Below are 55,906 nucleotides of genomic sequence, written 5' to 3'. Positions count from 1 at the left end.
GGCGGCGGCGGTGGCGACGGCCGCCGCGGTGGCCTCGGGCGGGCCGGTCGGTCCGGTGCCCGGCTACGCCGAGGTCCAGGCACTCAGCGGGAGTTGAGGGACCGTCGCGGCTGAGCCGAGCCCTGACCCTCCGGCCCCCCGGGGGCTCAGGGCTTGGCCCGCCGCGCCTCGATTCCGTCCAGGATCACGTCGAGGCCGCGCAGGAAGCTGCTGTCCCGGCCCGCCTCGACCTCTTCCGGCACCTGGACGGTGTACAGCCGGTGCAGGTGCGGGTACGGCCGGGTGGCCTCGACGACGGCGGGCAGCAGTCGGTCCATGAACTCCTGTTCGCCCTCCCCGTTCTTCGCGAGCGCGCTCAGCCAGGCGGCCTCCACGGTGGCGGTGCCGATGGTGTAGCCCATGACGACGCCCATCACGTCGTTGGCCTCGCCGAGTTCGAAGCCGGCCGCGTCCATCAGGGCCAGCAGGGCCTCGGAGAGCCGCATCCAGTTGGGGCCGAGGTAGATCATCCCGACGTCACCGAGCACCCCGACCATCCACGGGTGGCGCACCACGGCCGCGCGCACGGCCTCGGTGCACTCGACGATGGCGGCGCGCCAGACCGCCGGGTCCTCGGCGTTCTCGGAGCGGGCGAGCGGGAGTTCGCCGAAGACGTGGTCGACGACCAGGGCGAGCAGCTCCTCCTTGTTGGCCACGTGGGTGTAGAGGGAGGTCGCGCCGGCGTTGAGCCGGGCGCCGAGCTTGCGCATGCTCAGCGCCTCGATGCCGTCGGAGTCCAGCAGCGCGAAGGCCTCGGCGACGATCTGCTCTCGGCTGAGGGCCGGCTGGGTGCGCCGCTTCTGCGGGCGGTTCCACGGCGAGGCGATGCCGGGCTGCGCTGCGGTCCGGTGCTCCGGTGCGATGTCCTCCGACTTGGCCGTCATCAGGCCCTCCATTCCACGATTCCCCTGGCCCCCTGGTCGGGGGCAGTTCGTCCAGCATAGGCCCCGGCGCCGAACACCGTACGGTCTTACGAACACTGTTCGGCGGACGCACGCCGTACGGCCTTGCGCACAGTGTTCGGTCTCCGTACAGTGTTCGGCGTAGCGCACACCGTTCGGCCGGAGACGGCGGACGAGGTGCGCCACGAGGACTACCGCGCGGCTGCCGCCGACGCGAGGACGTGCGCAGGGCTGCGGCCGAGGCGCCGAACCGAAGGGGGAACGCGGTGGATCGTCACCCGCGTCGCTGGCTCATCCTGGTCGTGCTCTGCCTCAGCAGCCTGGTGCTGGTGGTCGACAACATGGTGCTCACGGTGTCCATCCCGCCGATCGCGGAGGACCTCGGGGCCGGGGCGCAGGACATCCAGTGGATCATCGATTCGTACATCCTGGTCTTCGCCGGCCTGCTGCTGACCTCGGGCAGCCTGTCCGACCGATTCGGGCGACGAAAAGTGATGATCATCGGGCTGGCGCTGTTCGGCGCCGCCTCACTGGTCGCCTCCGTCGCCTCCAGCCCCGGTGAACTGATCGCCGGCCGGGTGCTGATGGGCGTCGGCGGGGCCCTCGTGATGCCGAGCACGCTCTCCATCCTGATCACCGTCTTCGACGACGAGGAGCGGCCCAAGGCGATCGCCGCCTGGAGCGCGGTGGCCATGATCGGCCTGGTCGGCGGCCCGGTGCTGGGCGGCGCGCTGATCGCCCACTTCTGGTGGGGCGCGGTGTTCCTGCTCAACGTGCCGGTGGCGGCGGTGGCCATCGTCGCGGCGATCGTCCTGATGCCCGAGTCCAAGGGCCCCTGGCGCAAGACCGACCTGCCCGGCATGGCGCTCTCGATGGTCGGCATGACCGCGCTGGTCTGGTCGATCATCGTCCTCCCCCGGGACGGCTTCGCCCACGCCAACACCCTCGGCTCGCTGGCCGTCGCGATCACCGCACTGGTCGGGTTCGGCATCCGCCAGGTCCGCACCGATTCGCCGATGGTCCCGCTCAAGCTGTTCCGCAACCGGGTCTTCACCGGCGCCAGCTTCTCCCTCGTCCTGCTCACCTTCGCCACCGGCGGCCTGATGCTGGTGCTCACCCAGTACCTGCAGTTCGTGCTGGAGTTCTCGCCCACCGACACCGGTCTGGCCTTCCTCCCGCTGGCCGTCGCCTCGCTCGCCTTCAACGTGATCGGCGCCGCGCTCGGCAAGAAGCTCGCCGCCCGGGTCGTGACCTCGATCGGCATGGTGGTCATCGCGGGCGGCTTCGGCCTGCTGGCCACCCTCTCGGTCGGCGACGGCTTCCCCAAGGTCGCCCTCGCCATGCTGGTCCTCGGCATCGGCGCCGGCCTGGGCATGCCGGCCGCCGCCAACGCGCTGATGGGGGCCATCCCCGCTGAGCACGCCGGTGTCGGCTCCGCGCTCAACGACACCATCCAGCAGTCCGGCGCCGCCCTGGGCGTGGCCATCCTCGGCACCGTGCTCTCCAGCACCTACACCGGCGCCATGCCCGCCGACGCCCCCGCTCCGGCCCGGCACGCCATCACCGACGCCCTCGCCCTCTCCGCCGGCAGCGGCGACGGCGCCCTGGCCCGGGTCGCCCGGGAGGCCTTCAACACCGCCACCTCCACCACCTTCACGGTCGGCGGGATCGCGGCCCTGGTCGCGGCGGCACTCACCCTGGTGCTGATGCGGGGCGGGCCGTCGGGCGGTGCGGCGGGTACGGCGGAGCCGGCTCCGGAGGGCGCCGGGGCTCCGGAGGCCGGCGCCGAGGTGGCGGCCTGACCGTACGGCCCTGCGAAGGGTCCCCAGCAGGCCCCGCAGGCTCCCCGAAGGCCCCGACCGGTTCGCCGGTCGGGGCCTTCGGGCGTCCGGAACGCGCCGCCCGTGCGGCGCGCGTAGCCTTCGAACATGCCCACCGACTACGCGGAACGCGCGTCCAGGCTGCCCGGGGCGGTGCTGTGGACGAAGAGCGCCGACGCGGGTGGCGGTGGCGGTGGCCTGGTGCTGCCGGACGGCTGCATGGACCTGCTCTGGACCGAGGGCCGGCTGCTGGTCGCCGGACCGGACACCCGGGCGTTCCGGCCCGGACCGGAGCTGCCCGGCCCGTGGGCCGGCGTCCGCTTCCGGCCCGGCACCGGGCCGCTGCTGCTCGGCGTACCGGCCTCCGAACTACGGGACCGCCGGGTCGGGTTGGCGGACCTGCTGCCCGGCCCCGAGGTGCGCCGGCTGACCGAGCGGATCGACGCCGCCCCCGACCCGGCCGCCGCCCTGGAGGAACTGGCACTGCAGTTGGCCGCCGCGGCCCGGCCCGAGGACCCGCTGGTACGGGCGGTGGCCGGCGCGCTCGCGGCCGGGCGCAGCGTCGGGGAGACCGCCGAGGCCGTCGGGCTCGGCGCCCGGCAACTGCACCGCCGCTCACTGGCCGCCTTCGGCTACGGTCCCAAGACGCTGGCCCGGATCCTGCGGCTGCAGCGCGCCCTGCGGCTGGCCCGGGCCGGCGTCCCGCTCGCCGACACGGCGGCCCGGACGGGCTACGCCGACCAGGCGCACCTGTCGCGCGACGTACGGGAGTTGGCGGGTGTGCGGGTGACGGACCTGCTGTCGGAGCGGCCGTAGTTCGGGCCCTGGTTCAGGCCTTGGAGCGGGCCCCGCGGTCAGCCCTGGAGCGGTGCGAGCAGGTCGACCCCGTTGCCGTCCGGGTCGCGCAGCGAGGCGTAGCGCTGGCCCCAGAAGGCGTCCCAGGGCTTGAGTTCGCCCTGGTACCCGGCGCCGGTCAGCTCCTGGTACACCGCGTCCACGTGCGCCGGGCTCTGGCAGCGGAAGGCCAGGGCGGCCCGGGCACCGCCAGTTGGCGGCTGCCAGTCCGGGTGGAAGGAGCGGATGGTCGATTCGGCGTCCAGGACCAGGAGGAGCCCGCCGGGCAGCTCGGCCTCGACGTGCGGCTCCTGCTCGGCGCCCTCGGGGAAGACCAGTCCCAGCCGCCGGTAGAAGGCGACCGAGGCGGCCATGTCGGAGACGGCGAGGCCGATGAACGCGAACTGTGGTGCGGATGTGCTGTCCATGGCCTCACGGTAGGCGGCTCACGGGGGCGGGGTCTTGAAGGAATCGGACGTCCCCGTCCCCTCGGGCCCTGTCGAACGGCACCCCTCCTGGCCTGGGGGCCCGCGCGACTCGTTGTCAGTCGCTCCTTGTACCGTCGATCCCGGAACAGTGACATCAGTACGGGGGTATGACGCATGTTCAGGACGGATCCGGAGACGCCCGACGTCTTCCGTACCCCGGTCGAGGAGGTCTTCATCCGAAACCACCTCGGCCGGCGACCGGAGCTCGACGCCGACAGCTGGTCGCTCACCGTCGAAGGCCTGGTGGAACGGCCCCTGCGGCTGGACTTCCAGGCCCTCCGGGGGCTGCCGCAGACCAGGTTCACCGCCGTCCACGAGTGCTTCGGCAATCCGCTGCAGCCGACGGTGCCGACCAGGGCCGTGACCAACCTGGAGTGGGAGGGCGTCCCGCTCGCCGAGGTGCTGGCGCTGGCCGGCCCGCGCCCGGAGGCCCGGCACGTCTGGCTGGAGGGCGCCGACCGGGGCGACTTCGCGGGGGAGAGCGACGTGAGCTTCCTCAAGGACCTCCCGCTGGAGCAGGCCCGCACCGAGGTGGTCCTCGCGCACCGGATGAACGGCGAACCACTGCGCCCCGACCACGGGCACCCGGTGCGCGCGGTGGCGCCGCGGATGTTCGGCACCAACTCGGTCAAGTGGCTGACCAGGATCGTGCTGGCCGCCGAACGGCCCGAGCACCTCTTCACCACCCGCCTGTACACCCGGGTCCTGCCGGGGGAGAGCGAGGCCCGGCCGGTCCGCGAGAAGGACGTCAGCAGCAAGCTGCTCAGCCTCAGGGACGGCTCCACCGTGCCCGCCGGGGTCAGTGAACTGGCGGGCTACGCCTGGAGTTCCACCGAGGTGACGGCCGTCGAGGTCGCGGTGGACGACGCCGACTGGCAGCCCGCCGAACTGGACGGGCGCGGCCCGGACCCGAGTTGGCAGCGGTTCCGGCTCCGGCACGACCTCACCCCGGGGGCGCACCGGATCCGCTGCCGGGCCACCGACTCCGCGGGGCGGGTCCAGCCGCTCACCGGTGACCGGAACGCCGTCCACGAGATAGCCGTCGTGGCGGTGTGACACCTCCCCGCCCCGACACCTGCCCGGCGTGACACCTGCCCGCCCTGACACCCGTCCGCCGGGTTCAGCGGGTGACGGGGCCGGCGGTGATCGCCGGGCGGACCTTCGGTGAGCATCAGCTCGAGGAACCGGTCGGGGCGTTGTCGTCGTGGCCGCTACCGGTCGGCGGGGGCCTCGCCCGTGCGGAGGGTGAGGACGGTGATCTCGCTCGGGGCGAAGATCCGGAAGGGCGGGCCCCAGAAGCCGGTGCCGCGGCTGGTGTAGAGCCGGGTCCGCAGCCCGTGCAGGCTCAGGCCGTGCACCACGGGTTGGTCGATCCGGACGAGGAAGTTGAACGGCCAGATCTGGCCGCCGTGGGTGTGTCCGGAGATCTGCAGGTCGATGCCGGCGGCTGCGGCCTGCGGGACGTACTTGGGCTGGTGGGCGACGAGCAGCACGGGCAGCTCCGGGTCCGCCCCCGCGAGGGCGCCGGCCAGGTCGGTGCGGTGCCCGGCCAGGCCGGAGGACTCCGCGGTGACGTCGTCCACGCCGGCCAGCACCAGGGCGTCCCCACCGCGCTCCACCACGACGTGGCGGTTGTGCAGGGGTTCCCAGCCGAGGTCCGCCATGCGGTCCAGCCAGCCCTGGGCCTCCCCGCCGTACTCGTGGTTGCCCGTGACGTAGACCTTGGCCAGCCGGGCCCGGACGGCGCCGAGCGGTGCGGACTGCTCGCGGCGCTGGGCGGGGGTGCCGTCGGCGATGTCCCCGGCGTGGACCACCACGTCCGGGTCGAGGGCGTTGACCGCCTCGGTCACCCGCGCCGACCAGTCCGCCCGGTCGATCGGCCCGTAGTGGGTGTCGGCCAGCACCACGACCCTGGTCCCGTCCAGTCCGCCGCCGAGCCGCGGCAGGTGGACGTCCAGCCGCTTCACCCGGGGCACCCGCATCGCCTCGTGGTGTCCCCAGGCCAGCAGCCCGGCCGAGACCGCGGCCACCGCCGCGGCCACCGTCCTGGCCCGGTCGGCGCCGCCGAGGTCGAGCCCGCCCAGCACGAGGTTCACCAGGCCGCCCAGCACCGACCAGGTGAACAGGACCCACATCACCCCGAGGCTGGTGTCCCCGAGGCGCGCCGCCCGGTCGTTCCGCCGCGAGCCGTGGCCCGCGACCATCAGGAACGGGAAGGACACCAGCCAGGCGGCGAACACCGCCGTGCCCGCCAGGACCACCGGCAGCGGCCAGCCGGCCCCGGACCCGAGGAGCGTCCACCAGGGCGGCAGGCACAGCACCAGCAGGACGAACACCAGGACGGCCACCCGCCGGACCACCGACCGCCGGCCCGACCGCCAGCCTGACCGCGGCCCCGACTGCTGCCGCCCCGACTGCGGCCGTGCCGGCACCACCGCCGCCGCGACCGCCCCGGGCTCCCCGCCGTCCACCCCGGGCTCCGTTCCCGACCCGCCGGATCCGCTGTCAGCCACTGCGTCGCCCCTCACGTCTGGACCTCCTGCTCCTCCCCATCATCCGCCACCCACCACCCCGGAAGCCCCGGACGGTCCAGCCCCGGAGCCCCGCACCCTCCGGGCGATGCCGGGCAGCCGGTGCCGATCGACGGCTCTCCAGCGGCGGCGGCGTTTCTGCCGTTGCTGGAAGGCGGCGACGAGTCGGCGATCCTGACTCTCACACTGGACGCCGTCGATGACGACGACCGGCGGATGCTGCGGCGCCTCGCCACCTTGGTGGCCGATCCGCTGGTCACCAGGAGCGGCTACACCGACCGGATCTTCCAGTCCCGGCGCCTCGAACCGATGAGCGTGGCTGCCGAGATCCAGTGGTTGCTGCTCCCGCCGCTGTCGATGGCCGTTCACCGGGTCGCCGTGGCCGGCATCCTCGAACCCGCCTACCAGGTGGCCGGCGACAGTTTTTCGGCGGCCCCGCGCTGGGGGCCCGGGCCGGCGCCCCCGCACGGGCTCTCCCGACCGGCCGGGCCGGTGCGGTGCGGCCGGAGTACCGTGGGAAGTCGGGGCCCAGTGCCGGCAGGCCACGAAACCGGGGACGGACCTGTTGCGCCCGGAGACCTAACGCCGGGTACCGCGACGCCCGTCGGGCACCGCGACGTCGGGCTCTGCGGGCAGACAGGAAGGCGGGACGGAGAGATGTCCGTCTACGTGAAACTCTCGGCCGACACCCGGGCACCGGCGGAGCCCTCGAAGGGGCCGTTGGACATGCAGTACGAGGACGGTGCGGACGGCGTCACCTTCGAGTACGACCTGCATCCGAGCGGTGCGCTGCGCGTCCTGCGGGTCTTCGAGGACACGCCGTACCGGATCGAGGTCTGCTTCGGTCCCGGGGCGTGGCTCCAGGTCGCGGGCAGCTACCTGCGAAGTGGCGCCGAGTACTGACGGGTTATGCGGGTACCGGCCAGGAGGTGGCCCGGCTGCGCGCGACTTCCGCCCGCCTTTCGGCCCCTACCGGCGCCGTCGGAGGGGACTGCGGCCCCGGTGCCCTGCCGCCCGCCAGGATTCAGCGCCGTGCACGCCGAGCGCTGAATCCTGGCGGGTGTCGCCCCGTCAGTCGCTCGCCAGGGGCGCGAACATCAGGTCATAGCCGAACTCGTCGTTGCCGGCCATGAACATGAGTCGCACGGTCAGTGATCCCGCCTCCGATGGCAGGCCGGGCCGTCCCGAGATGGTCCCCGAGGTCCGGCTGCCGTCCGGGCTGAGGCCGTGGGCGCCGCCGACGTCGTCGTAGCGGTTTCCGAGGTCGTCGACGGCTTCCAGCCACATGAACACCGGCGTACCGGACGGGGAGGCGGTTTCGAGGTCGTCGGGCAGCGGCGGCGTGATCGAGTAGTCCAGGGTGAAGGACTCCTCGGACCTCGACAGCGAATGGACCGTCAGTTCGTGGCGGCCGGACATGATGGAGATCCGCCGGACCGCACCGCTGTTGTCGCTCATGGCCGCCGTCTCCCGGGGTGTCAGGCGCTGCCGGGCCTCGGGACCCGGCAGGTGATGTAGCGGTCGGCCGCCGTGCCGGGCTTCGACCCCTTGAGGAACCAGTAGAACGTGACCTTGTCGCCGGTCTGGATGCTGCCGCCGCCACCACCGATGAACTGGAAGCGGTTGAGACTGCCGTGGTAGTTGTACCAGTTGGGCTCGGTGTGCGGGTGGTACGGCGGGTTGACGGCCTTGCCGTTGACGTACGAGAACGGCATCGTCACGGTCACCACCGGGCCGAGTGCGGACTTGGCCGCGTTGGAAAGCTTGAAGCTCCATGCGAGCGTTCCGCCCGAGGCGCGCTGGAACTGCACCGTTGAGACGGGATGCGTCCACGTGCCGCTGCACATCGTGTTGGCCGGAGTCCGCGCGTGCACCACAGCCGCCCGGGCCGCCTCGACCTCCACATCCGGGTCGGACACGCCCGGGTCGGACACGCCCGGTGCGGCGGGCACGGAGTCATCGGAACCGTCGAGTACGTCGGGCGTGAGGTCGTCGAACATCACCGGATCGTCGGGCGCCACCTCCGCGCCCGGTCCACTTCCGTCGGACGGGTCCGGCACGGTCACGGCAGTGAGGAACCCACCGCCGTTGGCGTCATCGGACGCGTCCGCCGCTTCGGCCGGTACTGCGCCGGTGACGACGAGAAGGCCTGCAGTCGCCGCGCTGACCAGCAGGGCGGCGATCCTGTACCCGGTACGAGATGACACGGAACTTCCTCTGCTGCTGCGGGCCGCCGCAGAACGGGGCCGGTCAGGGTGGCGGCGCTGTGGCCAGTGCCATGGAGGTACTGCGCGGCCGGACGAGGCTGGACACCACCCCCCCTTCGACGCGCTGATGCCAGGTCAGTCTGCGTGAAGAACCATGAGGTTTGCATGAGGCGGATTCCCCTTGCGCACAACGGACATGGGGCAGACGCAGCCGGATCGGTCGCGGGCGAGGAGCCACCACGGGACGACGAAGGCCAGGACCGTCGAGACGGTCCTGGCCTTCGTTTCGCCCTGGCGGGCGGAGGCGGAGGATACGAGCTTGGAACTCGTGCGGGGTTGCCCCCCAAGTAGGCCCGGTCTAAGGACCTTCTCCGGGAATGCTCTGCAGCCTCAGCCCCCGTTCTGCAGCCGCTGGAGCAGGTCGGCGTCGCCCTCCATCCGCAGCGAGTCGTTCGGGATGCGCATGTACATGAGCAGGGCCATCTCGCTCGGCGTGCCGTAGATGGCGGCGGTGGGCTTGTTCTCGGCGGCCTCCGCCGCGGTGAGACGGGTGAAGCGGGAACCGGCGGCGTCCACCGTCTGGCGCCAGGAGCCGGCCTCGGCCGCGTGGTAGTCCATGGTGGCGGGCTCGCCCGGCCACGGGACCGTGACGGTGCAGACGGTGGCGAGGAACTCCTCGATGGCGTCGACCGCCTCGGTCGTCGGCAGCTTCTGCGGGGTACCGGAGGCCAGCTGGGCGTCGTAGGTGTGGATCATCGACTCCGGGACGCGGCGGCGGGCCACGGCGGCCACCGTGTGCGGCGAGGCCAGCGGCTCCCACCAGGCCCAGCAGCCCCGGTCCGGGCCGGCCTCGCGCAGAGCGGTGAGCAGCTGCTCCGTCGAGTCGGCCAGCCAGGCTATGAGGGCCTCGCGCTCCCTGGGCGCCGCCAGCCCGTCCTTGCTCGGCCGCTCGTCGCCCGGCGCGGTGTTCAGCACGATGTGGGCCCAGAAGCGGTCCCCTTCGCTGAGATGGTTCGCCAGGTCGTACAGCGTCCAGCCCGGGCAGGACGGGACGTCGGCGTCGAGGCTGGGGGCGGCGGCGACGGCCGCGCGGAACGCGGCGGACCGCTCGTCAATCATCCGCAGCAGGGTGGGGAAGTGGAGTTGCTCAGTCACGCAGACCTTGTATCACCCGGACCGGAACGCTCGCACTCGATTTGTCGGTCCGCTCCTCGCCGTCCAAGTGCGCCATCGCGTAGTCGTACGCCTCCGGGTGCCGGGCCGGCCGCCCCATCACCCAGGCGGTACGCGCAGCTGTCCCAGCCCCGCGACTGCCGCGGTGGCGGAGGCGGCCTGCCTGGGCGGGCAGGTCCGCAGGCGGCCCATGTCCCGGTCCCAAACGGCGTCCTGGTCAGTCGACGCTGGGGCTGCGACGTTCGACGAGGGTGACGTCCCGCCAGATGCCGCGGTGGCGGCCGATGCGTTCGCGAGTGCCGATGACGCGGAAGCCGGCGCGGGCGTGGAGGGCCAGGCTGGCGGTGTTCTCGGGGAAGATGCCGGACTGGATGGTCCAGATCCCGGCGGCCTCGGTCGAGGCGATCAGTGCGTCGAGGAGCGCGGCGCCGACTCCTCGCCCGCGCGCGCCGGGGTGGACGTAGACGGAGTGCTCGACGACGCCCGCGTACGCGCACCGGTCGGAGACGGCGGCGACGGCGGCCCAGCCGAGGACCCGGTTGTCGGTGTCGAGGGCGACCAGGCGGTGGTCAGGAAGCTTGGCGTTGTCGAAGGAGGCCCAGGTCGGGGCGGCGGTCTCGAAGGTGGCGTTGCCCTCGTCGATGCCATGTCGGTAGATGGCCAGGACCTGGTCGGCGTGCTCGGGCGCCATGCCGGCGACGCGTACGGCCCCGCTCATCCGGCGGTCTCGACGCCGAGGTCGGTGAGCAGGCCGCGGATGCGCCGCTCGATCTCGTCGCGGATCGGGCGGACGGCGTCGACGCCCTGGCCGGCCGGGTCGTCGAGCTTCCAGTCCAGGTACCGCTTGCCGGGGAAGTACGGGCAGGCGTCGCCGCACCCCATGGTGATCACCACGTCGGACGCCTGGACGGCCTCGGTGGTGAGCACCTTCGGGGTCTCGGCGGAGATGTCGATCCCGACCTCGGCCAGGGCCTCGACCACGGCCGGGTTCACGGTGTCGGCCGGGGCGGAGCCGGCCGAGCGGACCTCGACCCGGTCGCCGCCGAGGCGGGTGAGGAAGGCGGCGGCCATCTGGGAACGGCCGGCGTTGTGCACGCAGACGAACAGCACGGACGGGACGGACGGGACGGCGGGAACGGCGGGAGTGCTCACGAGGGGCCCTTCGGGCGTACGGGGCAAGGGCGGTGGGGTCAGCGGGCGGCCGGGGCCGGACGGCGGTCACCGTCGCCCGGGGCCGACGACACCCCGGTCATCCGGACTCCCCGGTGGGGGCCTGGAGCAGCGCGGACAGCTTGGCCAGCGCGGCGGGCAGCACCCAGTAGTAGACCCACGTCCCCCGGCGCTCGGAACCGACCAGCCCGGCCTCGCGCAGCACCTTGAGGTGGTGCGAGATCGTCGGCTGGGACACGTCGAACGGCCCGGTCAGGTCACAGACGCAGGCCTCGCCGCCCTCGTGCGAGGCGATCAACGACAGCAGCCGCAGCCGCACCGGGTCCGACAGTGCCTTGAACATCTTCGCCAGGTCGACGGCGGCCGCCTCACCCAACGGCTCGCGGACCATCGGCGAGCAGCACGCGACCGCCGCCTCGTCCTGGTCGAGCACCTTCGGCTCCAGATTCGACATGCGTCTATGTTGACGCCCATCTAATCCGGCGGCAAGCTCACCTGTATCGACAGTCGTCGAAACAAGTACCCGGATCGGGGAGGACCGCCATGTCCCGTGTTCGGCCGCGGTCGGGCTACCGGTCTGCCGGGGCCCGGGTGAAGAGGCGGCCGGCGAGGTCGGCTCCGGTGATCGTGCCGGTGTCGTCGCGGGTGAAGAAGCCGCGCTGTCCCGTGAGGCCGCCGCTGGTGACGATGTACCCGTCTCCGTTGCCCGGCAGCAGGCCGAGGGCGGCCGGGGGCAGGTCCGCGGGCAGTTCGGTGTCGGCCGCCGCACGGATCTCCGGCTTGATGGTGCAGGCGATCGTCAGCCCGGCGCCGTCGACGGCGATGGTGAGCGCCATCACGTCATTCTCGTAGGTGCCGGCGACCTTCCGGGCCCGGGCCTCGTCGAAGGGCAGGGGCTCCGGGTCCCGCTCGACCAGCCCCAGGTGGTGTTCGAGCGCCCACCGGAGGGCGGCCCGGTTGAAGGCGAGGCCGCTGTCGGGCCCTGCGTTCGACAGGGCGACGACGGCGAAGTCGCGTTCCGGGACGATGAGGAGTTCGGCGAACTGGCCGTTGGTGGAGCCGCCGTGGCCCACGGTCGGCACGCCGTCCACGTCGCGCAGGAACCAGCAGATGCCGAAGGCGTCGCCGAGCGTACTGCCGTGCAGTTCTACGGTCTGCCGCCGCATTCGCCGCAGGGCCTCGGCGGGCAGGACCTGGGTGCCGTCCTGGGCGCGGCCGTCACCGAGGTGGAAGCGGGCCCAGCGGAGCAGGTCCGCCACCGAGGACGCGCCGCCCCCGCCGGGGTTGTTGGCGCGGGTGTCCTTCCACTTCCGCGCGACGGCGGGTGTGCTGTCCTCGCCCACGGTGTGTCCGACGGCGAAGCGCCGGGTCATGACGTCGTTGACCGCGAAGGAGGTGTGCGACAGCCCGAGCGGCTCGAACAGAAGCGAGGTGACGGCCTGTTCGTAGGTCCGGCCGGTGACCTTCTCGATGATCCGCCCGGCCAGGTTGAACGCCATCTGGCTGTAGGAAGCCCGGGCGCCGGGCGGCGCGATCGGCTGCGACTCGGACATCTTCGCCACGTACGCGGCCAGGGCGTCGTCGCCCTCGCCGGTGTCGACGTTCATCCGCCAGTCCAGCCCGGCGGTGTGGTTGAGCAGGTTGAGGACCGTGATCTCGGCTGCGGTCCGCTCGTCCCGAAGCACCAGCTCGGGCACGTAGCGGCGCACCGGCGCGTCCAGCTCGACGCGCCCCTCGGCGACCAGGCGCATCAGCACGGTCGCCGTGAACGTCTTGGAGACCGAGCCCAGGACGAACAGCGTCCGCTCGTCGACGGGCAGCGGGTTGTCGACGCTCGTCACGCCGTGGCAGGCGTAGATCTCCCTCCCGCCGGCCCATACCCCGACGGCGACGCCGGGCAGGCCGTACTCCTTGGCCGTCGCCTCGACGAACGCGGCCAGCGACTCCTGCGACTCCTGCGACTGCGACATGGCACTTCCCCCTTCTCCCTCGCGCGCGACACCCCGATGGTCGTGGCGCCCCGCGCTGAACTGAACCGTGATCAAGTGCGCTCTACAGCAGGACATCTACGGTCAAGAAAGCCGCCGGCTCGTCAGGTGGGCCGTGAGCGACTCGCCGAAGCTACCGCCCGAACCCCACTTGGACAAGTGTCTTGCACAAACGTCTTACACGAGCGTACTGTCAGTGCCGGTTCAGACCCGACGCGGGGGGCTTCCCCACGAAGAACACGAACGGCCTGCTCGAAGGCATGGCGAGCGCCCCCGACTTCTCCTTCGACTCGCTCAGCCAGGTGCACATGGACCGCTGGTCCCAGGGGCGCGTGGGAACGCCCTCCTCGATGTTGTGCCCTGGGGTGACCTGTATCTGCCGAGGTGAGCAACTGGCTTTGTCAGGAGGCCTGTTGGAGTTCTGGAGTACTGGTTGTTGTTTCCTCGGTTCCCTTCCAGGCCAAGAGGACGGGCGCCATACTGTCTACCGAGACTCGCCCACAGACCTTTCCTCGTTGGGCAGTTCAAGCATCGGGGGATGCATGACCACCTCCAGCAGGTTTGTTTCTCTGTCGTCGGCCACCGAGCCGCAGCACGCCCGCAGCGAGGCCACCCGGCTGCTCTGCGCGGGGGTCTACTTCGACGGGGTGTTCCGTCAGCGCGTCATCGAGCAGTTGGTGGAGCACGAGGAGCGGCCAGTGGCTCCCTCGCTCGGGATCGACGCTTTGCAGGTACTCGCACACGCGCATCGGTCCCGCCGCCAGGAGGCGCAGGCCGCGCTGTACCTCCTGGTGATCTGGGTGGGGTTCATCGTGTTGGGGTTGTTCGGGATCGGGTCGGAGAAGGTACTGGCGCCCGTCCCCTGGTTCGCCGCCTACATTTCGGTCTGCGTGATGTCGTGGGTGGAGCAAGGCAGCCCGATCGCGATCTTCGTTCTCGGCCGTTCGGTCATCAAGGAAGCCACTCGCGGCAGGCTGAAGCTAGTGCTGCCGCTCCTGCGGGTCTCGCTGACCGTCGCATACTGGGCGCTTGCCGCCTTCGCGCTGTTCAGGGGCGTCGACGCCTGGGCGGCGCTGGTGTTCCCCGCGCTGCTGGTGCTGCCTGTGCAGGCGTACCGAGCGCAGGTGGTGTCCGTGATGCGCCTCAGCCTCAGCCGGACCGCCTACGCCACGGCACCCCGTGCGAAGTTGCCGAACAGTGCCCAGTACCAACGCATCGGTGCGGCCATCGGCCGGGAACAGCACGCCGGCATGGTGATCTACGACCCGTTCAAGCCGTTCGTCGGAGCCGGTGAACCGTACAAGCCCTGGTCGGTCGTCACGGAGCTCCGGGGCAAGGCGGGGCAGCCCGCGCAGCCCGAGGCGCTCACCGCTCGTGAGGTCATCGACCTCATCAGGCCTCGTCTCGAAGCCCTGGCCACGTCGGCCGCGGCCACCAGTCGCGACCGCCTGCGCTCGATCGAGATCGACGAAGTGGTCTACATGCCGGTCGGCCTGTCCCGGAGTCAGCTCGAGTTCCAGCCCGCCCAGATCCGGCGTCTGGTCGACGGCGCCGTCGGTGAGGGCGGCGAGGCGCGCCGGCACTTCCTGCGCATCCGGGTCGGAGCATGGGATGAGCGGATCGGTCTTTCCCTTCTGGTCCGGGTGCACACGCAGGGCGGGATGCTGGTACTGGAGGTCGTCCCGCACGTACTCGCCCCTGTCCGGCACGAGTTCAGCTCCGTGGACGTGGTCGCGGCACGTGGCACCGGTGGTCTGCTGCGCCAGGCCGTCTCCGGCCTGTTCGTCAGCCCGGCGGCGAACCCCGCCGCCCTGGTTTCGCTGCTGGCCACCACGGTCTCACTCCTCCGGGTCTGGCTGACCATGCCGCACCGGGCACCGCTCGACGCTCCCGCCGCGTCGGTGCGGGAGTTGGGCAGCGTGAGTGACCTGTCGTTGTTCCAGGAGATGGACATTAGCCGGTACGTGCGGACGCTGCAGGACCGGATCGCCAGCGGGGTGGAGGACGCCCTGCGTCAGAAGGGCTACGAGACAGGCGAGTTCCAGCAGTACATCATCAACGTGAGTGGGGGCGGGGTGTTCATCGGAGGTATGAGCGGAGGCGCGGTCGCGTTGGGCAAGTGGGCCTCGGCGCGTCACATGAGTGCCACGGACATGAAGGGGAACATGCCATGACGTCGGCTTCCCGCGATGAGGAGAATGCGGAGGGGACCGATCCGGCGTCGCCTTCGCAGGGGGCGGTAGGCGGCATCAGCATCGGTGTGCTGACCGGCGGAGCCGTGGCCGCTGGGCCGTCGGCACGCGCCGATGACCGGTCGGATCGCTCCGGGCAGCCGGCGCAGCCGCCGGGCGGCCACTGGCCGCCCATGGCGCCGCCGAGTGCTCCCGGCGGCATCAGCATCTCCGTGATGACCGGAGGCGCGGTGGCTTCGGGGGCGGAGGCCCAGGCGCTCGACCACTCGGTCCAACGGATCGAAGCGTCCCCCGAGTTGCTGGCCGCCGTGCGGGTCCTGCGTGAGCAACTGCGGTCTGTGGGTACCGGAGCGGAGACGTCGGAGCTAGGTGCTCAGCTCGACGAGGCCGAGGAGGAGATCGCCACGACGGGTCTGGTGCGGCGTGACCGGCTCCAGCGGCTGCGCGAGCGGCTCGAGCTCGGCGCGAGCACGGTGGCAGGGCTCTCCTCGGCTGCGGCCCTCGTGCAGCAGATCGCCCAGCTGAGCGGGCTGGGGTAGCCACTATGGGGCAGTGGGACGAGGACCAGCAGCACTGGGCGGAGCCGCTTCCTCCGGGCGAGCCGCCCCCCGGAGGGGCCTTCCTGCGGCTGCTGATCGTGATCACGGTCGGGCTCCTTCTCACCGCCGGGGCCGGGGTCGGACTCTGGGCGTTGTCGCGCTCCCAGGATCGGCAGCCGCCGGTCTCCGTGCCGACCGCGCCGAACGTCCTCCCGCCGGTCACGACCTCGCCGCCGGACACGATCACGCCGGCGTTCCCGACCGAGGTGGCGGTCACCCCGTCCACTCCTTCGCCGTCGCTCCTGGGCCCGCGCGCGGTGGTGGAGCGGTACTACCAGGACCTGAACTCCAGGGACTACCTCGACGCCTGGAACCTTGGCGGCAGCAACATCGCCCAGGTCTCGTACGACCGGTGGGTTGGCGGCTTCTCCACCACCACGGAGATCGACGCGGCCGCCTCGGACGACGCCACGGTGCCGGGCATGGTGAACGTCTTCATCCGAGCCGTCCAGAGCGACGGCACGGTGAAATGGTTCGGTGGCACCTACACCGTCACCGGCGGGGTGATCACCGGCGCGCACATCACCCAGCAGTGATCACGAAGAGTCGACTGGACGAACAGCGTCGGCACCGATGACCGATTACCGGTCACGCCCCACTGCATGCTCGACCTGCTCCATATGCGCCTGGAGCGCCTCGGCCCTGCCCTGCAAACGTTCACAGTCGCAGCACTTGGCAGTGGCGCTGGGACCGGCGGAGGGGTGTCACGCGGGTTCCAGTGCCGGCGGCGCCGAAACCGTGGATGGCATCGGCGCCGCCGAACTCGTTCAGGGCCTTGAACGCCGCGCTCTTGCAGGGCCCCGAGGCCTCACCGGGAGGGAGGCTGCCTACCAGCCGCCGGTGAGTCGTAGCGGGCGGGTGAAGGAGGCGTTGCCGACGTTGTCCCACTCGTCGAGATCGCCTGTGCTGTCGTTGCGGGCGATGAGGTCGGCGGCGCCGGTGCCACGGAACCTGCCGGCGGTGGTCTGGGAGAACGGGGCCCAGCCGGCGGTGACCGCCGTCCTCGCGCCGAAGGTGCCGTCGCCGTTGCCGGGCCAGCGGTAGAGCGTGCCGGTGGAGTCGTCGCGGGCGATGAGGTCGGCGTGGCCCGTGCCGCGGAAGTCGGCGGCGGTGGTCTGGGTGAAGTTCCAGCCGCCGGTGAGCAGGATGCGGCTGCCGAAGGTGCCGTCGCCGTTGCCGGGCCAGCGGTAGAGGTTGCCGTTGGAGTCGGCCGCGATCAGGTCGGCGCGGCCTGTACCGGTGAGGTCGGCGGCGGTGGTCTGGGTGTAGTTCCAGCCGCTGGTCAGCAGCTTCTTGGTGCTGAAGGTACCGCCCGCGTTGCCGGTCCAGAGGTAGAGGTTGCCGGCGGAGTCCTTGGCGACCAGGTCGGCTATGCCGTCGCCGGTGAGGTCGGCGGCGGTGGTCTGGGTGAAGTTCCAGCCGCCGGTGAGCAGGATGCGGCTGCCGAAGGTGCCATCGCCGTTGCCGGGCCAGCGGTAGAGGTTGCCGGAGGTGTCCCGGGCGATGAGGTCGGTATGTCCGGTGCCCCGGAAGTCGCCGGCCACCTGCTGCGAGAAGTTCAGGGGGACGGAGGACGCCGCCGGCGGGGCGGCGATGGTGTTCGCCAGGACCTGGTTGCCGTTGTCGTTGAGATGCAGCTGGTCGTCACCCCGGTTGTAGTACCCGGCGAAGAGGCGGCCGGGTGCCAGCGGATCGCGGGTGGCCTGGTCGAAGTCGAGGTAGTGGTCGATGTCGGAGGTGCTGCGGATGTAGGCGTTGACGCACTGCCGGACGTTGTCCTTGGCCGCCGAGTACATGCTGTTGCCCTCGAAGGGCGGGATGGTGGCGACGCTGAAGCTGAGGCCCTTGGCGTGTGCCCGGGCGGACAGTTGCTGGATCCCGGCTTCCAGGGCGGCGTCCGTCGCGCCGTCGAGCGATATGTCGTTGATGCCCTCGTAGAGGATCACGGAGCGGGCGTTGGGCTGGGCCAGTACGTCGCGGTCGAACCGGGTGAGGGCGCTGGCCCCGTAGCCGGGCTTCTGCCCGGGCGCATCGGTGAGCAGGCGGTTGCCCGAGAGCCCCTCGTTGACCACGCCCATCGGGTTCGGCTGGGCCTGGAGTGCCCTGCCGTAGTCGTCGACCCAGCGGCGGTTGGTGTCGGCCGTGGTGTGGCCTTCGTCGGTCTGCGAGTCCCCGATGGCCACGACCGTTCCGCCGCCGCCTGCCGTGACGTCGAGTCCGCTCAGGTAGGCCCAGTGGTAGTAGGAGGTGGTGAAGCCGGTGCTGCCGGCCCCTGCGGCGTGGTCGGTGCTGTCGCCGGGTGCGCTGGTGTACGAGGTGGTGAGGGCGTCCGGGTGGTAGGGCGCAGAACTGACCGGATCCGGCAGGTAGATACTGACCAGGAGGTTCTCGTCGGCGGTGACCGGGAAAGCGGCCTGGTCGCTGTAGACGTCACCACCCGCCGGGATGACGGTCTGTTGGCCGCCGCCGAAGGTCAACGTGACGGGCGTGGCCGCCGGGGTCGCGCCCGAGCCCTGGACGGCGATCGTCGCGTGGCCGATGGTGACCGGAGCCGAGCTGAAGGTGTTCGCCAGGTGGATCCGGGCGCTGTTGCCCGCGATGCTGCTGTGCACGACCATCCGCAGGGTCTGCTGGCCTGAAACGCCGGACTGCGCGGCCGGTCCGGCGTTGCTCAGGGCGGTGCCCCAGCTGCCCGTCCACGGCGAAGTCGCCGGGCTGGGGCGGCTGGTGGCCGCCAGCGGCGTCGGGTAGGCCGCGCAGCCGGTGGTGTCGGCGAGTGCCGGGGCAGCGGCCGCGAGAGGGGCCGTGACGAGTCCACAGCACAGCGCCGTGGCCACTGCTGCTGCTCGACCTACCGCGGTGCGTGGACGTTTCTGCGTGGCTCTGCTGCCGCGTTTCATCGGCCTGACTCCTTCGTGCTGGGCCCGCTGCTGGGCCTGCTGTTGGGCCCGTTGCTGGGCCTGGTGTTGGTCCTGGTGCCGGGCGTGCTGGTCCGGGTCGTGCCGCGCCTGCCGGCCGGTGGTGAGGGCGACTACCAGCCGGTGGTGAGGGCGACGGGGGCGGCGAAGTGGCCGGTGCCGTTGCCGGCCCAGCGGTAGAGGGTGCCGGTGGTGTCGTCGCGGGCGACGAGGTCGGCGTGGCCGCTGCCGGTGAAGTCACCTGCAGTGGTCTGGCTGTAGCTCCAGCCGTCGGTGAGCTTGACGGGTGCGCTGAACGTGCCGCCGGCGTTGCCGGTCCAGAGGTAGAGGTTGCCGGCGGAGTCCTTGGCGACCAGGTCGGCTATGCCGTCGCCGGTGAAGTCGGCGGCGGTGGTCTGGGTGTAGTTCCAGCCGCTGGTCAGGAGCTTCTTGGCGCCGAAGGTGCCGTCGCCGTTGCCGGGCCACTGGTAGAGGTTGCCGGTGGAGTCCCGGGCGATGAGGTCGGCGTGTCCGGTGCCCCGGAAGTTGCCGGCCACCATCTGGGTGTAGTTCCAGCCGCCGGTCAGCAGCTTCTTGGTGCTGAACGTGCCGCCGGCGTTGCCGGTCCAGAGGTAGAGGTTGCCGGAGGCGTCGTTGGCGACGAGGTCGGTGAGTCCGTCGCCGGTGAAGTCGGCGGTGGCGGTCTGGGTGTAGTTCCAGCCGCTGGTGAGCTGCTTCTTGGTGCTGAAGCCCGCGCCCTTGTTGCCCGTCCAGACGAAGAGGTTGCCTGCGGAGTCCTTGGCGAACAGGTCGGAGACCTTGTCGCCGTTGTAGTCCCCGGCTGTTGTCGAGGAGTAGTTCAGCGTCGTCGACGGGAACGGGCTCTGCTTGTCCGTGCCGAGGCCGTTCGAGGCGCCGCACTGCGGCCATGCGGCGGGGCCCTGTGCGGCCAGGACCTTTTCGGCGATCATGATCTGCTGGTTCTCGGTGGCCTGGTGGGGATAGGCGGCGTACTGCTGGCCCCCGTAGGCGTTCCAGGTGCTGAGGTCGAACTGCAGGCCGCCGTAGTAGCCGTTGCCGGTGTTGATGCTCCAGTCACCGCTGCTCTCGCACTGGGCGACCTTCTCCCAGGTGCTGACGGAGGCGGCGGCGGCGCTGCCGGCGCCGGCCAGCGAGGCGACCAGGGCGGTGCAGGCGGCGGCGGCCAGGGCCAGGGCGTGACGGTTCTTACGGTTGGTGAGGCGCATGGGACTTCCGATCGTGGTGAGGGCGTGAGGGGGAGTCGGGCAGCCGGTGTCCCGCACGGGGCGTCAGTGCGGGACACCGGAGTGAGCGGCGGGGCAGGTGCTACCAGCCGGTGGTGACCTGGACCTTGGCCGCGAAGCCGCCGCTGCCGTTGCCGGCCCAGCGGTAGAGGGTGCCGGTGGTGTCGTCGCGGGCGATCAGGTCGGCGTGGCCGCTGCCGGTGAAGTCACCCGCGGTGGTCTGGGTGAAGTCCCAGCCGCTGGTCAGCAGCTTCTTGGTGCTGAACGTGCCGCCGGCGTTGCCGCTCCAGAGGTAGAGGTTGCCGGAGGAGTCCCGGGCGACCAGGTCGGCTATGCCGTCGCCGGTGAAGTCGGCGGCCGTGGTCTGGGTGTAGTTCCAGCCGCCGGTCAGCAGCTTCTTGGCGCCGAAGGTGCCGTCGCCGTTGCCGGGCCACAGGTAGAGGTTGCCGGAGGCGTCCTGGGCGATGAGGTCGGCGTGTCCGGTGCCCCGGAAGTCGCCGGCCACGGTCTGGGTGTAGTTCCAGCCGCTGGTCAGCAGCTTCTTGGTGCTGAACGTGCCGCCGGCGTTGCCGCTCCAGAGGTAGAGGTTGCCGGAGGAGTCCCGGGCGACCAGGTCGGCCATGCCGTCGCCGGTGAAGTCCGCGGTGGCGGTCTGGGTGAAGTTCCAGCCGCTGGTGAGCTGCTTCTTCGTGCTGAAGCCCGCGCCCTTGTTGCCCGTCCAGACGGACAGGTTGCCTGCGGAGTCCTTGGCGAACAGGTCGGAGACCTTGTCGCCGTTGTAGTCCCCGGCGATCGTCTGCGAGTAGTTCAAGGTGACCGAGGGCTTCACGACCGGGCTGATGTACCCGCTGATGGTCTGGTTCCAGGGCGCGTCGCCCACCGCGTAGTGGGAGGTGCTCTCCTGCTGCACGATGCCCTGGGAGTGGCCGCTCGAGTGGCCCTCGTTGCCACCGACCACGGTGATGGAGTCGCCACTCACCGCGGTGACCAGCGCCACGTGGTCGGCGTAGTCGCTGGAGGCGTTGTAGTTGTAGACGACGGCGTCGCCCACCTGCGGGGTGCTGTGCAGGGTGCCGTAGGTCTTGCCGTAGTCGTAGACGCTGGCCGCGCTGTTGTCGATCGCGGAGAGGTGGGCGACGTCGTACTGGGACCACACCCAGCCGACGAAGTCCGCGCACCAGGCCTGGGACTGGCCGCCGGAGCCGTCGCAGCTGGTGCTCTGGCTGTTCAGCCCGGACGAGTAACCGCCGTGGGCGCAGGGCCCGTTGCCGACCTCTGCGGTCGCGGTGGCGGCGATCGAGGACGTCGTGCTCGCGTGGGCCGGGGCAACCGTCAGGCCGGTCACTGCGGTGGCGGCGGCGCGGCCAGACCGGTCTGCTTGAGGCGACGGGTGGTGGGCATGGTCATGGTCATGACATAAGTCCTTCGATGAGGTGTGGCGCGGCGGAGGCCGTGCCAGGGTGCGGTGAGTCTGCGGGGGGAGAGCTCTGCGGGAGGGCTCTGCGGGAGGGCTCTGCGGGAGGGCGGAGCCTTACCGCCCGAGCAGCGGTATGACGTACCGGGAAAAGATCTTTGACCTGGTGGCGAAGCCGAGCAGCTCGCACGCATGTGCCGCTGCCTCACTCCGGCTGCCGGCCCGGAGGAACAGGACGAGGTCGATGCCGTGCGGACCGGCACGGGCGCGGACGTGTTCCAGGCCGTGGCGCGACTGGGCGTGCGCCCACAGGGCATCGTGCACGGTGTGCGCGTCGGCTTCCTCGGAGCCCGTGCTCACCACCTGGTGCAGGGTCAGGTGGACGATGTGCACGGCAGGTCAGTCCCAACCGATGCTGTCGGCCTGCGGGCCGCCGCTGAGGGCCGAGCCGGCCGGGGTGACGTCCCAGCCGATGGAACTCGCCGTGACGCTCGCCGCCGTGGTGCTTGCCGCCGTGACGCTCGCCACCGTGACGCTTGCCACCGTGGTCTGCGCCCCGGCCGCCGTCGTCAGCGCGGCCGGTGCGGTGCCGAGGAACAGCGCGGCGGTGATGGCGGAGACCTTGAGCAGGCGGGCGGCGTTAGGCATGGCGGTACCCCTGTCGGTGAAGTGTGTGGGGAGGCGGGAGGCCTCGGAGCGGTCCTGGCGAGCGGGTTTCGTTCTCGCCGCTGTGCCGGTGATCAATATCTTGCTGCCCGGAGAGGCCCAGTGGAATGGGTTCGGCCTGGCGCCAAGGAGCCAATGGGCCTGTCACCTTGGTGCCTCCGGCCTCCGGGGTCCGCGTGGCCGGACTTGGTTGCCGCTGCTGTACCTTGCTGGAAAGGTCGCCCGCGAAGCTGGGGAACGATCTTTCAGTGGCTAGCTGGGGGGGCGCTTTCATGCTGGAAATGCTGGGGCTGGACCGGACCGTCGAGGCTGTCTACCGAGGGATGCTCACCGACCCCGAAGTCGGGGTCGCGGAGCTGTGCGCGCAGCTGGCCCTGCCGGAGAGCACGGTGCGCGAGGCGCTCGACGAACTCGCTGATCTCACGATCGCGCGGGACTCCCCCTTCCATCCGACCGGGCTGCGCGTGGTCGAGCCCCCGGTCGCACTGGAACTGATGCTCCTTCGGCAGGAGGAGGAGCTCGCCCGCCGCCACCACGAACTGGCAACGCAGAAGACGGCGATGGTCCGTGCGGTGGCCGAGTGCGCCCAACTGCGACCGGGAGTCGCCGTCGTCGGTGGCTCGGAGCGCCTGGTCGGGATGGAGGCGATCCAGGCGAAGCTGAGGGTGCTGGCCAAGGAGCTGCAGGGTGAATGCCTGGCGGTGATGCCCGGAGGCGGCCGGTCCCAGGAGAGCCTCGACGCGTCCAGGCCGCTCGACGCGGAGGCGCTGGGACGCGGTGTCGCCCTGATGACGCTCTACCAGGACAGCGTGCGCAACGACCCGGCCACCCTCGCGTACGCGCAGTGGATGACCGATGCCGGCGGACAGGTGCGTACCGCCCCGGTCCTGCCGCCTCGCATGCTGGTGTTCGACCGGCAGGTCGCCGTGCTGCCGATCGACCCCACGGACACCCGCCGTGGGGCGCTCTGCACGCGGGAGGAGGGGATCGTGGCCGCGCTGCTCGCCCTGTTCCAACAGGCCTGGGACACCGCCGTCCCGCTCGGGGCGGACCGCCAGCGCGAGACGGACACCGGCCTGAATCCCACCGAGAAGGAGCTGCTGAAGCTCCTCGCCACCGGCCTGACCGACGAGGCCGCCGGCAAGCGTCTCGGGGTCTCCTTGCGGACCGTGCGCCGCCAGATGGCCGCCCTCATGGAGCGCCTGGACGCCACCAGCCGGTTCGAGGCGGGCCTCAAGGCGGCCCAGCGCGGCTGGCTCTGAGCCAGGCCGGGCGCTCTCCCGGGGGAGCGCCCGATGTTCCCACTGATCAAGACTGTGGTGTTCGATGCCATCGGCGGGGTCCGAATCCATCGGAGAAGGAACACCTGCAACCACGGAACGACGAAGGCCCCGACCGCTGAGCGGTCGGGGCCCTCGTCTGCCCTGGCGGGCGAGTGCGGAGGATACGAGATTCGAACTCGTGAGGGGTTGCCCCCAACACGCTTTCCAATTCTCCTCGGCTCCGTTCAGCTGGGTTCACACCCGTTCTGACCTGCGGTGTAGGGATTCTCTGAGCGTCCGCTGAACCCCATTGGACGGGGACGAATGAGACCGGAAACGAGACCAAGGTTCGCCGCTACTGGAGCGGTATCGCTGGTCGGCGAGAGGTTTTCGAAGCTGGCTCCGGCAGGGTGCGGATGCCGACGACGTCGATTCCGGCGACGCGGGCCGCGGTGGTGCCTTCGTCGGCGGTCTCGTAGGCGAGGCACGTGGTCGAGGGGAGACCGAGGCGTGCGGCGGCGATGAGGTAGCCGTCGGGGGCGGGCTTGACGCGCGGGACGCGGTTTCGGGCGATCAGTGTGGTGGGGAGCCTGGCCGAACTTGTACGGACTGACCGCCCAGAGCCGACGCGCGCCCCGTGCATACGCACCACACCAGATACTCCTCGCACGCTCTTTCCGCTCGAATCCGGGCCTGATTCGGTGATCGGGAAGGCACTCGGGATCGACCACGAGGTGGGATATGGAGCGCGCGTCCCAGGGGACAGCACGGCGCGGAATCGATGATATTGGCGAGCGGCGGCCCGCCCGCTTCCTCGGCAGCCTGTCGGGGCCGGTCCGGGAGGAACTGCTGAGTATCGGTTCCCCGCAGCAGTATTCGCCAGGGGAGAAGATCCTGGTAGAAGGGGCTCCGGGCGACTACCTGGTGCTTCTGAAGAGCGGCTGCGTGAAGGTCACCGGAAGGCTCGCCAACGGGCGTGAAGCCCTGCTCGCCATCCGGGTCGGCGGCGACGTGGTCGGGGAGATGGCGGTGCTCGACGACGTGCCCAGGTCGGCCACGGTGACAGCGTGCGACGACATCGACGCACACGTGGTCCAAGGCCGAGCGATGCGGAGCTTCCTCGATAAGCGCCCGGAGGCCGCCATTCAAATCGTGCGGCTCGGCAACCGTCGCCTGCGCACCGCGAATTCCTGGCGTATCGAGTTCGGTGAGTTCCCGGTTCGAGTACGGCTGGCCCGGGTGCTCGCCAAACTTGCCGAGGACTACGGCCGCCCCGTCGGCTCGCACACCCTGATCTGCGTCGACCTTACCCAGGCCGAACTCGCGGCGTTCATCGGATCGAAGCAGAGGGCGGTGGAGAAGGCGCTGGAGGGTTTCCGTGACGAGGGGATCATCACGACCGGCTACCGCCAGAAAGCGGTGAAAAAGCTGGACCGCCTCCGGGAGATCGGACACCTGCCGCCGATCGGCCGCTGACAGGACCTGAGAACCCGCACTTGTGCGGCTCGCTCGGAGATGCTGGTTCGCCGGCCGCACAGTTGGCATCCAGCACAGCCAACTGTCCGCTCTCATCGAGCAGGTGATGGTTCACATGACGCCGCACCCGATCGTCCGGCCCTGGGACAAGCCCCGGCCGGACGTCATCCGCCGCCTTTGCCTGGCGGCGGACATAGAGCAGTACAGCCGCTTCGACACACAGGACCAGTGGGCCGCACAGGCCCAACTCGCCCGAGTACTTCGGGTGGCAGCCGAACGCAGTGGGCTGGACCATCGCAAGTGGTCCACCCAGCCGCAGGGCGACCTGGAGTTCGCAGTTCTTCCGCCCCGTACTCCCGAGCCGCTGGTGCTGGGCGAGTACGTCACCCACCTGGCGGCCGAGCTCGGCGCGTACAACGCGACCCGCCGGCCCGCCGAGCGGATGCGGCTTCGGCTTGCCATCGATACCGGCGTGGCCGCCACCGCCGCCCTGGGCTTCTCCGGCCCCGCCCCGATCGCGGTGGCCCGCTACCTGAACGCACCCGAGGTGAAGCAACTCCTGGCGGCCGAAGGGGCGGCGAACCTGGCCGTGGTGATCTCCGACCGGCTCTACCAGGACGTGGTGCGCTCGCGGTTCCACGGACTCGACCCGGATCAGTACCGCCGAATCCACGTGCAGCAGAAGGGGTTCGCCGGGTACGGCTGGGTCCGGTTGCCCGGTGTGGACCCGCAGGACGTGCGGGAGCCATGGCCGGGTACGCCGGAGGACGGGCCGAGGCCCCCGGCCCGAGCAGCGGAGCGGGAGCAGCCGAGCTTCGTGCAGCATGGCGTTCACGGCACCGCCATCCAGGGCGTGATCCACGGGTCTGTCGTCCAAGGGGCGGTGCCCGACGGGGCTGGCCGATGAGCGACGACCCGCCCGCCGGAGGCTGCACCTTCTGCCGAGCCGGCAACCGCCAGCAGGGCACCCGGGGCCTCTCCGTCCAGGGCCGGACCGGCGACGTGCACTACTACGCCGCCGCCTGCGACCACCATTCTGCCGCGAGCGCGAGGCGGCGCACGGCCGGCTTCTCGCCGGTCCCCTACGAGACGCTGCGCGAGGAGTTGCACCGGATCATCCGGGCCTGCTCGCGCATCGTGGACGACCTGCGTGACGACACCGACGACTCGGGAGGCTCACCATGGGACTGATCCCCTACAACCGGGTATTCGACGCGCTGGAGCACCGGTTCCGGCCCGCCGACCTGCCCTTCCCGATCACCGCGGCCGACGGCCCGGCCCGGCTCTCCGCCGTGGAGGCCCGGCGGGCGCTGTATGGCAGGTCGGCGGACCTGCGGCTCCGCGAGGAGATCTGGCGCGAGGCCGTCGGCGCGGCGCAGCGCGACAGCGGCGCGGCCGGACCTGACCGGCTGCTGGTGCTCTGGCTGGCCCTGCCCGCGATGCGGCGCACCCTCTACCGGATAGCGATCCGGTGGCCGATCGACCGGCGGGAGCTCGAATCCGAGTCGCTGCTCGCCCTGTTGGCAGCACTCGCGGACCTGGACCCGCAGACCCAGGAGGCGGGCCGCGCACTGCTACGCCCCTCTGTCAACCGGGTCTGGGCGTTTGCCCGGGCCCGAATCCGGGAGCGACCGGTGGCAGACATCGCGGCGCTGGCCGCCGCTCATCTCGCCGTGGAGGCGCCTGCGGAGTCGCCGGTCAGCGACTGGCAGGACGGCTGGGAGCTGCGCGTGTCGCCGCCTGTCCGGTCCGATGGCCTGTCGGCGACGGTGCGGTTCAGTGTCGCGCCGGAGCGGCTTGAGAGCTTCCGACTGGGCGAGCTGGTAGGCCACTTGGGCCTCGAAGAGATCGTGCACCGGGCGCGGCGCCCGAGCGAGGGCAGCCGAATCGGCACCCTGTCGCTGCGTCCGGTCGGAGGACGGCGATGACCCCTCGCTCCGGCACCTGGCTGTCGTTCGGCGAAGCGTTCGACCTGCCGCTGGCCGTCGACCTGCGCACTGCCGCCCGCGCGCTCGGGCTCTGCCCCGCCACCGCCTACAAGCTCATCCACCAGGGCGATTTCCCTTGCCCGGTCCTGCGCCTCGGGTGGCAGTACCGGATCCCCACCGCCGAGCTGCTTCGGGCGCTCGGGATCGAGGAGCGCCCCGTCTACCCGGCCGATCTGCGAGCCGGCGCCGACTTCGCGGAACAGCGCGATCGTGCACTGGGGTTCGAAACGGAGGACTACGCATGAGCATCGTGGCCGTCGCCGGTCCGGAGCCCGAGGAGGCGCCGATGACGACCTGCTTCGTCATCGCGCCCATCGGCAACGAGCACGCCCCGGACGGGAGTCCGGAACTCCTGGCGTTCGAGGAGAACCTGGAGATCTACGAGAAGGTGATCCTGCCCGCCTGCGCCAGGCACGGCATCGTCCCAGTCAGGGCGGACGGGATAGCAGACTCGGGCGAGATCACCGAGCAGATCTGCCGCCACGTGCTGCAGGACGACATCGTGATCGCCGACCTCACCGGGGGCAACGCCAATGTCACCTATGAGCTCGGGATCAGGCACCTGACCGGCAAGCCCATCATCCACATCGGCGAGCACGGGCAGCTGCCGTTCGACCTCTCGCTGATCCGGACGATCATGTTCAAGCGCAGCCGGAGCGGGCTGGTCAGGGCGCGGCGAGACCTGGAGACCGCGCTGAAGGGCGCCCTGGACAACCGGTTCGAGCCGCTGACCCCGGCCCGGATCCTGTTCGGGCTCCCAGCGGCGCCGGTGTCGGCTGTGGTCGAGGCGGAGCCGGACGACCCGGAGGCCCCCGGGCTGTTCGACCGGTTCGCGCGGGTGGAGGAGCAGATGGAGGCGATGGTCGAGACCACGGAGGCGATTGCCGGGTTCATGGCGGCGATCACCGAATCCGTCCTGCAGATCGGTCCCCTGATGGAGCGGGCCTCCCAGCCCGGGGCACCGATGAGCGCGTGGCTGCCGGCGATGACCGAACTGGGGAAGGTGATGGCCGAGCCGGCCTCCGGTCTCCGGGAGGCGTGTACCCGTTTCGCCGGGCAGATGGTGGAGATGGATGCGGCGGCGCAGACAGCGTTCGACGTCATGGCGGCGATGCCACCCGAGCAGCGCACCGGTTCGCCGACCGGCTTCCTGGAGCAGATGCTCAGCATCGCCGAGTCCACCCACGAGGTGCTCGGCGTGCTCGGCGAGATCGAGGTCGGCATGCGGTGGATGGCGAAGATGAGCCGGGAGCTGCGGGTGCCCGGCCGGGACATCTCGGCCGCGGTCAAGCAGGTCAGTGGCGCGATGACCCGGATCGCGGACTGGGAGCGCCGGGCCCGCGCGCTGATCTGACCGCGCGGCGGGTGTCCCGGCCGGGCACCCGCAGCTATCGGCATCCACCTGCTCCACAGTGGCCCAGCGGCTGAACCGGGCGTGCACGGTCTCGGCGGGCATCGCCACCGAACGTGCAGAGGGCCCGAACCGGCAAACCGGTTCGGGCCCTCGTCTGCCCTGGCGGGCGGAGGCGGAGGATACGAGATTCGAACTCGTGAGGGGTTGCCCCCAACACGCTTTCCAAGCGTGCGCCCTAGGCCTCTAGGCGAATCCTCCGTGGGAGAGCTTAGTACATGTTTCGGGGTGCTCGCGACCAGCTATCCCGCAGGCCGAGGGGTGGGGGTGGCCTGTGGATCGTCGGGCCTGGGATCCGGTAGTGTGGGGGTCAGCCCCTCGTGTGGCGTTATCTCTCTGAACCCCCCCAGGGCCGGAAGGCAGCAAGGGTAGGAGGGCTCTGGCGGGTGCACGAGGGGTCTTTGCGTTCCCGGGGGCGTGCGGGCCGTGGGGAGAGTGGGGCCGGGGTGAAGGGGCGACGCGTTTGTCCGTCCGTCCCGATATCGTCGGTGGTGTGTCCCTAGCCCTGTACCGCCGCTACCGCCCCGAGACCTTCGCGGAGGTCATCGGGCAGGAGCACGTGACCGCTCCGCTCCAGCAGGCCCTGCGTAACAACAGGGTCAACCACGCGTACCTGTTCAGCGGGCCGCGCGGCTGTGGCAAGACGACGAGCGCGCGCATCCTGGCCCGTTGCCTGAACTGCGAACAGGGGCCGACGCCGACGCCCTGCGGGGAGTGCCAGTCCTGTCGGGACCTCGCGACCGGCGGGCCCGGCTCCATCGACGTGATCGAGATCGACGCCGCCTCGCACGGTGGTGTGGACGACGCGCGTGAGCTGCGCGAGCGGGCCTTCTTCGCGCCGGTGCACAGCCGGTACAAGATCTTCATCCTGGACGAGGCGCACATGGTGACCTCGGCCGGGTTCAACGCGCTGCTCAAGGTGGTCGAGGAGCCGCCGGAGCACCTCAAGTTCATCTTCGCGACCACCGAGCCGGAGAAGGTGATCGGGACGATCCGGTCCCGCACCCACCACTACCCGTTCCGGCTGGTCCCGCCCGGCACCCTGCGCGACTACTTGGCGGACGTCTGCGGCCGAGAGGGCATCCAGGTCGAGGACTCGGTGTTCCCGCTGGTCGTACGGTCCGGCGCGGGCTCGGTCCGGGACTCGATGTCGGTGATGGACCAGCTGCTGGCCGGTGCCGCCGAGGGCGGCGTGACCTACCAGATGGCGACGGCGCTGCTCGGGTACACCGACTCGGCGCTGCTGGACGAGGTGGTGGACGCCTTCGCGGCGCAGGACGGCGCGACGGTGTTCCAGGTGATCGACCGGGTGGTCGAGGGCGGGCACGACCCGCGCCGCTTCGTCACCGACCTGCTGGAGCGGCTGCGCGACCTGGTGATCCTCGCCACCGTGCCGGAGGCCGGGGAGAAGGGGCTGATCGACGCCCCGGCGGACCGGGTCGCGGTGATGCAGGCGCAGGCGGACGCCTTCGGCGCGGCCGAGCTGAGCCGGGCCGCGGACATCGTCAACACCGGGCTGACCGAGATGCGCGGCAATGCGGCGCCCCGGCTCCAGCTGGAGCTGATCTGCGCCCGGGTGATGCTGCCGGGCGCGTACAGCGACGAGCTGTCGTTGCAGGCGCGGCTGGACAAGCTGGAGCGCCGGGCCGCGGCGGGCGGTTTCGCGCCGCAGGCCGGGATGGCGCCGATGGCACCGATGGCCGGGATGGCGCCGGCACCGGCGCCCGTGGCCGCTCCGGTGGCCCCGCAGGTGGCCCCGCAGGCGACCCCGCCGGTCGAGGCCTCCGCGCCCGTCGCGGCGGCCCCGGCCCCCGCCCCCGTGCAGCCCCCGGCCCCGGCCGGGCCCGCCCCGGGCGCCTGGCCGATCGCGCGCAGCTTCCCGCCCGCCGGCGGCGCACCGGCCCCCGCCGCTGCTCCCGCCACCCCTGCCACCCCCGCGCCGCAGCCGCAGGCCGTCCCGCAGCCCGCGCCGACCCCGCCCCCGGCCCAGCCGGCCCCCGCCCCCGCGCCCGGCGGTCAGCCGTCCGCGGCCGCGCAGCAGGGTGCCGCGCAGGTCCGCCAGCTGTGGCCGCAGATCCTGGAGGCGGTGAAGAACCGCCGCCGCTTCACCTGGATCCTGCTCAGCCAGAACGGCCAGGTGGCCGGGTTCGACGGCAGTGTGCTCCAGGTCTCGTTCATCAACGCCGGTGCCCGGGACAGCTTCGTCGGCAGCAACAGTGACGACGTGCTGCGCCAGGCGCTGTCGGACGCGCTGGGCGTGGACTGGCGGATCGAGTGCATCGTCGACCCGTCCGGTGGCGCGGGCGCGCCGCCGGCGGCCCCGGCCCCGGCCGGCGGCGGCTGGGGGGCCCCGGCCCGTCCGGCGGCCGCCCCGCCGGTGGCCGCTCCCGCCCCCGTGCAGGCCCCGCCGCAGGCGCAGGCCCCGGCCCCGGTGCAGGCACCGCCCCGGCCGCAGGTGCAGGCGCCCGCGCCGGTGCAGGCCCCGCCGCCGGTGGCGTCCCCGGCCCGCCCGGTGCAGTCGGTGCGGCCGGAGGACGACATCCCGGAGGAGGACGACCCGGACCTCAACGAGGAGACGTTCTCCGGCCAGGAGCTGATCATCCGCGAGCTGGGGGCCACGGTGCTGGAGGAGATCCACCACCGCGGCAACTGAGCACTCCCCGGGAGCGGGGCCACAGCGGCCGCCCCGGGCCCGTAGGCTCGACCGTGACGAACGACGAACCGTGTGACAGCAAGGAGTGAGCCGTGTTCCCCGGTGGTGGTCAGCCCAACATGCAGCAGCTGCTCAAGCAGGCGCAGAAGATGCAGGAGGAGCTCGCGAAGGCCCAGCAGGAGCTGGCCGAGGCGAAGGTGAACGGTACGGCGGGCGGCGGCCTGGTCGAGGCCACGGTGACGGGTTCGGGCGAGCTGGTGGCGCTGACCATCGCCCCGGCCGCCGTGGACCCGGAGGACACCGAGACCCTGGCCGACCTGGTCCTGGCGGCCGTGCGGGACGCCAACCAGGCGGCCCAGAAGATGCAGGCCGAGCGGATGGGCCCGCTGACCCAGGGCCTGGGCGGCGGCGGCATCCCCGGTCTGCCGTTCTAGGGAAACCCCAGGCAGGGACCCCGCCACGGGGGTCGACGGTCTGGAGTTCAGACGGTGGACCCATGTGATTTCTGTGGGAGTCGGGCGTCGGGCGGTGTGTCCGGCGCCCGATTCGTTGGATGATGGCACCGGGGCACCTCCGACCAGGAGCACCACCGGACCATCCGAGGGAAGGCGCGACGTTGTACGAGGGCGTGGTTCAGGACCTGATCGACGAACTGGGCAGGCTGCCCGGCGTCGGGCCCAAGAGCGCCCAGCGGATCGCCTTCCACGTGCTGCAGGCCGACCCGGTCGACGTGCGCCGCCTCGCGCACGCGCTGCTGGAGGTCAAGGACAAGGTCCGCTTCTGCGCGGTCTGCGGCAACGTCGCGGAGGCCGAGCAGTGCCGGGTCTGCCTGGACCCGCGGCGCGACCTCGGCGTCATCTGCGTGGTCGAGGAGCCCAAGGACGTCGTCGCCATCGAGCGCACCCGTGAGTTCCGCGGCCGCTACCACGTGCTGGGCGGCGCGATCAGCCCCATCGAGGGCGTCGGCCCGGACGACCTGCGCATCCGCGAGCTGCTCGCGCGCCTCGCGGACGGCACGGTCACCGAGCTGATCCTGGCCACCGACCCCAACCTGGAGGGGGAGGCGACCGCCACCTATCTGGCCCGGCTCTGCAAGCCGATGGGCTTGAAGGTGACCCGGCTGGCGAGCGGACTGCCCGTCGGCGGGGACCTGGAGTACGCGGACGAGGTCACCCTCGGTCGCGCCTTCGAAGGGAGACGACTGCTCGATGTCTGACCGGACGATCAACCAGCAGCCCCACGGCTCCCCGCAGCCGGAGGCCGGGGCGCCCGCCCCGCACATCCACGGCCACGGCTCCGAGCCGGACGACTTCGCCGTGCAGATCGCCGACTCGGTGGAGAGCTTCGTGCTCGCCGTCACCGAGGTCGCCAAGGGCGACGAACCGGGCAGCGCGGTCTCGCTGCTGCTCCTGGAGGTCTCACAGCTGCTGCTGGCCGGCGGCCGGCTGGGCGCGATCGAGGACGTCGTCCCCGAGGACCGCTTCGAGCCCGACGCCGGGCCGGAGCCGGACGGCGAGCAGCTGCGCGAGCGCCTCGCCGCGCTGCTCGCGCCGATCGACGTCTACCACGAGGTCTTCGACCCGTACGGTCCGCCGGAGAAGCCGAACGCCTTCCGGATCTCGGACGACCTGGCCGGCGTGGTCAGCGAGCTCCAGCACGGCCTGACCCACTACCGCGAGGGCCGGGTCAGCGAGGCGCTGTGGTGGTGGCAGTTCTCGTACCTCTCCAACTGGGGCACGACCTGCACGGCGGTCCTGCGGGCGCTGCAGTCGCTGATCGCCCACGTCCGGCTGGACAGCCCGATCGGTGCGGCGCCGGACGGCGCGGACACCGACGACGACGGGCTGACCGACGAGCAGCTGGAGCAGCAGGCGGGCGACCTGATGGCGGCCGAGCTCGGCCTCGGCCGGTAGGCGGTCCCGGCCGGTAGGCGGTCCCGGGCGGTCGGCCACCGGCCGGGCGGCTCACCAGAGCCGCGCACCAGAGTCGCCCACCCGAGCCGCCCACCCGGGCCGTAACCGGGGGTCGCGGCGGGCCATCCGTGATTGTGACGAATGCCTCAGCAATCCCCCCGGAAAAGAAATCCGGCCGGGGCACCCGGTATTCGTCCGAGGATTCTTCGGAACGGCGCCCGGTGCCCCGCAGACCTGCCGGTGGCACCGCCCGTACCGCCGCCCACGTGCTGAAACAGCCGTCTCATCATATGGAAAGCGCCGGTCAGGGCACCCCTGCTCGCTAGACTGGCGCGGACCGCACCCCCCTTTCCCCCGGGGGGTACGGGGGCCTGGCGCCCCCGGAAAACGACACTAGTCGAGGAGCGCACGTGGGCCTTGTCGTGCAGAAGTACGGCGGCTCATCCGTTGCGGATGCCGAAGGCATCAAGCGCGTTGCCCGCCGAATCGTTGACGCCAAGAAGGCCGGCCATGAGGTCGTCGTCGTGGTGTCCGCGATGGGCGACACGACGGACGAGCTCATCGAACTCGCGGAGCAGGTGTCACCGCTTCCTGCCGGCCGTGAGTTCGACATGCTGCTGACCGCTGGAGAGCGCATCTCCATGGCGCTGCTGGCCATGGCGATCAAATCCCTGGGGCACGAGGCCCAGTCCTTCACGGGGAGTCAGGCCGGTGTCATCACGGACTCCGTCCACAACAAGGCGCGCATCATCGACGTGACGCCGGGTCGCATCCGCACCGCCCTGGACGAGGGCAACATCGCGATCGTGGCCGGCTTCCAGGGCGTGTCCCAGAGCAGCAAGGACATCACCACGCTGGGCCGTGGCGGCTCGGACACCACCGCCGTCGCGCTGGCCGCCGCGCTCAAGGCCGAGGTCTGCGAGATCTACACCGACGTGGACGGCGTGTTCACCGCCGACCCGCGCGTGGTGAAGAAGGCGCGCAAGATCGACTGGATCGCGTACGAGGACATGCTGGAGCTGGCCTCGTCCGGCTCCAAGGTGCTGCTCGACCGCTGTGTCGAGTACGCGCGGCGCTACAACATCCCGATTCACGTACGCTCGTCCTTCTCGGGTCTTCCCGGGACGATCGTCAGCAACGACAACCCGAACAAGCCCGAAGGGGGCGAGATGGAGCAGGCCATCATCTCCGGAGTCGCCCACGACACCTCCGAAGCCAAGGTCACGGTCGTCGGCGTGCCCGACAAGCCGGGCGAGGCGGCGCGCATCTTCCGCGCCATCGCCGACGCCGAGGTCAACATCGACATGGTGGTGCAGAACGTCTCCGCCGCGTCGACCGGCCTGACCGACATCTCCTTCACCCTGCCGAAGACCGAGGGCCAGAAGGCCATCGACGCGCTCGGCCGGGTCAAGGAGGGCATCGGCTACGAGTCGCTGCGCTACGACGACGCGATCGGCAAGATCTCGCTGGTCGGCGCCGGCATGCGCTCCAACCCGGGCGTCACCGCGACCTTCTTCGAGGCGCTCTCCGCCGCGGGCGTGAACATCGAGCTGATCTCCACCTCGGAGATCCGCATCTCGGTGGTCACCCGCGCCGACGACGTGCCGGAGGCGGTCCGCGCCGTGCACAGCGCCTTCGGGCTGGACAGCGAGAGCGACGAGGCCGTCGTCTACGGCGGCACCGGTCGATGACCCGGGAGCCGGGCGGGGGCACCGGGCGGTGACCCGGCGGCCCAACCTCGCCGTCGTCGGCGCCACCGGCGCGGTCGGCGAGGTGCTGCTCGGCCTGCTCTCGCTCCGTCAGGACGTCTGGGGCGAGGTCCGACTCGTCGCCTCCCCGCGCTCGGCCGGCCGTACGCCGGTCGTACGCGGGGTGCCGGTCGAGGTGGTCCCGCTGACCGAGGAGGCCTTCGCCGGGATCGACGTCGCCGTGTTCGCCGTCCCCGACGAGGTCTCCGCCCAGTGGGCGCCGATCGCGGCGGCCAAGGGCGTCGTGGTGGTCGACGACTCGGCCGCCTTCCGCACCGTCGGGGACGTGCCGCTGGTCGTCCCCGAGGTGAACGCGGCCGCGCTGCGGATCCGTCCGCGCGGGATCGTGGCCAGTCCGGCCGGCCCCACGCTGGCGCTGGTCACGGCGGTCGGCGCGCTGCACGCCGAGTACGGGCTGGAGCAACTGGTGGTGGCCACCTACCAGGCCGCCAGCGGCGAGGGCCGGGCCGGCACCGCGGCGCTGCGCGAGCAGACCGCCCTGGTGGCCGGCACCGAGGTCGGCCGGCAGACCGGCGACCTGCGCGCGGTGATCGCCGACGAGGGGCCGTTCGCCGCCCCGCTCGCCCTGAACGCGGTGCCCTGGACCGGCGGCCTCCAGGACGGCGGCTGGTCCGCCCAGGAGCTCGGCCTGCGCGACGAGGCCCGCAAGGTCCTCGGCCTGCCCGCGCTCAAGGTCTCCGCGACCTGCGTGCGCATCCCGGTGGTGCGCACCCACGCGCTGGCCGTGCACGCCCGCTTCGAACGGGAGGTCAGCCAGGAGCACGCCCAGGACATCCTGCGCGAGACGCCCGGCGTGGTCCTCTACGACGACCCGGCGGCCGGGGAGTTCCCCACCCCGAACGACGCGGTCGGCACCGACCCGGTGTGGGTCGGGCGGGTGCGCCGGGCGCTGGACGAGCCGGACGCGCTCGACCTCTTCCTGTGCGGCGACAACCTGCGCAAGGGGGCCGCGCTCAACCTGGTGCAGATCGCCGAGCTGGTGGCCGCCGAGCTCACCGTCGCGCCGGACTGACGGCGGGCCGGGCTGGGGGCGGGCCGAACTGACGGCGGCCCGAGCTGAGGGCGGACCCGACTGACGGTGGGCCGGACTGACGGTGGGGGAGGCTCAGGATCCGTCATCAGCCCGGTTCTGCGGGCCCCTTGTGCCCGAGGACGTCCGGACCTGTGTCCGCTCCTCGACACAATCTGTCCGGAATCCCGTGGGAATCCCCTGGAGGCCGCTTCCGCCGATGCGGAAGAATGGCCCCCGGGCTGGGCAACCATGACAGGGGATCGAGTGTCCAACGGGCGTGGCGAACGCGATGGTGGGGGCAAGGGCGGGCATCGGGGCGAGAGCCGTGGTGGCCTTCCCGGCGCGTTCCCCGCGGCCTTCGAGTAGGCCGGAAGACGACCAGATGACGGCGGCCGCACCCGGTGCGGCGGACTCCGGCGCGGGTACCGACGCGGGTACCAGCGAGGACCTGCTCACCGAGACCTACCAGGCGCACTACCGCTCGCTGCTGCGCCTCGCCGCGCTGCTCCTGGACGACCTCTCCACCTGTGAGGACGTCGTGCAGGAGGCCTTCATCCGGGTGCACGCCGCCCGGCGCAGGGTGCGCGAGCCCGAGAAGACCCTGGCCTACCTGCGGCAGACGGTGGTCAACCTGTCGCGCTCCACGCTGCGACGGCGGATCCTCGGCCTGCGACTGCTGCCCAAGCCGATGCCTGACATGGCCAGTGCAGAAGAAGGTGCCTACGATGCCTTGGAGCGCGACCAGCTGAAGGCCGCGCTGAAGGGTCTGCAACGCCGTCAGCGGGAGGTTCTGGTGCTGCGTTACTTCGTGGACATGACGGAGGCGCAGGTGGCCGAGACCCTGGGCATCTCGCTCGGTTCGGTGAAGGCGTACGGCTCCCGCGGACTCGCCGCCCTCCGGACCCAGATGGAGGCCGGCCATGGCTGACGGCGCCCGGCAGCGGCCCGGGGACGACCACCTCCCGGACCTCTCCGCCGAGGAACGGGCGCTGCGCGAGCTCATGCACCACGCGGTGGACCGGATCCAGCCCGGAGTCGGCGCCCTGCCGCGGATCCGTCAGGCCGTACCCCGGCGGCGGGCCGCCCGGCGCGGGGCCTGGACGGGCGCGGCGGCGCTGGCCCTGGCGGTCGCGATCGCGCTGCCCGTCCTGCACGAGGGCGACCACCTCGGCCTGTCCGGCGGGCCCGGCTCGGCGAACACCGGTGGCGCGACCCTCGCCGCCCCCACCGGCAGCGCGGTCGGCGGCAGCACCACCGGCGGGGGCGCGCGCTCCGGCCCCGGCGGGGTGGGCAGCAGCTCCCCGACGGGCTCCGGCAGCGCCTCGCCGAGCCCCGGCGCGGACGCCACCCGCACCGGTCCCGCCACCCCCACCGGGGCCCCCGGCACCGGGGACGGCGGGATCGTCCCGCTGTGCACCCGTGCCGACCTCGGCCAGGGCACCGCCCAGGTCGGCCCGGCGGACACCCAGGGCCGGATCTACGGCTCCTTCACCGTGTACAACGTCTCCGGCCGCAGCTGCCGCCTCGGCGGGCCGGGCGCGGTGGCCGTCACCGACGTCAACGGCACCGACCGCACCCGGGTCCGCTCCGCCGACCACACCCCCGGTGACCCGGCCGGCAACCTGCCCGCGATGGACGCCGAACCGCCGCTGCTCGCCCCGCAGGCCGGGTACAAGGTGCCGTTCGCCTGGATCCCGGACCAGGGCTGCGGCTCCTCCGGCGGCGCCACCACCGCACCGACCTCCGGCGCCAACCAGGCGGCCCTGACCACCCAGGGCCCCGCCGGCTCCTCCGGCGCGGCCCCGAACTCCGGCACCGGCGCCGCGGTGGCGCCGAGCTCCAACCCGCAGGCCAGCCCCTCGGCCACCTCCGGGCCCACCGCGGCGCCGAGCCCGACCGCCACCCCGAGCGGCAACCCGACCGGCGCCCCGGCCACCGCGACCATCGCCCACACCCCGGCCCCCGGCAGCCCGGCGGTCGCCACGGCCTCGCTGCCGGTCGGGTGCGGGGGGACGCTCTACCGGGGCGGGGTCCAGCCGTCCGGCGGCGGGTCGGCGGCCCGGCCCTCGGGGACGCCCGCGGCGGGCTGACCGGGGGCCGGGGCGGGCGTCGTCGGCGTGGGGCTCGGGCTCGGCGCGGCCGTCACCGGTGTACGGCTCGGGCCCGGCGCGGCCGTCGATGGCGTATGACTCGGGCCCGGCGCGGCTGTCGCCGGCGTGGCGTTCCCGGGGCCGATCCGGCGGGCGGAGGCGGACCCTGTGGTCCGGCGCGGTGTGAGGAGTGGTTACCGTGGGGGGTGTGTACCGGTTCCTCCTGACTCCGCGCTGGCTGGGCGGCACCGCCCTGGCCGTGGCGGCCGTGGCGGTCTGCGTCTGGCTGGGTTCCTGGCAGCTCGGCCGGTTCGAGGACCGCGTCTCGACCCATCAGGAGACCAAGCAGTCGCTCACCGCTTCGGGTGAAGCCCGCCCGATCGACGCGCTGCTCGGCCCGGCCAGCCCGCAGGTGACCACGAAGACCGTCGGCAAGCCCGTCACGGTCGTCGGGGAGTACGACACCGAGCACCAACTCCTCGTCCCCAACCGGGTGTTGGACGGCAAGCAGGGCTACTACGTGCTCACCCCGCTGCGCACCGCCGACGGACACGCCGTCGCCGTGGTGCGGGGCTGGGCGCCCGGCAACCCGCCCGCCGACCCGTCCGGCGCCGCCCACGCGGCCGAGCCGGCCCCCACCGGACCGGTCACGGTGACCGGGCGGCTCCAGGCCAACGAGTCGGTCGGCAGCAACGGCGCGGTCGCGGGCGGCCTGCCCGCCGGGCAGCTCGGCATGATCAACCGGGCCTCGCTGCTGAACGTGCTGGCGTACGACGGCTGGTACGACGGCTGGGTCTCCGCCGACCAGGTGCCCGCCGGGCTGACCGTCGTACCGACCGTGCAGCCGCAGGGCGGGGACGGGCTCACCCTGCGGGCCTTCCAGAACCTGGGCTACACGCTGGAGTGGTTCGTCTTCGGCGGGTTCGTGGTCTTCATGTGGTTCCGCCTGATGCGCCGGGAGGCGGAGGCGGAGCAGGACCGGGCCCTCGGACTGGACCCGGTCCTGGACTGAGCCGCCCGGTCAGCGGGTCGGCTTGCCGGGGGCCGGGGTGGTTGCCGGCGTGGTGGCCGGGGTCGGCTTGAGTGGTGCGGTCGGCGCCGCTGGGTTGGTCGGTGCCGGGGCGGTCGGGGTCCCCGACGGGGTCGACGAGCTGCCTCCGCTGCCTTCACTGGCTCCGCTGCCGAACGGCGTCGCGGTGTCCTCGTCCACCGGCGCGCTCCCGCCGTGGCAGTGGCCGCGGCCGGCCGACCCGTTGTTCGAGCCGTAGTGGTCGATCTGGTGGTGCGTGGTGCGCCCGTTGCCCTTCGAGCCGCTGGTGCCGTTCGAACCGGACGAGCCCTGGGAGCCGCTCGATCCGCCGGAGCTGTGCGACCCGCTGGAGCCGTGCGACCCGTTGGACCCGCTCGACCCGCCGCGCTCGGCCACGTCCTCCTCCGCGCCCGGTTCGTCGGACGCCCGGAAGACCGTCGACCCGGCCACCGGCGCGCTCGCCCGGGTCGCCGAGCCGCTGGGCGCGGGCACCGAGGGCGCGGCGGCGGGTGCCGGGGGCGTGGCCGGAGCGGTCGACGCCCCGCCCGCCCCCGGCGTGGCTGTGGCCGGGGTCGGAGCCGGGGCAGGGGCCAGGGGCGGGCAGGCCGCCTCGTCGCCGTGCGAGCCCGAGCAGCCGCTCAGCACCAGCACCCCGGCCACCGCCGCCCCCGCGACCGTCAGCAGACGTCTCACCCAGTTGCTCCGGCCCCGCCGTCGGGGATCCCGAGGTGCCGCCGGACGAAGTCGATCTCCAGCCGCAGCTGCCGGATCCGCTCCTCCACCACCAGCGAGCCGTGCCCGGCGTCGTAGCGGTACACCTCGTGCGGCTTGTCGAGCTGCTCCAGCCGCTCGACGTAGTTCTCGATCTGCCGGATCGGGCAGCGCGGGTCGTTGACCCCGGCGCTGATGTACACCGGCACCCGCACCTGCTCGACGTAGGTCAGCGGCGAGGAGGCGGTGAAGCGCTCGGGCACCTCCTCCGGAGTGCCGCCGAAGAGGGTGCGGTCGAGCGACTTGAGCGCCTCCATCTCGTCGGCGTACGCGGTGTGGTAGTCCGCGACCGGTACCGCGGCGACGCCCAGCGACCAGCTGTCGGGCTGCACGCCCAGGCCGAGCAGGGTGAGGTAGCCGCCCCAGCTGCCGCCGGTGAGCACCAACCGCTGCGGGTCGGCGAGGCCGCTGGAGACGGCCCACTCCCGGACCGCCGCGATGTCCTCCAGCTCGATCAGGCCGACCCGCTCGTGCAGCGCGTCCGTCCAGGCCTGGCCGTAGCCGGTCGAGCCGCGGTAGTTGACCCGGACCACCGCGAAGCCGTGGTCCAGCCAGGCGGCCGGCCCGGCCGCGAAGGAGTCGCTGTCGTGGTGGGTCGGGCCGCCGTGGACCTCGAAGACCGTCGGGTACGGCCCCGGGCCCCCCGTCCGCGGGCGCTGCACCAGGGCGTGCACCCGCCCGCCGGGCCCGTCCACCCAGACGTCCTCGACCGGGACGGAGCCGGGCGGCACCGGGCCGGGCGCCCGCAGCACGACCGTGCCCGCGGTGGAGCGGACGGCGGAGGGCTCGGCGGCCGAGGACCACAGGTACTCGACGGTGCCGTCCGGGCGGGCGGTGGCGCCGCCGACCGTGCCGCGCGGGGTCTCCAGGCGGGTCAGCCGGCCGTCCGCGAGGTCGTACGTGAACAGCTCGCTGCGCGCCTCGTACTCGTGCTCGACCAGCAGTGCCCCGGCGCCGGGGCGCCACTGCGCGGAGACGTCGCCGGGCAGCTCGCGGCCCTGCTCGTCGCGGAGCGGGAGGGCGGTCTCGGCGCCGGTGGCGACGTCCCAGATCATCGGCTCCCAACGCCCGGTGCGCTGGTGGGCGACCAGCAGCCGGGTGTCGCCCTCGACCGGGGCGAAGCCCAGGCAGGCGACGCCGCGTGGCTCGTCCCGGCCGGTGACCTCGTCCAGTTCGGCGACGGTCTCGATGCGGTCCCCGGTGAGCCGGACCACCCGGATGGCGGAGTGCATCGCGTCGCCGTGCTCGGTGTGGTCGATGGCCAGCAGGGTGGCGTCGTGGCTGAGGTCGCCGACGCCGCCGTACTCCTCGTGCCGGTAGATCTCGACCGGCTCGGCCGCGCCCGGGCGGCGCAGGTGCAGGGTGGTGCCGTCCTCGTCGGTGGAACGGCCGACGACCACCGTGCCGTCCCGGCCCAGCGCCAGGCCGGCCGAGTAGGAGGCGGCGAGGCCGGGCACGGCCTCCTCGTCCGGGCCGCCCGCGAAGGGCTGGCGGCGCCAGACGCCGAACTCGTCACCGTCGTGGTCGTCGAACCACCAGATCCAGGCGCCGTCCGGGGACAGTTCGGCGTCGGTGGTGCCGTTCGGCCGGTCGGTGACCTGGCGGTGGGTGCCGGTGGCACGGTCCCAGGCGTAGACCTCGTAGGTGCCGGTCGCGTTGGACACGTACAGCGCCCGGTCGGGGGCCTCCTCGGCCCAGTCGGGCAGCGACACCCGGGCCGCCCTGAACCGCTGCTCCCACGCCGGTACCGCGCTCTTCTCCTCGCTCATCCGACCATCCAACCCGATCGGGGGGACGGAACGGAACGGGCGGGCGGGGATCGCCCCGCCCGCCCGGCTTCCTCAGCAGCGTGCTCGTACGGCGTTCACGGACGGCGCGGCACCAGCCGGACCAGGCCCACCAGCACCAGCTCCAGCACCGCCAGCACCACGGTGCTGCGGACGAAGGCCGCGGTCGGATCGCCGGCGCCGTAGTAGACCAGGCCGATCAGCGCGACCCCGACGGCGCCGCCGACCTGCTGCACGGTGGCCACCGCCCCGGCCGCCGCACCGGCCAGCCCCGGCTCCACGGCCGCCAGGGCGACGGTGGTGACCGGCGCGATCACCAGGCCCATGCCGAGGCCGTCCACGAACAGCCCGGGCGCCAGCCACCAGACGCTGCCGTCCGTGCCGGCCTCGGCGGCGAGCGCGAGCAGGACCAGCCCGACGGCCATCAGCAGCCCGCCGACGGTGATCGTGCGCGGCTCGCCGAGGCGCGAGGTGACCCGGTGGGTGGAGTGCGAGGTCAGCAGGTAGCCGAGGCCGATCGCGGTGAACACCAGGCCGGCGCCGAGCGCGTCCAGCCCGCGGCCCAGCTGCAGGTGCAGGGCGAGCACCAGGAAGAACGAGGCCTGGCCGAGCCAGAAGACCAGCTGGGCGAGCAGTCCGGTGCCGAAGGCGCGGCCGCGGAACAGCCGGGTGTCCACCAGCGGGGTGCCCCGGCCGGTACTGCGGTGCTGGTGGACGGCGAACGCCACCAGCACGGCGACCGCCGCGCCGAGGCAGAGCACCGTCCACAGCGGCCAGCCGAGGCCGGGCCCCTGGATCAGCGGCAGCACCAGGGCGGTCAGCCCGACCGTCACCAGCACCACCCCGACCGGGTCCAGGCCCGGCCGCTGCGGCGCCCGCGACTCCGGCAGGCAGCGCCGGACGGCGGCCAGCGAGGCCAGGCCGATCGGCAGGTTGATCAGGAAGCAGCTGCGCCAGCCCAGGCCGAGCAGGTCCGCGCGGATCAGCAGCCCGCCGATCAGCTGGCCGAACACCGCGCCGACGCCCATCGTCAGTCCGTACCGGGCGAAGGCCCGGGCCTGCGCGGCGCCGCTGAACGCCGTCCGCAGGATCGCCAGCACCTGCGGGCCCATCAGCGCGGCCGCCAGGCCCTGCGCCACCCGGGCGCCGACCAGCGCGGCCGCCGTGGGGGCGAGGCCGCAGCCCGCCGAGGCGAGGGTGAACAGGGCCAGGCCGAGCGCGAACACCCGGCGTCGGCCGTACCGGTCGCCGAGCCGGCCGGCGGTGACCAGCCCGACGGCGAGGGCCAGGCCGAACCCGGCCACCACCCACTGGACGGCCGCCGGGCCGGCACCCAGATCGGCCTGGACGGAGGGGACCGCGACGTTGACGACGAAGGTGTCGAGGGCGGTCATGAAGGTGGCGGTCAGGATCACCGGCAGCAGACCCCGGGGGGCGGGTGCCGCCGGGGCTGACGGGGTGGCCGGGGCAGCGGGGGCAGCGGGGATGGGAGCTTCGGCGGGGGCTTCGGTGGGGGCTTTCAGCGCGGGGCTCAACTCGGGTCTCCTCTCTCGGGCGCCCCGCGCTCAGGGGGCGGGGCGGGGCGCCGCCGTGGGGGTGCGGCGCCCCTGGGGCCGGTCCGCCGGACATTCGGACGGGCGTCTGGCACGGACGTACGTATGAGTTGGACGGCCGTCTGGGTCGGACGTACGTCTTGCTCGTACGTCCGTCCTACCAGGCCATTCGCCTGGCTCGGTGTCCGTCTGAGTCGTACGTCCGTCTGAGCCGGACGCCCGCGCCCGGCTCGGACGTCCGTCCCCCGGACTCAGGCGCCCGGCACGCGGTCCAGGAACCCGTGCACGGTGCCGATCCGGCCCTCCGGGGTGGCCGCCAGCACGTCGAAGCCGATCACCACCGGTTCGGCGCCGGCCGGGCCGAGGTTCCAGGTGAACCGGGCGATGTCGTGGTGGGCGTCCACCGGGCCGAGGGTGAACTCCAGCCCCGGGAACTGGGCCTGGGCCGCGCCGATCAGCGCGTCGATCGCGTCCCGGCCGGCCACGGCGGCCAGCGGGTCGGTGTAGCGGCCGTCCTCGGCCCACACCTCGTCGATCAGCTTGCGGCGGGCGGCCGGGTCGGTCTCGTTCCAGGCCGCCAGGTAGCGCTCGGCGAGCTGCTGGAGAGCGGCGGTGGTGATCGCGGTGGTGATCTCGGTCATGGTCATCTCCCGTGTTCCGGTGGGCCGTTGGCGGGTCGTTCCCGCTGCTCACAAAGGTAGGGACGGGCTGCCGTGGGCGAATCGGTCACGGATAGGCATGGGGGTGCGTAGGTATTCGCACACCCCTACGTAGCCGTTGTGCCGGAGCGTCGGCGGCCGGCTCGGTAGGGTCGGGGCATGCTCTACGGGAGGGAACACGAACAGGCCGCCGTGGACGGCCTGTTGGCGCGGGCGCGGGACGGTGGCGCCGGGGCGCTGCTGCTCCGCGGCGAGGCGGGCATCGGCAAGACCGCCCTGCTGGACGACGCAGTGGCCCGGGCCGGGACGGCCTTCCGGGTGATCCGGGCGGCCGGCGTCGAGTACGAGGCCGAACTGCCCTTCGCCGGGCTGAGCCTGCTGCTGGCCCCCGGCCTGGACCGGCTGGACGTCCTGCCCGGGCCGCAACGGCGCGCCCTGGAGGCGGCGTTCGGCCTCGGCGACGCACCCGTAGACCCGGCCGCGGCACCGCCCGCTGCCCCCGGCACGGTCCCTGCCCCCGCCACCGCCCCCGCCGACCGGCTGCTGGTCGGCCTCGCCACCCTCGGACTGCTCGCCGAACTAGCCGCCGACCAGCCGCTGCTGTGCGTGCTCGACGACGTCCAGTGGCTGGACCGGGCCTCCCTGGACGCCCTGCTGCTCGCCGCCCGTCGCCTCCAGGCCGAAGGGGTGGCCCTGCTGCTCGCCGCCCGCACCGAGCCCGGCGCCTCCGCCGAGCGCCAACTCGGCCTGCCCGAGGTGCGGGTGACCGGCCTCGCCGAGGCCGATGCCACCCGGCTGCTGACCGAGCGGGCCGGCCCCGACCTGCCCGCCGCCGTCCGCGACCGTCTGCTCGCCGAAGCCGCCGGGAACCCGCTCGCCCTCACCGAACTCCCCGTCGCCACCGGCTCGCAGGCGCACACCACGGGCGGGCTGCCGCTCACCAGCCGCCTGCTGATCGCCTTCCACGGCCAGGTCACCGGCCTGCCCCCGGCCACCCAGACCCTGCTGCTGGTCGCCGCCGCGGAGGAGAGCGGCGAACTGGACGTCCTGCTGCCCGCCGCGGCCGCGCTCGGCGTCGGCGCCGAACACCTCACCCCCGCCGAGGAATCCGGCCTGGTCACCGTCACCCCCGACCGCCGGATCGCCTTCCGGCACCCGCTGCTGCGCTCCGCGATCCTGCAGCGCGCCCCGCACCACCAGCGGCTGACCGTCCACCGCGCCGTCGCCGGCGCGCTCCCGGACGGCGACCGCCGCACCTGGCACCTCGCCCTCGCCGCCACCGCCCCCGACGCCGCCCTTGCCGACGCGCTGGAACGTACCGCCGTCCGCACCGGCCGGCGTGGCGGCCACGGCGGCGCGGCCGCGTACGAACGCGCCGCCCGGCTCACCCCCGACCGCGACGCGGCCACCCGCCGTCTCGTGCTGGCCGCCGAAGCCGCCACCGAGGAAGGCGAGTTGACGCGTGCCGAGACCCTCGCCGACGAGGCCGCCGCCCGCACCGACAGCGTCCTCGCGCACGCCCTGCTGGACCATGTCCGGGCCACCGCGCACTTCTGGCGCGGCTCCTACCCGACCGCGTACCGGCTGCTGCTGGACGCCGCCCTCGCGCTCGCCGCCGACGAAACGGCCGCCATCGCCGAGGCCACCCACGAAACCGCCGCCGAGGTCGTCGAACCCGCCCACGCCGCCCGGATGCTGTTCCAGGCCTTCCACGCCGCCTGGTACGTGGGGGAGGAGCCGGTGGCCGAGGTGCTCGACCGGCTTGCGGCCCTTCCACTCGCCGCCGACGACCCCGTCGCCCCGCTCGCCCGCTACCTCCCCGCCGCCGTCCTCCCGGCCCTCGGCCGACCCGCTGCCGCAGCGCCATCCCCGGCACCGGCACCCGCCGCACCGGCACCCGCCGTCCTGCCCCCGGCCCGCGAGGCCGTCGAAGCCGCCCGCCGGGCCGGCGCCGAGAGCCCCGCCGACCTGGTCCAACTCTGCGGCGCCACCCTCGTCCTGGGCCGTGACGAGGAGACCGTCGACCTCGGCGGCGAACTCGTCGCCGAGGCCCGCGCCAAGGGCACCCTCGGCGTGATGCCCACCCTGCAGTTCTTCCTCGCCGAGGCCGAGCTCTTCCACGGCCGCCACGCCGACGCCGAACTCACCGCCACCGAGGCCCTCGACCTCGCCCGGGACACCGGCCAGCACCAGTGGGTCAGCCAACTCAGCGCCCTGCTCGCCTACCTGGCCGCCCTCGACGGCCGGACCGAACGCTGCACCGAACTGGCCACCACCGCGCTCGCCACCACCGGCCCGCAGACCGCCGCCCCCGCCGCCGGCCGCCCCTGGGCGCACTGGGCCCTCGCCCTGCTCGACCTGGGCCAGGGCCGCGCCGCGGGCGCCGCCGACCGCCTCCACGCCCTCACCACCGGCCCGCACCGGCACCACGTCAGCGCCACCCGCGCCGTCCCCGACCTGGTCGAAGCCGCCGTCCGCCTCGGCACCCCGGACCGCGCCGCCGAGGCCTACGAACGCTTCGCCCGCTGGACCACCGCCGCCGGCCGCCCCTGGGCCGAGGCACTACGCCTGCGCTGCCAGGCCCTGCTCGGCCCCGACGAACTCGCCGAACCCGCCTACCGCGCCGCCCTCGGCCTGCACGCCACCACCCACCGCCCCTTCGAACAGGCCCGCACCGCCCTGCTCTACGGCGAATGGCTCCGCCGCACCCGCCGCCGCACCGACGCCCGCCCCCACCTCACGGCCGCCCTGGAAGTCTTCGACCGCCTCGCCGCCCACCCCTGGTCCACCCGGGCTCGCACCGAACTCTCCGCCACCGGCGCCCCGGCCCCCACACCCCAGCCCTCCCCGGCCCTCCCGAACCCCCTGACCCCTCAGGAACTCCAGATCGCCCGCCTGGCCGCCCAGGGCCTCACCAACCGCGACATCGCCGCCCAACTCTTCCTCAGCCCCCGCACCGTCGCCCACCACCTCTACAAGGCCTACCCCAAACTCGGCATCACCTCCCGCGCCGCCCTCCCCACCACACTCTGACCCAGGACCGGCAGCAGTCGTCGCGGCCCGGCCCGTACGGGCACCCGGCGGGCATGGAGAACGGAGCCGCCCTGTTCGGGCCTCGGCACCCCGCAAGAAACGTACCGGGGCCGCAACCGCCCCGACCGGTGAAGATGATCGCCCCGCCCCGACCCAGCCGCCCCGTCTCCAGCAGGGCCCGGACGAACACGGGCAGCGGGCGGGGTTTCGGAACTCCTCCGGACACAACGTCAGAGGGCCCACCGGATCTCTCCGGTGGGCCCTCTGTACTGGGTCGGGGTGGCGGGATTTGAACCCACGGCCTCTTCGTCCCGAACGAAGCGCGCTACCAAGCTGCGCCACACCCCGGTCTTTCTGTTTGTCGCTCCGTCTCCTTCGCGACGAGTAGAACTCTACCGGACGCTCGCCGAGACACGAAATCCGGTTTCGGCGGGCGTCCGGTCGGGGTCAGCGGGGGGCCGGGGTGAGGGTGAGGAGGGTGGCTTCCGGGGGGCAGGCGAAGCGGACCGGGGTGTAGCGGTTGGTGCCGCAGCCGGCGGAGACGTGGAGGTAGGAGTGGTGGCCGCCGGCCTTGTGGGTGGAGAGGCCCTTGACCCGGCGGGTGTCGAGGTCGCAGTTGGTGACCAGGGCGCCGTAGAAGGGGATGCAGAGCTGGCCGCCGTGGGTGTGGCCGGCCAGGATCAGGGGGTAGCGGTCGGCGGTGAAGGCGTCGAGGACGCGCAGGTAGGGGGCGTGCACGACGGCGAGCGAGAGGTCGGCGTCGGCGGAGGGGCCGCCGGCGACGGCGGCGTAGCGGTCGCGGCGGATGTGCGGGTCGTCGAGGCCGGTGAACTCGAGGTCGAGGCCGTTGACGGTGAGGCGGCCGCGGGTGTTGGTCAGGTCGAGCCAGCCGGCGGCGTCGAAGCCGTCGCGGAGCTTCTCCCAGGGGTTGTGGACGGCGCCGCTGATGCCGCGGTTGCCGGTGCCGTCGGGGTTGTTCATGCCGTGGACGCCGCTGCGCATGGCCTGGAGGTAGCGGGCGGGGTTCTTGCGGGCCGGCCCGTAGTAGTCGTTGGAGCCGAAGACGTAGACGCCAGGGAAGTCCATCAGCGGCCCGAGGGCGTCGAGGGTGGCGGGGACGCCGAGCGGGTCGGAGAGGTTGTCGCCGGTGTTGACCACGAGGTCGGGGCGCAGGCCGGCGAGGCTCTGCAGCCAGCGCTGCTTCTTGCCCTGCCCGGCCACCATGTGGATGTCGGACACCTGGAGAACCCGGATGGGCTTGGCGCCGTGGGGCAGGACGGGGACCTCGACGCGGCGGAGCCGGAAGGCACGTACCTCGTACCCGACGGAGTAGGCGAGGCAGGCGGCGCCGGCGGCGGCGACACCGAGGGGGACGGAGTACAGCGGTCGCATCAGCCCATGCTCTCAGACGGTGGATCAGCTGGTGAACGTCCGGTGGCGCGGTGCGGACACGGCCTCCGTGACCTGCATCGCGTCGACCGGGTCGGTAGAGGTGTTCGGGGCGACCGGATCGGTCGGGTCGGTGTCCCGGCGGGCGCGCAGGGCCCGGACCTTGTTGCGGTTGCCGCAGCGTTCCATCGAGCACCAGCGCCGCCGTCCGGGCCGAGAGGTGTCGACGAAGAGCAGCCGGCAGTCGTGCGCCCGGCATTCCCGGATCCGGTCGGCGTGCGGGCCGGTGAGCAGGGCGATGGCGTCCCGGGCGAGGGTGGAGACGAGCTGGGTGCCGTCGGCGGGCAGCGGGGCGGCCGCGGTGCCGTCCGGGGCGATCTGGGGGACGAGCGGGGGGTGGGCGGCGGCCCGGTTGAGGGCGGCGCGGTCCGCGGGGTCGCCGGGGCGGCCGTGGGCGCGGTCGGCGGCCAGGTGCCAGAGGGCGTCGCGCAGGGTGCGGGCGGCGCCGAGCTGGTCGTCGGTGATCAGTACGGTGCCGACGGGCAGCCGCAGCCGGGAGCGCCGGAGCCAGTCGGTGAGGTCGGACGGGCGGTGCAGCACCTCGTACCGGGCGTACGGGCCGGGGCCGCCGGTGGTGAGCAGTTCCAGGCAGAGGGCGCCGGGGTCGAAGTGGAAGCGGGTGCCGGTGGCGGTGGTGAGGACCAGGCCGGTCGGGTGTTCCGCTGCGCCGTCTCCGTCGGTCATGTAACCAGGGTAGGCGGTTACGGATCCGGCGGTGGCGGCCGACCGCTGACGGCAACTGCTGACGGCAGCCGTTGACAGCGACCGCCGACGGCAACCGTTAATGGCAAGCGACGGAACGTCCCAGGTGGGAGACTCGGGCCCATGACGACGCTCAAGGCGCAGCTGCAGGAGGACCTCACGGCTGCCATCAAGGACCGGGACGAGCTGCGCTCGTCCACCATCCGGCTCACGCTGTCCGCCGTCACCAGCGAGGAGGTGGCGGGTAACGAGAAGCGCGAGCTGTCCGACGACGAGGTGCAGCGGGTGATCGCCCGCGAGGCGAAGAAGCGCCGGGAGGCGGCCGAGGCCTTCGACAAGGCCGACCGGGTCGAGCAGGCCGCGCGCGAGCGCGCCGAGGGCGAGGTGCTGGCGGGCTACCTGCCGAAGCAGCTCTCGGACGAGGAGCTGGCCGCGATCGTGGCCGCCGCCGTGGCCGAGAGCGGGGCGAGCGGTCCGCAGGCGATGGGCGCCGTGATGAAGCTGGTGAAGCCGAAGGTGGACGGACTGGCCGAGGGCGGCCGGGTGGCCGCCGCGGTGAAGGCCGCGCTGCGCTGAGCTGCACGCCGCTGCCGTGACGGCCACGCTGCTCCGACGCGGCACACCGCCGCCGTGCCGCCGGCACCGCCGGCACGGCGAAGGGGCGCCCTCCGGAAGATCCGGAGGGCGCCCCTTCGCCGTCGTACCGGGGTCGGGTCGGTCAGCCGTGCCTGCCGCCGTTGCCGTTCCCGTTGCCATTGCCGTTACCGCCCCCGCCGATCATGCCCGGCGGAAGGGTGAACCCTCCTCCTATCACCCCACCGGGGTTACCGGGGTTCCCGCCGCCCGGTGCGGGCGGCGGCGGGTTCTGGGCGCCCGGCTGCTGGGCGTTCGGGTCCGGCGTCGGGCCGGTGCCCGCCGGCGGGGTGGCCGGCTGGGGGTCCGGGATGTTGGTGGTCTGGATGGGCTCCAGCGGCGAGCCCTTGAGCGCCTGGTTCATGGCCATCTGCCAGATCGGGCCGGGGCCGTCGGCGCCGAACACCTCGTCGAAGTGCTTGCCGCCGATGTTGATGTTCTTCATCTTGACGCCGCCGGCGGGGCCGCCGAGCCAGACCGCGGTGGCCAGCGACGGGGTGTAGCCGTCGAACCAGGCGGCCTTCTTCTCGTCGGTGGTACCGGTCTTGCCCGCGATCTTGCGGCCGTCGTCGAGGCCGAGGGCGGCCGCGGTGCCCTTCTCGGTCACGTTGAGCAGGACGGTGTTGAGCGAGTCCGCGGTCGACTCGGAGAAGGCCTGGCTGCACTGGGACTGCGGGACCTTGAGGTCCTTGCCGTCCACCGTGGTGATCTTGTTGATCGCGATCGGGGTGCAGTACTTGCCGCGGGCGGCGAAGGTCGCGTAGACGTTCGCCATGGTCAGCGGGGAGAGCTCCAGGGTGCCGAGGACCATCGAGGGCACCTCCTGGAACTGGTCGCCCTTCGCCGACTGGGTGATGCCCAGCTTGTTGGCCATCTGCTTCATCGCGCAGAGGCCGACCTGCTGCTCCATCTGCACGAAGTAGGTGTTGACCGACAGCGCCATGGCCTGCTTGAGCTCGTACGGGCCGACCTCGCCGGTCGACTCGTTCTTCACCGTGGCCTTGGGCTTGTCGGTGTTCTTCCAGGTGCCGTTGCAGGTCGACATCTGGGGGTAGTCGATCTTGTTCTCGGACGGGAACGACTGGGTGTTCGACATGCCCGCCTCCAGCGCCGCCGCGGCGAGGATCGGCTTGAAGGTCGAACCGGTCTGGAACCCGTTGCCGCCGCCCATCGAGGCGTCGACGTTGAGGTTGACGACGGTCTGGTTCTTGTTCGGGTCCAGGCCGTACGGGCGGGTCTGGGCCATCGCCAGGATCTTGCCGGTGCCGGGCTCCATCATGGTCGCCGCGGCCGACACCTGGTCGGTCACGTTGACCTTCTTCGTGACGGCGTTCTGGGCGGCGGCCTGCTTGTCCGGGTCCAGCGTGGTGTAGATGTTCAGACCGCCGGTGTCCCACAGCTTCTTGCGGTCGTCGGCGTTCTTGCCGAAGGCCGGGTCCTGCTTGACCACGTGGCGGACGTAGTCGCAGAAGAAGCCCATGCCCGCCTGGGCGGTGATGCAGCCGTTCTGCGGGTCCTTGTACTTGAGGCCCAGCGGGGCGGCCTTGGCCTCGGCCGCCTGCTGGGGGGTGATGTGCTTGTTCTCCAGCATCTTGTCGATGACGACGTTGCGGCGCTTCACCGTGTTGTCGGGGTAGCGCACCGGGTCGTACTGCGACGGGTTCTGGACCACGCCGGCGAGGGTGGCGGCCTCGGCGACGGTCAGGTCCTTGTTGCTCTTGCTGAAGTAGCGCTGGGACGCGGCCTCGACCCCGTAGGCCTGGTGGCCGTAGAAGGTGATGTTGAGGTAGTTGGTGAGGATCTGATCCTTGGTCAGGTCCTCCTCCAGCTTGATCGCGACCTTGAGCTCCTGGATCTTGCGGCCCAGGGTCTTGCGCTGGGCCTCCAGGACGGCCGCCTGGTCGTCGCCGGCCTTCTCCACGTTGACGTTCTTGACGTACTGCTGGGTCAGCGTGGAGGCGCCCTGGGAGGCGGTGCCGCTCTCCGCGTTCTTGCCGACGGCGCGCAGGATGCCCTTGAGGTCGACGGCGCCGTGCTCGTAGAAGCGGGCGTCCTCGATGTCCACCTGGGCGTGCCGCATGAAGGGCGACATCTGGTCGGCGGTGAGGACGGTGCGGTCGCGCTCGTAGACCTTGGCGATCAGACCGCCCTTGGCGTCGAAGATCTGGGTCGCCTGGGTGAGCGGCGGGGTCTTGAAGTCGTCGGGGATGTTCTGGAAGCTCTCCGCCGTGTCCTTGGCGGTCAGGCCCATGGCGCCGACGGCGGGCAGGGCGAGGCCTGCGAGCAGGACTCCGGAGAGCACGCTGACGCCCAGGAACTTCACGCCGTTGCCGACGTGGTCCATCGGTGATCCGCCGCTCTTGCGTCGCGGAGCTCCGGGGTTGCCTGGGGGCTGGGGTGCCAGTGGGCGCTTCGGTGCCATGGGGAGAACCCTACGTCCCCGATTCCCGTACACCGGGGCAGGTGTTCGCCTAGGCTTGTCACAAGCTTGCGACAGCTTCGGTGCGTCAACATCACTCACTCTTGTGAGTGCGGAGACTTGCCCGAATTGCTCACCCTTGTCCGGGTTTTGAGGCGGCTGTGGCCTGTTGTGTTCGAGTAGACGGTTGCGCTGAGTGACGGCGCCTGCGGCGAGAGTGGGGGCCTCGCGGCTCGCAAGTGCCGCGACCTGCGATCACTCCAACGAGTGAGATGACCGATACCCATAGTCCGATCGGGTCATTCGAGATTGAGCCCGAAGGGGCTGTTGCAAGCAGTCCTTCTTCCGTAACGTCCTCAACTGGCAACGGTGAATATGCCGTTGCCGCCGTGGGGGAGCCTCGAATCATCGGGAGAGGACGGCGCCGGCATGGGCTGGGTTGACGACTGGAGTGCGCAGGCCGCCTGCCGCACGAGTGATCCGGACGAACTGTTCGTCCAGGGGGCGGCACAGAACCGGGCGAAGGCGGTGTGCAGCGGGTGCCCCGTCCGGACGGAGTGCCTGGCGGACGCGCTGGACAACCGGGTGGAGTTCGGGGTGTGGGGCGGGATGACGGAACGCGAGCGCCGGGCGCTGCTGCGCCGCCGCCCGACGGTCATGTCGTGGCGGAGGCTGCTGGAGACCGCCCGCACCGAGTACGAGGAGTCCCTCGCGACCGGCGTGATACTGACGGACTACGCCCAGGCGGGCTGACCCCGGCCGCACCTCGCGGTCCGGGGCTCCCCCCGTTCCGGCCCGGACCACCCGGCCGGAGTGCCCGGACCACTCGGCCCCCACCCGGCCCGGACCACTGGCGCCCATCGGCCCCCACCCGGCTCGGGACACCGGCCCCCACCCGGCCCGGACTACGCCGCGCGGCCCGGACTACGCCGCGCCGCTGAGCCGCCCCCCGATGGCCCGCAGCCCGTCCAGGTCGTGGACGTCCCCCGGCAGCGCGGCCACCTCCACGATCGGCACGTCCGGGTACACCGAGACGAACCGGTCCCGGGTGCGCCGTTCGCGCCCCATGATCTGCATCCGTTCGGCGTGCAGCCGCAGCAGTCCGGCCGCCAGCAGCTCCGCCTCCGGCGAGGAGTGCTCCGAGCCGTTCTCCTCCAGGGCCTCGGCCGCCGCCAGCGCCCGTTCCGCGGTGAGCTGCGGCGCGCCCGTGCTGTGCACCCGGTTGAGCACCAGTCCGGCCAGCGGCATCCGGTCCGCGGCGAGCCGGTCCACGAAGTACGCCGCCTCGCGCAGCGCGTCCCGCTCCGGCGCCGCCACCACCAGGAACGCGGTACCCGGCGCCTTCAACAGCTGGTAGGTGCGGTCGGCGCGCTCGCGGAAGCCGCCGAACATCGAGTCCATCGCGCTGACGAAGGTCTGCACGTCGGTGAGCAGCTGGGCGCCGAAGATCTTGCCCAGGGTGCCGGTGAGCAGGCCCATCCCGGCGTTGAGGAAGCGCATCGCGCTGCGGCCGCCGACCTTGGCGGGCGCGGTCAGGATCCGGATCACCCGGCCGTCCAGGAAGGACCCGAGCCGGTTGGGGGCGTCCAGGAAGTCCAGCGCCGAGCGGGACGGCGGGGTGTCCACGACGATGAGGTCCCACTCCTCGGCGGCGCGCAACTGCCCGAGCTTCTCCATCGCCATGTACTCCTGCGTGCCGGCGAAGCCGGCCGACAGGGACTGGTAGAACGGGTTCTCCATGATCGCCCTGGCCCGCTCGGGCTCGGCGTGGGCCAGCACGACCTCGTCGAAGGTCCGCTTCATGTCGAGCATCATGGCGTGGAGCCGGCCGTCCCCGTCCACCCCCTTGACGACCCGGGGGGTGTTGTCCAGCTCGGTCAGACCCATGGACTGGGCCAGCCGCCGGGCCGGGTCGATGGTCAGCACCACGACCTTGCGGCCGCGCTCGGCGGCCCGCAGGCCGATCGCCGCGGCGGTGGTGGTCTTGCCGACGCCGCCGGAGCCGCAGCAGACGATGATCCGGGTCTTCGGGTCGTCGATCAGCTCGTCCACCGCGAGCCGGCTGCCGTTGCCGTTGCCGTTGCCGCTGCCACCGCGGCCGACGCCACCACCAACGCTGCCACTAACGCCACCGCCACCGCTGCCGCCGTTCGCCGGAGTCACGCCGCCCCCTGCCGCTTGAGTTCGCCCGCCAGCCGGTACAGCCCGCCGAGGTCCACGCCCTCGCCCAGCAGCGGGAGTTCGTACGTCGGGAGCCGCAGCTGTTGCAGGTCGGCACGCTGCGCGCGCTCCAGCTCGACCCGCTCGGCGTGCTCCCTGGCCTGCTCCAGCAGCGGGTCGATCAGCGGCTCGACCGCCGCCCGTACCGTCTCCGCCTTGCGCGAGCGCCCGCCCAGCCCGGCCTCGCCGAGGGCCAGCGCGACCTCCTCGCGGTGGTCCCCGTCCACCGCGGCCACCGCGGCCGCGTCCAGCAGCGGGGGCCGGACCATGTTGACCATCACCCCGCCCACCGGGAGCTTCGCCTCGCGCAGCTCCGTGAAGCCGTCGACCGTCTCCTGCACCGGCATCTCCTCCAGCAGGGTGACCAGGTGCACCGCGGTCTCCGGGGACCGCAGCACCCGCATCACGGCCTGCGCCTGGGTGTGTATCGGGCCGATCCGGGCCAGCCCGGCGACCTCGGAGTTGACGTTCAGGAACCGGGTGATCCGCCCGGTCGGCGGGGCGTCCATCACCACCGCGTCGTAGCGCCGCCGCCCGTCCGGGCCCTTGCGGCGGGCCGCCTCGCAGGCCTTGCCGGTGAGCAGCACGTCCCGTACGCCGGGGGCGACGGTGGTGGCGAAGTCGACGAAGCCGACCTTCTGCAGCGCCTTGCCGGCCCGGCCGAGCTTGTAGAACATCTCCAGGTACTCGAGCAGCGCCTGTTCGGTGTCGATCGCCAGCGCGAGCACCTCGCCCGGCCCGCCCTCGCCGGCCGGCAGCCCCAGTTGGGGGCGGGAGACCGAGGCGATCCGGCGCTCCTCGTACGGGAGGGCGGCGATCCCGAACAGTTCGGCGATGCCCTGCCGCCCCTCGACCTCGATCAGCAGCACCCGGCCGCCGTCGGCGGCCAGGGCCAGGGCCAGTGCCGCGGCCAGCGTGGTCTTCCCGGTGCCGCCCTTGCCGCTGACCACGTGCAGCCGGACCCCCTCCCAGTCGGGGTCGCGCCGGGTCGCCTGGCCGGGGGTGCGTGCCACGCTGCGTCTCCGTCCGTCTCCGTCCCTGCGGGCGCCCCTCCTGCGGGGTGCCCCTGCCGAGGGGGCCGCTCGCGGACGAGGGCGCCCCTCCACGAGGATGCCGCTCTGTACGGACGCCCCTCCCTGCGGGTGCCCCCTCGCGAGGACGCCCTCTCGCGAGGGTAACCAGGGAGCGCTCCCGATGCCCGGAGCACCTGGGGCGCCAGGACTGAATCATGCCCCCTTTGTGCCCCACCTCACACGCCGGTCGGCGAGGGCCGGTACGGCTGCGCGTGCGCGGCCCGCACGGCGGCCCGGGCGGCGGCGATCGCCGGGACACCTCGTCTAGAGTCTGGCCATGACCAAGTGGGAATACATGACGGCGCCCCTGCTGGTGCACGCCACCAAGCAGATCCTGGACAACTTCGGCGAGGACGGCTGGGAGCTCGTCCAGGTCGTGCCCGGCCCGAACACCGAGCAGCTGGTGGCCTACTTCAAGCGGGAGAAGAACGCATGAGCAAGGTCGAGTCGAAGCTCGCCGAGCTGGGCCTGACCCTGCCGCCGGTGGCCGCCCCGGTCGCCGCCTACGTGCCGGCCGTCCGGTCCGGTGAGTTCGTGTTCACCTCCGGCCAGCTGCCGGTCGTCGGCGGCAAGCTGGTGAGCACCGGCAAGGTCGGTGCCGAGGTGTCCCCGGAGGAGGCCAAGGAGCTCGCGCAGACCTGCGCGCTGAACGCCCTGGCCGCCGTGAAGTCGGTGATCGGCGACCTGGACCTGATCGAGCAGGTCGTGAAGGTGGTCGGCTTCGTCGCCTCCGCCCCCGACTTCATCGGCCAGCCCGCCGTGATCAACGGTGCCAGCGAGCTGCTCGGCACGGTGCTGGGCGAGGCCGGCGTGCACGC

The 55,906-nt window shown here is 72.5% G+C and carries 52 protein-coding genes, 2 tRNA genes, 1 other RNA gene and 1 pseudogene (2 of these 56 running past the window's edge); 30 read left to right on the top strand and 26 right to left on the bottom strand.

The genetic code is table 11. The features are described from left to right. Window positions 1-97, top strand: the 3' end of a protein-coding gene (locus AB0F71_RS03040; protein ID WP_360227172.1) for an isocitrate lyase/phosphoenolpyruvate mutase family protein. 695 nt of this gene lie to the left of the window's left edge; 97 of the gene's 792 nt are visible here — the last part of the coding sequence; the start codon falls outside the window, past its left edge; the stop codon is at window positions 95-97. A 49-nt stretch (window positions 98-146) separates the two neighbouring features. Here the strand turns inward: AB0F71_RS03040 and AB0F71_RS03035 are convergent, their stop codons facing one another. Further along, window positions 147-923, bottom strand: a complete 777-nt coding sequence (locus tag AB0F71_RS03035; RefSeq protein WP_360227169.1) for a TetR/AcrR family transcriptional regulator — start codon at window positions 921-923, stop codon at window positions 147-149. A gap of 284 nt (window positions 924-1,207) precedes the next feature. On the opposite strand from AB0F71_RS03035, the gene AB0F71_RS03030 reads away from it, so the two are divergent. Next, window positions 1,208-2,743, top strand: coding sequence for an MFS transporter (locus AB0F71_RS03030; RefSeq protein WP_360227167.1), 1,536 nt, complete (start codon window positions 1,208-1,210; stop codon window positions 2,741-2,743). Between the two features lie 126 nt (window positions 2,744-2,869). Beyond that, the gene (locus AB0F71_RS03025; RefSeq protein WP_360227164.1) at window positions 2,870-3,577 is read left to right on the top strand and encodes a helix-turn-helix transcriptional regulator; all 708 of its coding nucleotides are present in this window, start codon (window positions 2,870-2,872) and stop codon (window positions 3,575-3,577) included. A 38-nt stretch (window positions 3,578-3,615) separates the two neighbouring features. Here AB0F71_RS03025 and AB0F71_RS03020 read toward each other — a convergent pair whose 3' ends face one another. Beyond that, window positions 3,616-4,023, bottom strand: coding sequence for a VOC family protein (locus AB0F71_RS03020; protein WP_360227162.1), 408 nt, complete (start codon window positions 4,021-4,023; stop codon window positions 3,616-3,618). Window positions 4,024-4,197: 174 nt separating this feature from the next. Here AB0F71_RS03020 and AB0F71_RS03015 point away from each other — a divergent pair, with 174 nt between their 5' ends. After that, window positions 4,198-5,139 carry a molybdopterin-dependent oxidoreductase gene (locus AB0F71_RS03015; RefSeq protein ID WP_360227159.1) on the top strand — a complete coding sequence of 314 codons (942 nt, stop codon included), beginning with the start codon at window positions 4,198-4,200 and terminating at the stop codon, window positions 5,137-5,139. 155 nt (window positions 5,140-5,294) lie between these two features. Here the strand turns inward: AB0F71_RS03015 and AB0F71_RS03010 are convergent, their stop codons facing one another. After that, the gene (locus AB0F71_RS03010; RefSeq protein ID WP_360227704.1) at window positions 5,295-6,443 is read right to left on the bottom strand and encodes a metallophosphoesterase; all 1,149 of its coding nucleotides are present in this window, start codon (window positions 6,441-6,443) and stop codon (window positions 5,295-5,297) included. Window positions 6,444-6,749: 306 nt separating this feature from the next. Between AB0F71_RS03010 and AB0F71_RS03005 the strand changes: the two are divergent. Then, window positions 6,750-7,040: pseudogene (locus AB0F71_RS03005) on the top strand (serine/threonine-protein phosphatase); the annotation flags it as partial. A 645-nt stretch (window positions 7,041-7,685) separates the two neighbouring features. Here the strand turns inward: AB0F71_RS03005 and AB0F71_RS03000 are convergent. The 7 genes from AB0F71_RS03000 to AB0F71_RS02970 form a co-directional block, all read right to left on the bottom strand. Next, entirely contained in the window at window positions 7,686-8,072 is a 387-nt protein-coding gene (locus tag AB0F71_RS03000) for a hypothetical protein (protein WP_360227156.1), read from the bottom strand. A gap of 20 nt (window positions 8,073-8,092) precedes the next feature. Further along, window positions 8,093-8,680, bottom strand: a complete 588-nt coding sequence (locus AB0F71_RS02995; RefSeq protein WP_360227153.1) for a hypothetical protein — start codon at window positions 8,678-8,680, stop codon at window positions 8,093-8,095. 531 nt (window positions 8,681-9,211) lie between these two features. Beyond that, window positions 9,212-9,976: a maleylpyruvate isomerase family mycothiol-dependent enzyme gene (locus tag AB0F71_RS02990; protein ID WP_360227150.1), complete on the bottom strand. Its 765-nt coding sequence runs from the start codon at window positions 9,974-9,976 to the stop codon at window positions 9,212-9,214. Between the two features lie 235 nt (window positions 9,977-10,211). Next, window positions 10,212-10,712 carry an N-acetyltransferase family protein gene (locus AB0F71_RS02985; protein WP_360227147.1) on the bottom strand — a complete coding sequence of 167 codons (501 nt, stop codon included), beginning with the start codon at window positions 10,710-10,712 and terminating at the stop codon, window positions 10,212-10,214. After that, window positions 10,709-11,146, bottom strand: a complete 438-nt coding sequence (locus AB0F71_RS02980) for an arsenate reductase ArsC (RefSeq protein WP_360227144.1) — start codon at window positions 11,144-11,146, stop codon at window positions 10,709-10,711. The genes AB0F71_RS02985 and AB0F71_RS02980 overlap by 4 nt, the downstream gene beginning before the upstream one ends. A 97-nt stretch (window positions 11,147-11,243) precedes the next feature. Further along, window positions 11,244-11,555, bottom strand: coding sequence for a metalloregulator ArsR/SmtB family transcription factor (locus AB0F71_RS02975; RefSeq protein WP_360227701.1), 312 nt, complete (start codon window positions 11,553-11,555; stop codon window positions 11,244-11,246). A gap of 178 nt (window positions 11,556-11,733) precedes the next feature. Next, window positions 11,734-13,134, bottom strand: a complete 1,401-nt coding sequence (locus tag AB0F71_RS02970) for a serine hydrolase domain-containing protein (protein ID WP_360227141.1) — start codon at window positions 13,132-13,134, stop codon at window positions 11,734-11,736. Window positions 13,135-13,694: 560 nt separating this feature from the next. Between AB0F71_RS02970 and AB0F71_RS02965 the strand changes: the two genes are divergently transcribed. From AB0F71_RS02965 to AB0F71_RS02955, 3 genes are read left to right on the top strand one after another with little or no spacing between them, the layout of a single operon-like run. After that, a complete protein-coding gene (locus AB0F71_RS02965; RefSeq protein WP_360227138.1) occupies window positions 13,695-15,326 on the top strand; it encodes a hypothetical protein in 1,632 nt (543 codons plus the stop codon). Continuing rightward, window positions 15,323-15,883, top strand: a complete 561-nt coding sequence (locus AB0F71_RS02960) for a hypothetical protein (protein ID WP_360227135.1) — start codon at window positions 15,323-15,325, stop codon at window positions 15,881-15,883. Before AB0F71_RS02965 ends, AB0F71_RS02960 begins: the two co-directional genes overlap by 4 nt. Before the next feature lie 5 nt (window positions 15,884-15,888). Continuing rightward, window positions 15,889-16,479, top strand: coding sequence for a hypothetical protein (locus tag AB0F71_RS02955; RefSeq protein ID WP_360227133.1), 591 nt, complete (start codon window positions 15,889-15,891; stop codon window positions 16,477-16,479). A 291-nt stretch (window positions 16,480-16,770) separates the two neighbouring features. On the opposite strand, the gene AB0F71_RS02950 is transcribed toward AB0F71_RS02955, so the two are convergent. The 5 genes from AB0F71_RS02950 to AB0F71_RS02930 form a co-directional block, all read right to left on the bottom strand. Continuing rightward, a complete protein-coding gene (locus AB0F71_RS02950) occupies window positions 16,771-18,780 on the bottom strand; it encodes an FG-GAP-like repeat-containing protein (protein WP_360227130.1) in 2,010 nt (669 codons plus the stop codon). A gap of 194 nt (window positions 18,781-18,974) precedes the next feature. Continuing rightward, the gene (locus tag AB0F71_RS02945) at window positions 18,975-20,087 is read right to left on the bottom strand and encodes a transglycosylase family protein (protein ID WP_360227127.1); all 1,113 of its coding nucleotides are present in this window, start codon (window positions 20,085-20,087) and stop codon (window positions 18,975-18,977) included. Window positions 20,088-20,187: 100 nt separating this feature from the next. After that, the gene (locus tag AB0F71_RS02940) at window positions 20,188-21,450 is read right to left on the bottom strand and encodes an FG-GAP-like repeat-containing protein (protein WP_360227124.1); all 1,263 of its coding nucleotides are present in this window, start codon (window positions 21,448-21,450) and stop codon (window positions 20,188-20,190) included. A 186-nt stretch (window positions 21,451-21,636) separates the two neighbouring features. Next, a complete protein-coding gene (locus AB0F71_RS02935) occupies window positions 21,637-21,912 on the bottom strand; it encodes a hypothetical protein (protein WP_360227121.1) in 276 nt (91 codons plus the stop codon). A 6-nt stretch (window positions 21,913-21,918) separates the two neighbouring features. Continuing rightward, window positions 21,919-22,167 carry a hypothetical protein gene (locus AB0F71_RS02930; RefSeq protein WP_360227118.1) on the bottom strand — a complete coding sequence of 83 codons (249 nt, stop codon included), beginning with the start codon at window positions 22,165-22,167 and terminating at the stop codon, window positions 21,919-21,921. A gap of 290 nt (window positions 22,168-22,457) precedes the next feature. Between AB0F71_RS02930 and AB0F71_RS02925 the strand changes: the two genes are divergently transcribed. From AB0F71_RS02925 to AB0F71_RS02895, 7 genes are all read left to right on the top strand, one after another. Continuing rightward, window positions 22,458-23,447, top strand: a complete 990-nt coding sequence (locus AB0F71_RS02925; protein WP_360227115.1) for a helix-turn-helix transcriptional regulator — start codon at window positions 22,458-22,460, stop codon at window positions 23,445-23,447. Between the two features lie 741 nt (window positions 23,448-24,188). Then, window positions 24,189-24,923, top strand: coding sequence for a Crp/Fnr family transcriptional regulator (locus AB0F71_RS02920; RefSeq protein ID WP_360227112.1), 735 nt, complete (start codon window positions 24,189-24,191; stop codon window positions 24,921-24,923). A gap of 115 nt (window positions 24,924-25,038) precedes the next feature. Next, window positions 25,039-25,830, top strand: coding sequence for a hypothetical protein (locus tag AB0F71_RS02915; RefSeq protein ID WP_360227109.1), 792 nt, complete (start codon window positions 25,039-25,041; stop codon window positions 25,828-25,830). Further along, on the top strand, window positions 25,827-26,114 hold the full coding sequence (locus AB0F71_RS02910; protein WP_360227106.1) for a hypothetical protein: 288 nt from the start codon (window positions 25,827-25,829) through the stop codon (window positions 26,112-26,114). Before AB0F71_RS02915 ends, AB0F71_RS02910 begins: the two co-directional genes overlap by 4 nt. Next, the gene (locus tag AB0F71_RS02905; RefSeq protein WP_360227103.1) at window positions 26,105-26,851 is read left to right on the top strand and encodes a hypothetical protein; all 747 of its coding nucleotides are present in this window, start codon (window positions 26,105-26,107) and stop codon (window positions 26,849-26,851) included. The genes AB0F71_RS02910 and AB0F71_RS02905 overlap by 10 nt, the downstream gene beginning before the upstream one ends. Beyond that, window positions 26,848-27,156 (top strand): helix-turn-helix domain-containing protein, encoded by a 309-nt coding sequence (locus tag AB0F71_RS02900; RefSeq protein WP_360227100.1) that lies wholly within the window; start codon window positions 26,848-26,850, stop codon window positions 27,154-27,156. Before AB0F71_RS02905 ends, AB0F71_RS02900 begins: the two co-directional genes overlap by 4 nt. Then, window positions 27,153-28,265: a hypothetical protein gene (locus tag AB0F71_RS02895; protein WP_360227097.1), complete on the top strand. Its 1,113-nt coding sequence runs from the start codon at window positions 27,153-27,155 to the stop codon at window positions 28,263-28,265. The genes AB0F71_RS02900 and AB0F71_RS02895 overlap by 4 nt, the downstream gene beginning before the upstream one ends. Window positions 28,266-28,438: 173 nt before the next feature. Here the strand turns inward: AB0F71_RS02895 and AB0F71_RS02890 are convergent. Next, window positions 28,439-28,523, bottom strand: a tRNA-Ser gene (locus tag AB0F71_RS02890). A gap of 111 nt (window positions 28,524-28,634) precedes the next feature. Between AB0F71_RS02890 and ffs the strand changes: the two genes are divergently transcribed. The 10 genes from ffs to AB0F71_RS02840 all read left to right on the top strand — a co-directional run bounded on the left by ffs (window position 28,635) and on the right by AB0F71_RS02840 (window position 38,771). Continuing rightward, window positions 28,635-28,725: signal recognition particle sRNA small type (gene ffs, locus AB0F71_RS02885), an RNA gene on the top strand. Between the two features lie 90 nt (window positions 28,726-28,815). Continuing rightward, entirely contained in the window at window positions 28,816-30,975 is a 2,160-nt protein-coding gene (locus tag AB0F71_RS02880) for a DNA polymerase III subunit gamma and tau (protein WP_360227094.1), read from the top strand. Window positions 30,976-31,067: 92 nt separating this feature from the next. After that, a complete protein-coding gene (locus AB0F71_RS02875; protein WP_360227091.1) occupies window positions 31,068-31,409 on the top strand; it encodes a YbaB/EbfC family nucleoid-associated protein in 342 nt (113 codons plus the stop codon). Window positions 31,410-31,591: 182 nt separating this feature from the next. Beyond that, complete coding sequence (recR, locus tag AB0F71_RS02870) at window positions 31,592-32,191, top strand: recombination mediator RecR (protein WP_344345751.1); 600 nt, start codon at window positions 31,592-31,594, stop codon at window positions 32,189-32,191. Further along, window positions 32,184-32,888 (top strand): DUF5063 domain-containing protein, encoded by a 705-nt coding sequence (locus tag AB0F71_RS02865; protein WP_360227087.1) that lies wholly within the window; start codon window positions 32,184-32,186, stop codon window positions 32,886-32,888. Before recR ends, AB0F71_RS02865 begins: the two co-directional genes overlap by 8 nt. A 410-nt stretch (window positions 32,889-33,298) precedes the next feature. Further along, a complete protein-coding gene (locus AB0F71_RS02860) occupies window positions 33,299-34,579 on the top strand; it encodes an aspartate kinase (RefSeq protein WP_030288196.1) in 1,281 nt (426 codons plus the stop codon). A 28-nt stretch (window positions 34,580-34,607) separates the two neighbouring features. Continuing rightward, window positions 34,608-35,669: an aspartate-semialdehyde dehydrogenase gene (locus tag AB0F71_RS02855; protein WP_360227084.1), complete on the top strand. Its 1,062-nt coding sequence runs from the start codon at window positions 34,608-34,610 to the stop codon at window positions 35,667-35,669. A gap of 382 nt (window positions 35,670-36,051) precedes the next feature. After that, entirely contained in the window at window positions 36,052-36,597 is a 546-nt protein-coding gene (locus AB0F71_RS02850; protein WP_254802531.1) for a SigE family RNA polymerase sigma factor, read from the top strand. Continuing rightward, window positions 36,590-37,759: a hypothetical protein gene (locus AB0F71_RS02845; protein ID WP_360227080.1), complete on the top strand. Its 1,170-nt coding sequence runs from the start codon at window positions 36,590-36,592 to the stop codon at window positions 37,757-37,759. Before AB0F71_RS02850 ends, AB0F71_RS02845 begins: the two co-directional genes overlap by 8 nt. Before the next feature lie 208 nt (window positions 37,760-37,967). Beyond that, window positions 37,968-38,771, top strand: coding sequence for an SURF1 family protein (locus AB0F71_RS02840; RefSeq protein WP_360227077.1), 804 nt, complete (start codon window positions 37,968-37,970; stop codon window positions 38,769-38,771). A 9-nt stretch (window positions 38,772-38,780) separates the two neighbouring features. Here the strand turns inward: AB0F71_RS02840 and AB0F71_RS02835 are convergent, their stop codons facing one another. The 4 genes from AB0F71_RS02835 to AB0F71_RS02820 form a co-directional block, all read right to left on the bottom strand. Next, window positions 38,781-39,482 carry a hypothetical protein gene (locus AB0F71_RS02835; RefSeq protein WP_360227074.1) on the bottom strand — a complete coding sequence of 234 codons (702 nt, stop codon included), beginning with the start codon at window positions 39,480-39,482 and terminating at the stop codon, window positions 38,781-38,783. Further along, window positions 39,479-41,329, bottom strand: a complete 1,851-nt coding sequence (locus AB0F71_RS02830; protein WP_360227071.1) for a prolyl oligopeptidase family serine peptidase — start codon at window positions 41,327-41,329, stop codon at window positions 39,479-39,481. Before AB0F71_RS02830 ends, AB0F71_RS02835 begins: the two co-directional genes overlap by 4 nt. A 95-nt stretch (window positions 41,330-41,424) precedes the next feature. Next, entirely contained in the window at window positions 41,425-42,882 is a 1,458-nt protein-coding gene (locus tag AB0F71_RS02825) for an MFS transporter (RefSeq protein ID WP_360227068.1), read from the bottom strand. Between the two features lie 269 nt (window positions 42,883-43,151). Beyond that, on the bottom strand, window positions 43,152-43,541 hold the full coding sequence (locus AB0F71_RS02820; RefSeq protein WP_360227065.1) for a nuclear transport factor 2 family protein: 390 nt from the start codon (window positions 43,539-43,541) through the stop codon (window positions 43,152-43,154). 177 nt (window positions 43,542-43,718) lie between these two features. Here AB0F71_RS02820 and AB0F71_RS02815 point away from each other — a divergent pair, with 177 nt between their 5' ends. Then, the gene (locus AB0F71_RS02815; protein ID WP_360227062.1) at window positions 43,719-46,592 is read left to right on the top strand and encodes an AAA family ATPase; all 2,874 of its coding nucleotides are present in this window, start codon (window positions 43,719-43,721) and stop codon (window positions 46,590-46,592) included. 274 nt (window positions 46,593-46,866) lie between these two features. Here AB0F71_RS02815 and AB0F71_RS02810 read toward each other — a convergent pair. From AB0F71_RS02810 to AB0F71_RS02800, 3 genes are all read right to left on the bottom strand, one after another. Continuing rightward, window positions 46,867-46,940, bottom strand: a tRNA-Pro gene (locus tag AB0F71_RS02810). 99 nt (window positions 46,941-47,039) lie between these two features. Beyond that, window positions 47,040-47,984 carry a metallophosphoesterase gene (locus tag AB0F71_RS02805; RefSeq protein ID WP_360227059.1) on the bottom strand — a complete coding sequence of 315 codons (945 nt, stop codon included), beginning with the start codon at window positions 47,982-47,984 and terminating at the stop codon, window positions 47,040-47,042. 24 nt (window positions 47,985-48,008) lie between these two features. Next, on the bottom strand, window positions 48,009-48,725 hold the full coding sequence (locus AB0F71_RS02800) for a CGNR zinc finger domain-containing protein (RefSeq protein WP_360227056.1): 717 nt from the start codon (window positions 48,723-48,725) through the stop codon (window positions 48,009-48,011). 141 nt (window positions 48,726-48,866) lie between these two features. Between AB0F71_RS02800 and AB0F71_RS02795 the strand changes: the two genes are divergently transcribed. Beyond that, window positions 48,867-49,319, top strand: a complete 453-nt coding sequence (locus tag AB0F71_RS02795; RefSeq protein WP_360227053.1) for a GatB/YqeY domain-containing protein — start codon at window positions 48,867-48,869, stop codon at window positions 49,317-49,319. Between the two features lie 142 nt (window positions 49,320-49,461). Here the strand turns inward: AB0F71_RS02795 and AB0F71_RS02790 are convergent, their stop codons facing one another. After that, the gene (locus AB0F71_RS02790; RefSeq protein ID WP_360227050.1) at window positions 49,462-51,720 is read right to left on the bottom strand and encodes a transglycosylase domain-containing protein; all 2,259 of its coding nucleotides are present in this window, start codon (window positions 51,718-51,720) and stop codon (window positions 49,462-49,464) included. 504 nt (window positions 51,721-52,224) lie between these two features. Between AB0F71_RS02790 and AB0F71_RS02785 the strand changes: the two genes are divergently transcribed. Then, on the top strand, window positions 52,225-52,548 hold the full coding sequence (locus AB0F71_RS02785; protein WP_033333275.1) for a WhiB family transcriptional regulator: 324 nt from the start codon (window positions 52,225-52,227) through the stop codon (window positions 52,546-52,548). Window positions 52,549-52,719: 171 nt separating this feature from the next. On the opposite strand, the gene AB0F71_RS02780 is transcribed toward AB0F71_RS02785, so the two are convergent. Continuing rightward, the gene (locus AB0F71_RS02780; RefSeq protein WP_360227697.1) at window positions 52,720-53,847 is read right to left on the bottom strand and encodes an ArsA family ATPase; all 1,128 of its coding nucleotides are present in this window, start codon (window positions 53,845-53,847) and stop codon (window positions 52,720-52,722) included. Window positions 53,848-53,954: 107 nt separating this feature from the next. Further along, window positions 53,955-55,028: an ArsA-related P-loop ATPase gene (locus tag AB0F71_RS02775; RefSeq protein WP_360227047.1), complete on the bottom strand. Its 1,074-nt coding sequence runs from the start codon at window positions 55,026-55,028 to the stop codon at window positions 53,955-53,957. A 337-nt stretch (window positions 55,029-55,365) separates the two neighbouring features. On the opposite strand from AB0F71_RS02775, the gene AB0F71_RS02770 reads away from it, so the two are divergent. Both AB0F71_RS02770 and AB0F71_RS02765 read left to right on the top strand, forming a co-directional pair. Next, a complete protein-coding gene (locus AB0F71_RS02770; protein ID WP_360227045.1) occupies window positions 55,366-55,524 on the top strand; it encodes a hypothetical protein in 159 nt (52 codons plus the stop codon). Next, window positions 55,521-55,906 carry the 5' portion of a RidA family protein gene (locus AB0F71_RS02765; protein ID WP_360227042.1) on the top strand. 82 nt of this gene lie beyond the right edge of the window, so only the first 386 of its 468 coding nucleotides appear in the window; its start codon is at window positions 55,521-55,523; its stop codon lies beyond the right edge, outside the window. Before AB0F71_RS02770 ends, AB0F71_RS02765 begins: the two co-directional genes overlap by 4 nt.

Origin of the sequence: Kitasatospora sp. NPDC028055 (assembly GCF_040637885.1) — a bacterium.
Taxonomy (GTDB): domain Bacteria; phylum Actinomycetota; class Actinomycetes; order Streptomycetales; family Streptomycetaceae; genus Kitasatospora.
The sequence above is the reverse complement of the archived record's forward strand: the minus strand, read 5'-3'. Positions and strand labels throughout refer to the sequence as shown.

Bases quoted from the DNA above. Each gene is read 5' to 3' on its own strand.
- AB0F71_RS03035 (WP_360227169.1), bottom strand. From the start codon at position 923: ATGACGGCCAAGTCGGAGGACATCGCACCGGAGCACCGGACCGCAGCG.
- AB0F71_RS03025 (WP_360227164.1), top strand. From the start codon at position 2,870: ATGCCCACCGACTACGCGGAACGCGCGTCCAGGCTGCCCGGGGCGGTG.
- AB0F71_RS03020 (WP_360227162.1), bottom strand. From the start codon at position 4,023: ATGGACAGCACATCCGCACCACAGTTCGCGTTCATCGGCCTCGCCGTC.
- AB0F71_RS03015 (WP_360227159.1), top strand. From the start codon at position 4,198: ATGTTCAGGACGGATCCGGAGACGCCCGACGTCTTCCGTACCCCGGTC.
- AB0F71_RS03000 (WP_360227156.1), bottom strand. From the start codon at position 8,072: ATGAGCGACAACAGCGGTGCGGTCCGGCGGATCTCCATCATGTCCGGC.
- AB0F71_RS02985 (WP_360227147.1), bottom strand. From the start codon at position 10,712: ATGAGCGGGGCCGTACGCGTCGCCGGCATGGCGCCCGAGCACGCCGAC.
- AB0F71_RS02975 (WP_360227701.1), bottom strand. From the start codon at position 11,555: ATGGTCCGCGAGCCGTTGGGTGAGGCGGCCGCCGTCGACCTGGCGAAG.
- AB0F71_RS02970 (WP_360227141.1), bottom strand. From the start codon at position 13,134: ATGTCGCAGTCGCAGGAGTCGCAGGAGTCGCTGGCCGCGTTCGTCGAG.
- AB0F71_RS02965 (WP_360227138.1), top strand. From the start codon at position 13,695: ATGACCACCTCCAGCAGGTTTGTTTCTCTGTCGTCGGCCACCGAGCCG.
- AB0F71_RS02960 (WP_360227135.1), top strand. From the start codon at position 15,323: ATGACGTCGGCTTCCCGCGATGAGGAGAATGCGGAGGGGACCGATCCG.
- AB0F71_RS02955 (WP_360227133.1), top strand. From the start codon at position 15,889: ATGGGGCAGTGGGACGAGGACCAGCAGCACTGGGCGGAGCCGCTTCCT.
- AB0F71_RS02945 (WP_360227127.1), bottom strand. From the start codon at position 20,087: ATGCGCCTCACCAACCGTAAGAACCGTCACGCCCTGGCCCTGGCCGCC.
- AB0F71_RS02930 (WP_360227118.1), bottom strand. From the start codon at position 22,167: ATGCCTAACGCCGCCCGCCTGCTCAAGGTCTCCGCCATCACCGCCGCG.
- AB0F71_RS02925 (WP_360227115.1), top strand. From the start codon at position 22,458: ATGCTGGAAATGCTGGGGCTGGACCGGACCGTCGAGGCTGTCTACCGA.
- AB0F71_RS02920 (WP_360227112.1), top strand. From the start codon at position 24,189: ATGGAGCGCGCGTCCCAGGGGACAGCACGGCGCGGAATCGATGATATT.
- AB0F71_RS02915 (WP_360227109.1), top strand. From the start codon at position 25,039: ATGACGCCGCACCCGATCGTCCGGCCCTGGGACAAGCCCCGGCCGGAC.
- AB0F71_RS02910 (WP_360227106.1), top strand. From the start codon at position 25,827: ATGAGCGACGACCCGCCCGCCGGAGGCTGCACCTTCTGCCGAGCCGGC.
- AB0F71_RS02905 (WP_360227103.1), top strand. From the start codon at position 26,105: ATGGGACTGATCCCCTACAACCGGGTATTCGACGCGCTGGAGCACCGG.
- AB0F71_RS02900 (WP_360227100.1), top strand. From the start codon at position 26,848: ATGACCCCTCGCTCCGGCACCTGGCTGTCGTTCGGCGAAGCGTTCGAC.
- AB0F71_RS02895 (WP_360227097.1), top strand. From the start codon at position 27,153: ATGAGCATCGTGGCCGTCGCCGGTCCGGAGCCCGAGGAGGCGCCGATG.
- AB0F71_RS02865 (WP_360227087.1), top strand. From the start codon at position 32,184: ATGTCTGACCGGACGATCAACCAGCAGCCCCACGGCTCCCCGCAGCCG.
- AB0F71_RS02850 (WP_254802531.1), top strand. From the start codon at position 36,052: ATGACGGCGGCCGCACCCGGTGCGGCGGACTCCGGCGCGGGTACCGAC.
- AB0F71_RS02845 (WP_360227080.1), top strand. From the start codon at position 36,590: ATGGCTGACGGCGCCCGGCAGCGGCCCGGGGACGACCACCTCCCGGAC.
- AB0F71_RS02830 (WP_360227071.1), bottom strand. From the start codon at position 41,329: ATGAGCGAGGAGAAGAGCGCGGTACCGGCGTGGGAGCAGCGGTTCAGG.
- AB0F71_RS02820 (WP_360227065.1), bottom strand. From the start codon at position 43,541: ATGACCGAGATCACCACCGCGATCACCACCGCCGCTCTCCAGCAGCTC.
- AB0F71_RS02815 (WP_360227062.1), top strand. From the start codon at position 43,719: ATGCTCTACGGGAGGGAACACGAACAGGCCGCCGTGGACGGCCTGTTG.
- AB0F71_RS02805 (WP_360227059.1), bottom strand. From the start codon at position 47,984: ATGCGACCGCTGTACTCCGTCCCCCTCGGTGTCGCCGCCGCCGGCGCC.
- AB0F71_RS02800 (WP_360227056.1), bottom strand. From the start codon at position 48,725: ATGACCGACGGAGACGGCGCAGCGGAACACCCGACCGGCCTGGTCCTC.
- AB0F71_RS02795 (WP_360227053.1), top strand. From the start codon at position 48,867: ATGACGACGCTCAAGGCGCAGCTGCAGGAGGACCTCACGGCTGCCATC.
- AB0F71_RS02790 (WP_360227050.1), bottom strand. From the start codon at position 51,720: ATGGACCACGTCGGCAACGGCGTGAAGTTCCTGGGCGTCAGCGTGCTC.
- AB0F71_RS02785 (WP_033333275.1), top strand. From the start codon at position 52,225: ATGGGCTGGGTTGACGACTGGAGTGCGCAGGCCGCCTGCCGCACGAGT.
- AB0F71_RS02770 (WP_360227045.1), top strand. From the start codon at position 55,366: ATGACCAAGTGGGAATACATGACGGCGCCCCTGCTGGTGCACGCCACC.